This is a genomic window from Leptospira saintgironsiae (genome assembly GCF_002811765.1).
GTDB classification, from domain to species: Bacteria; Spirochaetota; Leptospiria; order Leptospirales; family Leptospiraceae; genus Leptospira_B; species Leptospira_B saintgironsiae.
Map to the genome: position 1 here is coordinate 115,343 of NZ_NPDR01000005.1, position 57,671 is coordinate 173,013.

Genomic DNA, 57,671 nt, shown 5'->3' on the forward strand with positions numbered 1-57,671 from the left:
TTTTGATCCTTCCTCTACCCCAGTAAAACATACTGCACTCGGGAGATTCTCTCATGAGAATGCTGCATTAACTGTTTCTCCATCCGGAAAGTTAGTTGTGTATATGGGAGATGATTCCAAGGACCAATGCGTTTATAAATTTGTCTCCGAAAAAAATTACGATCCTAAAAAAGGAAAATTAAACTCAGAACTTTTAGAAGAAGGAACCTTATACGTAGGTAATTTTGAAAAATGTGTGTGGGTCCCTTTAGATCTGGAAAAAAATCCAAATCTAAAAAATGCAAAAGATAAAGAAGGAAAACTTAAATTTAAAACCCAAGCAGATGTCTTGGTTTCATGTAGAGATGCTGCAAAAACTGCTGGTGGAACTCCAATGGATAGACCAGAAGATCTGGAAGTCCATCCATTAGATAAATCTGTTTTTGTATCTTTTACCAATAATGATTCTCATGGAAATTTTTACGGACAAATAGTTCGTATCAAAGAAGAAAACTCAGACGCTGAATCGGTTCGTTTTGAATTCGAAGTGTTTGTTGCCGGGGGAGGGAAGAGTGGATTTTCTTCTCCTGATAATTTGGCTTTTGATTCTTCCGGAAATCTTTGGATGGTTACCGACATGACCACCAGACTTTTAGGAAAATCCATCTTCAAAAAATTCGGAAATAACGGTATGTTCTTTATTCCTACAAGCGGAGAAGATGCAGGAAAAGCTTTCCAATTTGCTTCTGCTCCGATAGGTGCGGAACTTACAGGCCCATGGTTTACACCTGACGAAGAGTTTTTATTCTTATCAGTGCAGCATCCAGGAGAAGATACCAAGGATTATGATGTTCCTACAAGCCGCTGGCCCGCTAGAACGAAGGGAGACATTCCTCGACCGGGAGTGGTTGCGATTAGAAGGGCTTAGTTTTTAAGACAAGCAGCGATTGCGTCTTCTTCTTTCTCAAAATGAGCGAAAGGTTTCCAAAGACCCAATAGATTAAAGATCTGAATGACCTTCTCTCCGGCTTCTGTAAGAAGAAGTTTTTTACCTTCTCCAGTAAGTCTGTTCTTTAATTCGAAGATTGCGCGGATGCCAGAACTGGAAACATATTTAAGATCGGATAAATTCAGAACAGTATTGTTTGCATGACTTACATCCAATACTTTTTCTTTAAATAAAGGGAAGGTGGATTCGTCTAGCCTGCCAGAAACCAAATATACTCTGATCTCTGTACCAGCATCCTGTTCTAGAATTTTTAAACTATCCATGTTTTTGCACCACTACCCGCAATCTTTCCGGAGAAACGGAAAAGTCCGCTTTGGCCCCGGGAGGGAAATCATAAATACGTTCCGCCAAGGAATCGATGGAGATCCCCCCGCGCATTTCTGATATTAGACGGAAAGAGTTGCGAACCGTGAAGTGATCCAGTTTGTACTGGAAACTTTCCTTCTTACGTAACTCTCTACAGTACACTTTGAAATAGGGCTCCTGCTTGTCAAAGCTTACGTCTTTATTTTCGCAAGACATAACCCAACCAGTAGAACCCGCTCCGGTATATACCAGAAGGCCTGAACATTTCTGTTCTTCTGAGACTTGTTCATGAGATATTAAGAATCGGCTCGTTAAATCAGGGCTATTATTGCGGATAGAAATTTCGCTAATACCTTGGAATGTTTCAATCGCTTTTCCATTCGGGTATTCGATCCTAACATTGATCCTGGGCCATTCTTCTATTCTTATATTTTCCCAATTTTTAGAAACTGCATTTGAAATATCGGAGGTATGAAAGGATAGAAGGGCACCTACAGAAGTTTCAGGATCGGAATTACATCCCAGAACTAAATTGTCCAAGGCATGATGTGCAACGTAAGTGAAATGATTATCTCCACCTAACGCAATCACCAGATCATAGATAGCTATATCTATATTTTCTAATTCTTCTCGGAAGATGAAGTTTCCATTCGGGAATGTACGTTTTAATTCTTCTCTGCTTTGTAATTGTCTGAGATGGGAATTGTAGATCCTAGAGAAGGAATCGTTTTGGATCTCTGCAACTCTTTTGAATTCATCCAGAGAGCCATAGCTCTCCAGATCTAATTCATACTTTGTTCTTTTGATAACTACCAGAACAGATTCGATCTTTTTTCGCTTTTCCGTCGACATGGATTACCAATTTGGACGGATCTAGGTCTCCCAGAAAACGAAAAAAATCAAACCAATGCGGGTTCCGAAGAATTATTTGCCTTAGGATCCGAGTCCGCCAGGATCAATTTTAGAATAGACATAGTTGCCCTGAACTTCATTCGATTTCCGGTAAGTCTGTATAGAGCCACCAAATGTTTTAGGTTTCTAATATTTTCAGGCTCTCTGGATCTGAGTTTTTCTGCAAATTCCAAAGACTTCCAGTAATCCTTGGTCTTTCTAAGGCAATAAGAAAGATAGAAGATATACTCGTTGTCGAATGGGATCTTAGAAAGATAAGCCTCTGTATATTTTGCACCTTCTTCAAATTCTTTTGCATTGATGCAGATTCTCGCCATTTGTTTATAAAGAGCAGGATCAGAATCATCTATCTCCAATGCTTGTGCAAAAACTTTCTTGGTCTTTTCGGTATTTCCTTTTTTATATTCTTTGATACCGATCTGAAGTAGTCTGTTATATTCTTCCGAAATTGCTTTTGTGCGAGAAGAAGGAACTTCTGCTTCTTTATAACCTATGCTTAAAAGACTTAGATCGTCCGAAATTTCTCCGGCGGCGCTGATCAATCTTTCTAGATCTTCTAGATTGCCACCTGAAAGTTCTACAAATCTTAAGAATAAGAACTCATCCTCATTCATCACAGGCTCAGGCGAATTTGGATCATAAAGAAGGATATCATCTCTTCCGTCAGATCCTAAGAAAATTTTGTCTCCTGCTTCCAGTTTATCTACTCTTACTAAAGGTTCTGTTGTGTTTTCGGAAAAACCAAGTTTGCGGATAGGGAAATCAGAATCCAAGAAGCCAGCTTTCGCATCCCTATATAACACCATATTAGGATGTTCTGCATTAATAGAATATAATGCTCCTGTTTCTTCATCCAGAAGACAGAGAAGGGCAGAAACAAGCATTGTTCCGTCGAATGTAACGAATACATTTTGTAATTCTGTATAACAGTCTTTCAGCCATTTTTCAGGAGTTTTCTTTTGGTTACTTCTGGAAAGTTGGGTCCTTGTTACGATTGCTTTGAATACGGTTCCCATTACAAGTGCACCGCCTGCGCCTTGGATGGATTTACCCATTGCATCAGAATTCATGATGCTCAGGTATTTTTTACCATATAATGTGATCTCGCTGATAGAAACTAAGTCTCCACCAATATCAGCTTCTCTCTTTCTGAATACGAAGGTTTTCTTTTGTCTTAAGATACCGCTGATCTTAGTATTAGAACTTTCGTATTTAGTAGTAGCAAGTGGACGAAGAAGTAGGGAAGTCAGATAATAATCCCCATCTTGTTTTTCTTTCAAAACTCGAAGATCATCCAAAGTTTCCTGTAATTCTTTGGTCTTTTCTTCCACCTTCTTTTCCAAGAACATTTGGTGGTCTAAAAGATCCTTCTTCATTTCGATAAATACTTCTGCCATTTCTCCCAATTCATCAGAACGATTTAAGTCCACAATTTTGGATTCGTCCTCGTTAGGGTTTTGCATCGCGAAGTTAAGAGCCTTAACTGCGTCTATAATATCTCTGGAAAATCTATAAGATGCGAATAGGATCCCGCCGAATACTGCAAGAGCGATCAGTCCACAATAGAGCCAAAGATTTCGAGTAGATTCGTAAAGTTCAGTTTCATCAATCAAAAGAACAAAATCGAGTTTAAGATTACTTAATCCTTGGTTTTCATAAGGAACTTGAGTGAGATAATAATGTCTTCCCTCTAAAGTGAATCTAGAAATGCCTGCAAGATCCTTTGGTTTTCTATCTCCTAAATATTTAGAAATAGTCACATCTGAGAAAGAGATAAGTTTTTCTTTTTCATAAATAGCAAGATGAACGTCTTCTGAACCTGTGATAGTTTGGATAAACTTATCATCCACCACCTGGCCGACCATCATGATCCCACCGTTCTTAAGAGGAGCAGTGACTCTAAGACCAAGACCACTATGGCCGATCTCTAAGGTAGAAGCAATCCTGCCTTGTAAAGCTTCTTGTACAATCTTCTGCCCTGACTTATCGTCTCCATAATCTGCCGGTCTATGGAATCTAAAAAACACATGTCCAGTCTTATCATGGATCTCAAAGATAGAGAGACCGTATTGTGTCATGATCCCTTTTATATATTCCAGGTTACCTTGGAGTATACCTCTGTTCCCCAAGCCATTCTCTAAAATAGAAAGAGTCTTTTGGTTTCTTTCTATTTCTTTGAGAAGAAGTCGGATGACTTCTTCCTTATGTTTGAGTTCCTTTCTGAACTCCAGGGAGCGGTCTAATGCTCTTTTGTCTTGAGGTTCATTTTTAACTTGGTCGATCATTTGAATGAATGTGATCGCAAGAATAAGTACTAATAGAAGCTGACTTGCTCCCAGAATGAGAAAAATTTTTTGTCTAAAACTCATAAATTGTTCCGGAAATGGAATCTCCCTAGATTGGGAAGGCGCGCTTTGTGCTTTGTATTTTTAGCCTTTTCTCTTCTTTAAAGAAGAGACCCAAAACTTACACTGAGAAGATCCCATTCGTACTAAGGTTTCGTGAAATTCAGGTTACAAAAATGTTCCGCCTAATGAGCAGTTAGTTGGGCGTCCACTCTGCTTGACCGCAGACTAACTGTTTTGGACCCTAACAAGATGGAAGATCAGGAACCTAAAAAACAGGGATTTCCGTTTCACCCTTTGGAAGACTTCGTATTAGGCGAGGTCCTCGGTCGGACCCTAGTCAAATTAGGACATTCTAAAGAAGATATAAATAAGGCGATCTTATCTCATCTGCCCGCCGGTCAGCCTGAATTTCTTTTTACCCCGAACGCAAAAAAGCAACTTCTATTACAAAGTATGCCGGTTGAACTCAGAAGTTTCCTGGAAGCAGGAAAAGAAAAAGAAGTTTTGGACATCTTCCGCAAAACCATCTCAGTAGAAGCTAGACTGGACCTGGCATTGGAACTTCTGGAATGGATCTGTACTGGATTCGAAAAAGAAGAATTGGTCCGCGCATTATTCCAATTGGTATTAAACGGAAAAATAGAACTAAGCTCAGAATTTTACCCTCTCTTAATGGAAGAATACGACAAAGAGATGAGAGGAGACTTGGATAGGATCCGAGAAGAATAAAAAAAGCCGCCTGTTCCCAAGCGGCTTTAAAACTCACTAAGTTAGAAAAATCTTAAGCTACATCAGCTAAAGGAGAAGGTGCAGTACCAGAAAGTTCTTTTCTTCCTTTTTCTGTCCACACTGCTCTTTGGATAGTGATGATCCCCATAAAATGTAGTACCTTCATCACTTGGTAAGTAAGATCCAACTCGAACCAACGGAACGCGAAGTTTGGAGAGTTCGGGTGAGCGTGGTGGTTGTTTTGGTATAATTCTCCCATGATCAAGAAATCCACAGGAAGAGTGTTTTTAGAATTATCAGGATTTTTTGCATGGTTGCGGTAACCATACATATGTCCACACCAGTTTACAACCGCACCGTGAGTTGGTCCCATTAGATAATGGATTGGTAATAAAGCATATAACCAAACTGCGTCTGCAGGAACAAATGCCATATAGAAAAGAGTATAACCAGTTCCGAAGAACAAACGAATATACCAAGAATCAGCAAAACGATCGAACCAAGGGATTTCAGGATAATTTCCTCTGAAATCCTTCTCCACTTCTTCTTTACGATCCAAAATGTTTTCGTAAACGACTGCGGTGGTCCACATCATATCGAGAAATCCCTTAGATGCTACAGGAGAATGTGGATCTTTTTCTGTATCGCTGTAAGCGTGGTGTCTTCTGTGAAGAATTGCATACGCTCTCGGATTCAGGAAGGAAGAACCTTGCACAATAAAAGTAAAGAAATAGAAGAACTTTTCCCAGAAACGGTTCAGTTTGAACATCTGGTGCGCAGAATAACGATGTAAGTAAAACGATTGGACGAAAGCGGCTAAAATCCAGTGTGCCGCAAAAAAACTTAGAATGATTGCCATGAAGGGCTCCCTTTTTTTCTAAATGATACGAGCCAATTTGGGAGGGTAGGTTGCAAAAAATGTGAGAGGGAATTTGGTAAATAATGGCGATTATGGTCTCATTAGAAGGTTTCCCCCGCAAAAATGACAGGTTTTGGGCGACTCCTTCGGACCGGGCTACTACGGGCTCGCGCATTCGCGCTCGTCCGGCGAGCCGGACTAAAGCCCTACGTATCCCTGTCGCGAGCGCAAATCTTATTTATAAATAAGATCCTTCTACTTTTTTAAACTTGGAATATTCGGTTTCTTAAATGCGGCCCGGCTTCTGGTTCCACCTTCTTTTTCCAAAAACTCGGCGATCTCTTTACGCTCATAAGCAAGTGCCATAGACAAAGGAGTATAACCTTCTGCCTGAACATTGATAGAAGCTTTTTTGCGAACGAGTTCTTTCACTACATTCGGAAGATCGAATACGATCGCAAGATGGATCGGTTTCCAGCCTAAATAATCTGCATTAGGATCTGCACCTTTTTCAAGAGATTCCAAGGATTTGTTTTCGTTCTTATCATATAGGCTTGCGATAAGGATACGATTTTGTTTCAGTTTTTCTTCTTCCGAAATTTTAGTTTCAGTATCTGTGTTTGAATTCTCAAATCTCAAAACATTAGAAGGATCTCCAGCAAATGCATAATCATAAACAGGTTTAGATGCAGGAGGTTTGGTATGATAATATAAAGAAGATCCCGAAGAAAGAGGATGAGAAATTTTAGTTACTTCTTGAGGACTTGTTTGGCTAAAATAAACATCTCCATAGTTTTTATTAGTAAATAGTAATGCTAGAATTGTTTGGGCTGTCCAAGGTGCCCACGTAGCATAATAACCTTTGAATCCAGTCTCTAAAAAAGGAGAAGAATACATGGAGATCCTCTTTTTAGTCTCTTCGTCCCGGATCACACCCATATCGTAAGCCATATTCCCCGCAGTAAAACAAGCGCCTAAAAATAGGACAATTGCTCCAGGTGCAGGTTTTAGTCCGGAAGAAATTTGTTCGTTAGAAACAAATTCTTTTCCCAGATAAAATCCGCCTACTGATCTTTGGTCATAAGGTGGTTGATCTAAATTGGTTCCGACACCATGACCTGCATAAAGAACTATATTCGCATTTTGTGATGCTTCTTTGATTCCTGACCAAGGATTATTCGGAGGATAAAATTCACTGACAGAAACTCCTCTGTCTTTTAGAACTTTTACAAGGCCTTTGATATTATTTACGTATTCTCTTGTCTTTGGGCCTTCATTTCCATCTACTTCACCAACGATCGCTACTGCCTTTAAACCTGCGCCTGAAACAGTAGGGGAGGGGAGTTCTGCTCTTTTTTTGATCCCAGAGAATGTGCCGCCTACTGCATTCGTAGGATGAACGAATTTGATTTCTTCTGAAAAGACGGAACTGAAAGAAAATAAGAGTAAGGAAGTTAAGAAGAGTAAACCGGACGGAAATTTCATCCAATGATTGGACAAAAAAATCCGCCTTTATCAATCAATAATTTATTTTAATTTCGAAGTTGTATTGGGATCTCCCACCCAAATATCGAAAAAAGGAGATTCTATTCTTTGTACATTTGAATAATGTTCAGAAATTTTAGAAGAAATGTTTTTGCTCTGCCATGGTTCCGTTTTAAGCATAATATCAAAAACAGGACTTTTTCTGGTTTTTTCTAATTTTTCTGGAGTGATCAATTCTTCTTTGATCTGGATAAGCGCGATCCTTTGCCCTTTTTCTTTTTGAGATATAATTTCTAATAATCCGGAAATAGAACCTTCTTTAGGAACGCATAGAATATTCTTAGATAAGTAATCATTTCCTATAAAGTACATTACAGAAAAATCATGGAATACGAGTGTGTCAGCCTTTAACTCATGAAATAAAGCATATGTTTTCAGAAGTTGTTTTCTGGACTGATTCAAAAAGCTCAGTCCAATAAATGTCATGATCAAAGGAATTGCAATCAGAACTCCAAATCCAGACTTCTGGAAGAGCCTATTATTCTTTCTCGCAAAATAATTCCAAAACCAAAGCAGAACTAATGTAACTGGGGGAATTCCCGCACTTAAATATCTAGGTCCCCATTCCCAAAATCCGTAGTTTGGCGCTAAGAATGGAATTATAAAAAGAAAGAATACTGCACCTAGAACGATTGTTTTTCTTCTCACAGAAATTTTGCGGATATTAAAAAGAAGAATGCCTAAACCTATCAGGGCGAATGGCATATAAGTGAAAAATCCGATCCGAACAGTTTCATCTATCTTATTCAAAAATAAGAAACCGAGTGCCCATTGGATCTTACTTGCAAAGTCAACTCCAGTTTCTCCATAATTTGCTTGGAATCTTGGACCTAAAAAAGAAGAATAACGAAGATAATTAAATAGAACAAAAACTAGAAGTATAAGTGCAAATCCGATTCCGAATCTGAGAGTTTGAGACTTTTCTAATTTTATCTTTTTGTTAAATGGAGGAAATTTTTCGCTAATCCATGAAGCTGCTAAGATACATCCTGCAAATACGATCCCTTCATGTCGGAACCAAATAGATAACCCTGCAAAAATTCCCGCATAAAGCCCGTTCCTTTTGTATAAGAATGTAAGGCTTGCTAGTAAAATCGCTACAAACAATGTATGTTCAGCAAATTCCATCATTAGGATGGGTAGATAAGATCCGAAAAATGCTATGGCGATAAAAGAGTTAGATGCCTTCCAGGATTTTCTCAAGATCCAAAGAAATATAAATACTCCAAATAAATTGAAGTAAGGTAGTCCTTGATTTCCTCCTAAATAATAAAAAGGAGTGGCGAGTGCAGCGAGTAAAATCGGGAAAACCGAAATGGTAGATTCTCCCAATTTAGTATAATTATTTGCAGGCATTGGAAGGAATTCTTCTTTTGGATCAATAGATCTTGCAGGGTAGGGAAGTGCTTCCGATTTAAAATGAGAATGGATCAATGCATGAGTTTGAATAGATTTTGTTCTGGAATCGTAAGTAAGAGATACTTCCGGTTTTGATGTTTTGATGAGCACGATGCAAAGAATAAGTAAGGATAAAAATCCTAGAAGATTTCTTTTTTTAAATATGGATCTCATCACCTTCGCCTTTTTGAAAATACTTAAAGATCTAAGTATCTATAATTTATAATAATCTTTTGCGGATTTCGGAGTTGAAAAAACTTTCCCATTCTTCGTAATTTTTTTGGGTAATAGTTCCTAATTTTTCAGAGAAAGAAAGTCCAAAATTTCCATACTCAGTTTTGATCCATTTTTCGATCTGGACCTTGGTTTCCACAGATCTTTTAGTATGAGGCTTGCTTTTCAAAACAAAATCTAATAGTTCTTGGATCCCTTTTTTAGTTTTTACACTGGTTAGGAAAATAGGAGGTATACTTCCTCCAGGGACAATATCTCTCAAAAACTCGAGAGTAGTGGAGAGAGTGTGATAGCTTGCTCTTGCAAGATTTTCTTCATCACATTTGTTTAATATGAATGCGTCAGGGACTTCCATGATCCCACTTTTCATAAATTGGACCTGGTCTCCGCCCAAAGGAACCATGACTAAAAAGGAAAAATCTGCCAATTTAGAAACTTCTATCTCGTTTTGACCGATCCCTACTGTTTCCACGAATATAAAATCGAAAAAGCAGCGCAGGAGTCGTATCACATGGTAGGTATAAGGATTTAAACCTCCCAGTTCTAATTGGCTGGGCTGGGATCTGAAAAAGATCCTCTTCTCTCTTACTGGTAAAGAAAGCCTAGTTCTATCACCTAGTAAAGATCCTCCGCTAATATGACTGGAAGGATCTATGGCAACTACTGCCATTTTTTTGTCTGGGATCGTTTGTAAGAAGTTGGTGGAGATCTCACCTAAAAGAGAGGATTTTCCAGCTCCGGGAGTTCCTGTAAATCCGATGGTAACAGAATTATCTCCGTTGAAGCCAGAGTTTTCTAATTCTTTGAATAGAACTTTACGAAATTCGAATGAATCCGGTCTTTCTAATTCGCTGATCAGCTTCGCAAGAGGATATTTTTCCCCTTGGGAAGCTTCTTGGATCAGTTCTTTGAGTTCCTTTTCTGCAAACCGTACGGTCATGCCTTAAACGGAAGCTGGGATCTTCGCGGATACGATGTCAATGATACGATCCATTACATCCATAAGATCATAATCTTTTGGAGTAAAGATTGCCTTCACTCCGATAGAATGTAGTTTTTCGAAATCAGGTTGAGGTATAATTCCTCCGAAGACCACAGGGATATCCGCTTTATAATGTTTTAATTCTGCGAATATTTGCTCTGCAAGTTCTACGTGAGAACCGGAAAGTATGGATACTCCGATCACATTTGCGTTTTCTTCGACTGCGGATTGTACGATTTCTTCTGGGGTGAGTCTGATCCCGGAGTAGATCACGTCGAATCCTGCATGTTTTGCAGATACTGCGATCATTTCTGCACCATTTGAATGGCCGTCTAACCCAGGTTTACCTACTACAATTTTAGGTCTTGCGCCTGTTGCTTTTTGGAACTTCTCTACTTTGGCTCTGACATTAGATACTTTGTCAGATTCCAAATTGAGTTTTTGTCCTTCTACTCCAGTGGATGGACGATATTCTCCGAATATTTTTCTGAGTGTATCTGCCCATTCCCCTGTAGTCACAAGAGCCTTTGCACATTCTACGGAAGCGAACATTAGGTTCTTTCCGTTTTTAGCGTCGTCTTCTAATCTTGCTAAAGTTTCTGCGACCTTCTTCGCATCTCTTCTTGATTTTACATCGGAGAGTACTTTTAAGGTTTGTTCTGCGGATTTAGGATCTACTTTAAAAATCCCTCCGTCAGGATCATTTGTAAGAGGGGAAGGGATCCCTTCTTTCCATTTGTTTTTTCCTACGATGATAAGTTCGTCGTTATTGATCTTAGCGAGTCTTTCTGCTTGGGATTTTACGAGTTGGGCTTTCATATAACCGTTCTCGATCGCCTTGATAGCTCCGCCCATTTCTTTTATCTTTTGGATCTCTTTATTAGCGTTCTCGATCAGATCTTTTACTTTACTTTCTACAACTCTGGAACCTTCGAATAGGTCCGGATATTCAAGTAAGTCTGTTTCATAAGCAAGTACTTGTTGTAAACGAAGTGACCATTGTTGGTCCCAAGGGCGAGGAAGTGAAAGTGCTTCGTTCCAAGCTGGAAGTTGGAGTGCTCTACATCTTGCATCTCTACTTAAGGTAACTCCTAAAGCTTCGATCAAAATTCTCCAAGCGTTGTTTTCAGGTTGTTCTTCTGTTAACCCGAGTGAGTTTACCTGTACTCCGTAACGGAAACGGCGGTACTTCTCACTTTTTACCTCATAAATTCCTTTAGTGATCTCTTCCCACATATCGGAGAAGGCACGCATTTTGCACATTTCTTCGATGAATCGAATACCAGCGTTTACGAAGAAGGAGATCCTACCAACACACTGCTCAAATTCTTCGTGAGTGAAACAGTTTCTTTCTTTCACTGCGTCAAGGATGGCCATTCCTGTTGCGAGTGCGAACGCCAACTCTTGGACTGGAGTTGCTCCTGCTTCTTGTAAATGGTAAGAACAAATATTGGATGGGTTCCATTTCGGAATTCTTTTCAAACAATATTCATACATATCCACGATGATTCTGATGGAATGTTCAGGAGGGAAAATGTAAGTCCCACGAGCCAGATATTCTTTGATTATGTCGTTTTGGGTGGTTCCCTGGAGTTTGGAAACGTCTTCTCCTCTTTCTTCGGCTAACGCCACATACAGAGAAAGAAGCCACATAGAGGTTCCATTAATGGTCATGGAAGTATTCATTTCTTCGATCGGGATTTGATCGAAGAGGATTCGGAAGTCCTCCAACGTGTTGATTGGAACTCCTACTTTTCCGATTTCCGGCCTAGCGATCGCGTGATCTGAGCTATAACCGCATTGTGTGGGAAGATCAAAGGCGATGGAAAGGCCTGTTTGACCCTTTGCCAGGTTTTTTCTAAAGAGTTCGTTGGACTCCTTTGCGTTTGTATGACCCGCGTAAGTTCTGAAAATCCAAGCCGGCTCTTTGCTAGGATTTCCGGTCTTATCGTAAAGGATATGGTCTTTTTTTTCCATCTTCTTGCCCTCGGAATATGCCTCTAAGTTTAGTTCAAAATGTGTTGGTATAATTTCACCTAAATTTTTAACGTAGCTCCGAAATACGTAGGAGAAGAAATCTGCCGCATGGACTTGGAAAGAAACAGAAAAGCAAACCCCGCGCTCATTTCACTCTCGACGCTGTTTCTCACCGGTCTTCTGACCCTTCTCTATTCTTGGCATGGTGACCCTGCCAATGGAGAAAGTTTCCGAACATTGGCAGAATTACGTTCTCTTTCAGAAGACGGAAAATTTTTCTCCTTCACCGAACCTCTTCCCTTTTTGCTTTTATCCTTTTGGAAATCCGTTTTTGGTTTAAATTATATACCTGCTTATCTCTCTTTTGCGGCGTTTGCTTTAAGTTTGGGGATCCATCTTTGTGCATATATCATGGAAAGAGAGAGCTGGAAGCTGAATCATTATCTGTTCTGTTATTTAGCTGCGATCAATCCATTCTCCTATTTAGTCCCTTTAAATATGTTGGGAGAATTAGTTAGCTTTTCGTTTCTGCTCGTATTATTTCTTTCCTTCCGAATGGAAACAGTGGTGGATCTTCTGATCTTAGTCTCCTGCACTGTCCTTGGGTTTTTCTCTCATTTCACTTTTTTCCTGATCGGATTTACAATTTTTGTGATCAAGGCTGGAACAGTAGGAATAAGAGAGAAAAAGAAGCAACAATCAGTATTTTTCAAAAGAAGAAACCTTCCTAAACTTTTCTTGTTCGGATATCTTTCCGTTCTTGTTCTGGGAATTATTTTATTAGGAAATCTTAATTTTTATGGAGCCCATTCTTTTGGATATATGGGCGGGGCCGTTTGGAAATACCTTTTAGGTTTCGGTTCTTTCATTCTGATCTTGTTTGTAGGCAATTTTTTACTTCGTTCTGAAAAGGAATTAAATTCCCTTCCTGCTTCGATCGGGATCTTCGCACTGATTGCGGTTTCCGGATATTTTACGATCCGTCCTATTTTGGGCGTAGATAAGATAAAGTTAAACTCTCTTGCTAAAGATATAACTTCTTTAAAAGGAAGGTTGATCGTAGATCAGGATGAGAGGATCTATGTTTCTCCTGAAACTTCTGCTTATTTATATTTTGTTTCTAAACAAAAGACTCATTTCACTTCTTATCCCGAAATAAGAGAAAAAGATTATATTCTTTTATCAGAAGTTTGGGCTGTAGACAGAAAACTTTTACAAAGAGAAGTGAAAGCAAAAAATACTCCATATCTATTTTTATCTGGGGAAAGAGTGCTGATCAACGGATTCTTATGGAAAAGAATACAAACTGATCCTAGTTTAAAAACTCTAAAGGCCAGATCTATCGAAGCTAAGTCTGAACTTTCCGATCAAAAAGGTTATGATGATCTGAAAGCATTCTTTATATCTTGGCTTTCTTCTTCCAAGGCTCCTGATGTATGAGTAAAAAACCGCAAGACTCCGATTATATCGCTTACGGAGCTAACGGTCTACCATTCGAAACTTCCTACTGGGATGAAATTTACGGAAGCGGGAAGGATGTAGACGCTTCTTTCAACGCAAAGGAACATGCAAAATACATAAAGTCTGTTTTTGATCTGATGCAGATCCATCCAAGAAGTATTGCAGACTTTGGTTTTGGGAAAGCTCTACTTTTAAAAGAATTTGTAAAAATATTCCAACCAAATCGCGTATTTGCAGTAGATCCTTCTGAAGACATGATAGATGCCATTGCGAAACAAAAATGGATCCGTTCTTATAATCTTTCTTTTTTACATTCCACAATACAGGATCTTGAATTAAAACATATTCATCTTCCCCCGTTCACTCTTGGTATTTGTAACTCAGTGGTTCAGTATATAGAAGATAAACATCTTCCTAAGGTTTTCGAAAAACTTCATAAGATCACGAATTATCTCTATTTTACGGTCCCTACCAAGAACGATTACACAAGAATGAAGAAGGAAATCTATTTTACGGATCCTTATGCCCACCAAAGATCCAAAAAGTATTACGAAAAACTAATTAACCCTTATTTCAGAAGAGTTGCATTCAATCTTTTGGAAAGTAGGATCACGAAAGACAGCCCGTTTTGCGACGAGCTGTTCGTGGATGACTAAAGCTATCTAGTTAATACATAGGTAGCCGAAGTGGAAAGGCGAGCGTTACTTACGGAACAAAAAACTGGGTTATATGTCGCTAAAACCCTAGGAAAGGCAAATATTCGAATAGAGTTTTAATCTTCAATAGATACCATGTGCCAAAAGATGTCTGTGTGTTAACCAAAAGCGAATATGGAAAGTGTGAAAGAAAAGGAAATAGATAGATTTGCAAAGGAAGAATTCTATTCCCAAAATTACAGGATAGCCTCTTATTTTTTCGGGATAGTGTGCGCAATCACCATCTGGGGAGCTATCTTAGAATATGTTAGATCCAATTTCCTCTTACTCAATTTAGATCTTATCTCAGCCTTTATTTGTTTATTCAGTCTGGGGGTAATCCGCTTTTACTCCAAAAATTATCCTATAAAGAACCTGATTGTATTCGGCGGACTTTTCATTTTATTAGTTTTGGAAGTAGAGACTCAGTTCCACGACAACGAATTTTATTTTTATGATAATAATATGTGGATCACTAACCAAGTGATCCTCTTTTTGGTGAGCCTATTCTTTAACGGAAGACCCATCTTCTATACAATCTATTCATTTTCAGTAGTTGCATTTTATATCCTTAGGATCTTTCCAGAAGGAAGCGGATATTTTTCTGACAGGACCTTATGGGTGCAAATTAGCAATATGAGTGCGCTCCAATTATTTATCTGTTTATGTAATACATGGTGGTACGGATATAGACTTGAATCTCTAAAGAAGACCAAAAAATTGCAGGAAAGATTGTACGATGAAAGAGAGGCAATTACTAGAGATCTTCATGATTATTTAGGAGCTAAAGTAACAGACCTAAATTTATTAGTTCGTTCTATCCAGGGTTATAAAAGCGGGGATACGGACTCACTTCTACAGTTAGAAAAATTATCCGAAGATATTTTTAAAGGTATCAGAGAGATCACTGCAAGCATTGCAGACGTTAAGTTGATCTCAGAAGATATCTGGAGTGGAATAAGAGTATTATTATTGAGAAGGTATGGTAATGCGGGAAGAAAAGTTAGATTCACAAGAGAAGGAGAAGAAGACTTTCATATAGATACTGAAAAGGCAGAACAAATTTTAGGGATTGTAACTGAGATATGTTCCAACGATTTAAAGTATGGTTCTGGAACTTCACATTGGATCTTCTCTCCTAAAAAAGATTCTATAGAGATATCAATTCGGACCCGCACAAATTTCCAAGAGATGAGAATAGGCTCCAAAGGAAATAAAACCATCAGATTCAGAACCTCTGCGATCAATGGAGAATGGAAAGAAAATTTAGAAAATCGGGACTTTAAAGGATTTCTGGAGATCCCGATCCGTCAATTACGGAGAATTTGATTCGTGAAATTATATAAAATAGCGATCCTGGAAGATGATCCTGTATTCGCGAGCCAGTGCAAAGAAAGATTAAAAAAAATGAATAGAGTCACCAAGGTAGAAGTTTATAATTCTGCCGAGGAATTTCCAGATGAGAGAGATGTTCCTTACGATTTGGTATTTGTAGATATAGATCTTCCTGGTAAAAGTGGATTGGATTTTATTTTAGAAAGACATTCAGCAGATTCTAAAACAAATTACGCAATTTTATCGGCATTCGAATCCGAAGAGGCATTATTCAAAGCTTTAAAAGCAGGGGCAACCGGTTATATATTAAAAAAAGATGTAGGAGATATCCAAGAAAAAGCAGAAATTCTTTTAGAAGGGGGAGGGATACTTTCCCCAGGACTTGCCGCAAGAGTCATCCATTCTTTCCGCAAAACTTCCCATAAAGAGGTAGAAATACTATCCAATCGTGAGAAAAAAGTGTTGGATATGATTGTAGATGGTAAAAGGACAAAAGAAATCGCAGCTTCCTTAGGTACTAAAGAAGGAACCGTAAGAGTCCAAATTAAAAGTATATTCAGAAAACTGCATGTAAATTCCAGATTGGAATTAGTACGAAAATTCTCCTAAATTACTTTACCTTCTCCCACCAAGATTCAGAGATCAGATCCTTTTGTAAATCCAGCCACTCTCCTGGCTTAGGAGTTGCCAAACGAACTCCGTTTTGATCCGCTCCTTGTTTTGTTCTCAAGATAGGTTCATCCCAAGAATGAATTGCAAGATTGAAAGTTGCCCAATGTACAGGCAGCATTGTTTTGCCTTTCAGATCCAAATGAGCTTGGACTGCACTTTCAGGATTCATATGAATTCCTTCCCAGGTCCAATCATATGCACCTACTTTGATCGAAGTCAGGTCGAAAGGGCCGAGTTTTTTGCCGATCTCGGAAAAATGAGAAGAATAACCTGTATCTCCACTATGGAAAAATTTATGTTTTGGTCCGATTAAACTCCAAGAAGACCAGAGAGTCGACTTTCGATTGAATAAACCTCTTCCTGAATAATGAACTGCAGGAGTGCAGATGATTTCAATATTCTTAATGCTCCCTTTTTCCCACCAATCCAATTCTATGATCTGGTTTTCCGGGATTCCCCAAGATTCTAAATGAGCGCCTATGCCTAGTGGCACAAAATATTTTGTACCCTTCTTCGCTAAAAATTGAGCAGCAAGCATGTCCAAATGATCGTAATGATCATGAGAGATCACGACTGCATCTATATTAGGAAGTTCTGATAGTTCTAATGGCAAAGGAAAAAGTCTTTCGGGTCCAATACTTTCAAATGGAGAAACTTTTTTAGAAAATACAGGGTCGGTGAAGATACGAATTCCATCTATTTCTACCAAAACAGAAGAATGCCCGAACCAGATTGCTCTTAATCCAGGCGCTATCGGATCTGAAAAAGTTTTTGGATCAGGTTTTTGGACTGGAATAGGAGAAGGAGGAGTTCTTACTTCAGAACCGAAAAATTGTCTTTTTAAAATTGCAAGATAAGTGCTAGTACGAAGCTCAGGGACGAAAGGATCGTTTTCGAATGTACCATCATGGAACATCTTGGAAGTTTTCATTTTTTCCAATCTTGTGCCGCTTGGATTTCCTCCGAAAGAATTCAAACAAGCTGTTTGGCATAAAACCAATAAGAATAAACCGAATAGAACAAAAGAAGTGTAAATAGTAATATTTTGTGCTTTTTTTCCGAACATAAAACTCTCTTTGCGGGAGGTCCTACAAGATCTCATTTTCTAAAATTTTAAAATAAGAAAATTTGAGTTAGTTTACTTTTTTGGGAAGATATTTGACAAGAATTCAAAAGAATCTACGATCTGAGTCCTTATATAAAGTACATCCGTTCTGGTAGATTTGGTATGCAAACTTATTTAGAAACCCCTTCCGAATGTTTTTCTAATTTAAAGGATTATCCTTTTTCCCCTAATTATATTTCCGTAGGAGAATTCAAAATGCATTATGTGGACGAAGGTCCTAAGGATGCAAAAGAAACAGTTTTATTATTACATGGAGAGCCTAGTTGGTCTTATCTTTATAGAAAGATGATCTCTCCTTTATCAGAAAAAGGTTATAGAGTGATAGCACCCGATCTGATCGGTTTTGGAAAATCAGATAAGCCTACAGATCTAAAAATATATACGTATAAAAATCATGTGGACTGGCTTAAAAATTTTATTACTGGTCTAGACCTACAGAATATCACACTCTTTTGCCAAGATTGGGGAGGGCTTTTAGGATTAAGGGCAGTAGCGGAATTGGATTCTAAATTTGCACGAGTATGTGCTGCGAATACTTTTTTACCCACAGGAGATATTCCTCCTAAAGAAGATTTTTTTAAATGGCTTCGGTTTTCCCAAGAAGTTAGCAAACTTCCAGTAGGGAAGATCATCCAAAACGGATGTGTAAGTAAATTAAGTCCTGATATTATTCATGCTTATGATTCTCCTTATCCGGATGAATCTTATAAGGCTGGCGCCAGGAAATTTCCTACCCTTGTCCCGATTTCCCCTGATAATCCTGAAACGGAAAGAAATCGTCAGGCTTGGATGTTCTATAAAAATTTCAAAAAACCTTTTATTACCATGTTCAGTGATTCAGATCCTATCACAAAAGGTGGAGATATATTCTTTAGAAGGACTATCCCAGGTGCAAAAGGGCAAAAACATACTGTGATACAGGGAGCTGGACATTTCCTTCAGGAAGAGAAAGGCGAGCTACTTGCAGAACTTCTTTCTGAATTTATCCAGAACAATCCTTAATCAGATTTTCTGTTTTATAGATTTTGCATATTCTGAAACGATTTTGAAGAAGTTCGGATCTTCTAAAAATTCTTTGAATAGATCGAATTCTTTTTTTAGATTTTCATAAAGGTTACCTTGGAAAAAATTATTCGAGATCTCTTTTTCTGCTCTAATAAGTTTTGGATTCCATTGGGAAAGTTTATCCAATACTTTTAGTCCTTTTGCAATTGGATCACCTTCTGTAACGACTTCGTCTATTATCCCTAATTTTAATGCGTCTTGAGAGCGGAGAGGATCTCCGAGTAATGTTATAGATAATGCTTTTGTAGGGCCTACTTTGCGAGCCAGAGTTGTGATCAATGGAGGACCTCCGAAACGAATTTCTGGTCGAAATAAGAATGTTTTCCTTTCTGCAAGAATATAATCACCCGAAAGTGCAAGATCAAAACCTCCAGCAGAACAAAAACCTTTTATAACGCAGACTAAAGGTTTTGGAAAAGAATAAAGCTCATAATGATATTCTAAAATACGGTGTTTGAATGACTCTAGTTTTGTTTCGATTACTTCTTCTAAATCGTAACCGCTACAGAAGTTTTTGCCGTTTGCTCCTAAAAGTACTCCTCTGATCTTAGGATCTTTTTTGGATTCTGAAAAAACAGATTCTAATTCGTCTCTAATCCCTATATTCAATGCATTATTGGATTCTGGACGGTTTAAAAGTACGATCAATAATCCATCCCGATTTTCCAAACTCAGATATTTATAATCCATGAAGATGTTTAATAAGGTTTATTTTTAAAAATTCAAATGAAAATGAATTCTTTTTTTCAGGAAATTCGGTAACCTTTTTGGTTCGGAGTAGAAGCTAAGGGGAATGAAAGGAGCCTGCTATGTTATCTAAGATCCGATTTTTTGCTTTAATTTTATCTGCACTAACCCTTGGAATGAGATTTGCGCATGTGATGGAAGCAGCACCCAAATTGCATTGGGAAGCTGAACTATATTTTCAAGTCCAAACTAGTTTGTATAAATATTTTGCCATCATAGGTCCTATTGTGCAGATAGGTTCCATTCTTCTTATTTTTACGATCGCTTACCTTTCTAAAGGTACAAAATCATTTCGTTATACAATTTTGAGCGCCTTCTCTTTTATTTTCTCCTTAGGGGTTTGGTTCTTTTTCGTGGCGCCTGCTTCTTCTCAAATCAAAGAATGGACAGTCACTCATACAATTCCAGAAAATTGGAATAGTATAAGGTCCGCTTGGCAATTCGGTCAAGTGGGTGCATTCAGCTTTGATCTGATCGCATTTTGTCTTCTGGCAAGTTCAATCCTTCTTGTGAAAGACGACTCTATACAGAAATCTTAATCAAAAGAATAGCCGGCTCCTAATAATATAGCAGGGATATCCGATCTTAATGAATGTTTGAATTCGTTTACTCGGATATCGTCTTTGGAGAATACAGCATGATTGAAATTCCAATCAGCAGAGCCTCCATTATAAACTCTTACCGGAAGATAATATAAAAGAGTAAAATCAAATTTCCATTTTCCGGTTGAGTATCCGAATCCACCAGAAACAAGATCTTGGACCATGATTCCTGCTTGGAGTGCATTTGTTCCTTCTGATCTTAAAACTCCAGAGTTATGCCTTGCACCTAATCTGTAGGTCCAATCGTTTACGATCCATTCTCCTCCGATTCCTAATGCCCATGAATCATGATACGCTAAATTTTGAGGGATTACATTCGTTTGTCCGAATGCAGTTGGGAATACAGGGGCAGCCAAAGTTTGTTTATAAGTAGAAGTATAAGAAGCATAATTATAATATAATGCGTCTACTCCGATCTTGAATGTATCTGTTCCATAAGAAAAACCTAAACCATGTCTTTCCGGAACTGCGAATGTTGCAGAAACCCCAGTGCGACTAGGATAAGAGCCTACTTGCATACTTCCATCTAAAGGGATTTTTGCGGAAGTTTGGTAAGAATAAGCAATTTTTAATGTTTCAGTGATCTGATAAGTAGTTCCGAAAATACCACCGAGCGCATATGCGTTTTTACTTTTATAATCAAAACCTTGGCCTGGGACTTCAATGTTTCCAGTAATATCATGAAACTTTTGGTAAGCGATCTGTCTGGAATAAATTCCTTCCACTCCTAACGCTATAGAAAGTCCGCCAATTTTATATGAGAGTGCATGAGTGGATTTAACTAGATAAAAGGTAGAAGAATAACTTTCCTGTATTCTTCTAGAATCTCCTATTGGACTTGGAAGTTTCATCCCTGACCAATCGTTCAAACTTTGACCATTAGGCGTAATCCTTGTGAGCCCGGAAACTTCTCCGTTTCCGCCGCCCGGTATATAAATTCCTCCTCCGTATGTCCATTTTTCGTTGATTGGAATTCGGATCGCGAAATAGGGAAGTGGGGCGAGCACGTTATAGGATTCGGAGTTTTCGTAAGAAAGATTTGGGTCTGGATCAGAGAACTTGTCTTTGTATACTGTACGGATGTACGGTAAAGAAACTCCGAACTCCAACTCTTTTTGGTTTTTGAGACTTAAGTTAGCCGGATTAGTCCCTATGTCCATAGGAGATCCCCCGATCGCTAAATTTACTCCTCCCATACCTCCGTATCTCGCATTATGAGAAGGTTGAAAAAGTCCAACAGCCTCTAACTTAGGAGCCAGGAAAGAAATTATAGCCAAAAAAAATAGGGAGAATTTTTTACGAACTCTAGATCCAAAAAGCATGCTTCAAGTAATTCGTTACGGTTTTTTTTACAAGTGCTTTCTTTTTAAAATTCAAAATATAAAACTGGCGGATTCCTGAACAAGGTTAGGTTTTAGAATGAATTCGAGTGAGTTACGTGCATTACGAAAAATTACTGATCCATTGGCGGACGAGATAGTCACAAAATATTTTACTGAATCCGCTTTTGACAGAGAAAAAACCATGCTTTTTTTCGATGCGCTTTCCAAGAACTCGGATCCGATTCCTTCCGGTTTACCTGACTATCTAGAAAAATATTTTTATGAGACGGAAGACCTTCCTTCATGGGCGGATAAGAATAAGATCGCAAAAGGGGAGAAGTTATTCTCCACTTATGGTCCTCAGATCTTAATGATGCTTTGTGTTAAGTCTCTTCCCATGGCTTACTCTTGCGGAGATGGAGCACAGGTACTTTATAAAACTGGAAGATTAATAGAACAGAATGGTGTAATAGACGGAGTTAATCGAAGACTGATGGAAACAACTCAGTTTGTTATTTCTGTTGCTCAGGAGAATGGACTGGGCCCTCAAGGTAAAGGAATACGCACCGCTCAAAAAGTAAGACTGATGCATGCATCCATACGTTATTTTCTTGGAAAAGGAAAAGATTGGGATCCTGCTTGGGGGCAACCGATTAACCAAGAGGACATGGCAGGTACTCTGCAATCTTTTTCTAGTTTGGTAGTCGAAGGCCTTGGCCAATCTTCCTTAACACTCAGTCAGGATGAAAAAGACGCATACATTCATCTTTGGAGAGTTGTAGGACATTTTATTGGAGTAAAACCTGAACTTTGTCCAGAAGGATATGGCGCAGCACATTCTTTAGGTGAATCCATATTTAGCGACCAACAAAAACCCTCGGATGCAGGTAAGATACTTGCAAAATCTCTGTTGGACTTTATGGAATATATGCTTCCTGGAAATTTATTCGACAATCTTCCATTATTTTTTCTGCAAACATATATGGGACAAAAAACAAGCGAAGTGCTTGGTTTAGGATGGCCTCCTAAAAATCCTTTGGGCTATTTTATGGAAAGGATCTTTAAGGATATAGACTCACATGAAGATAGTGATGAAGGGTTCGGAAAGTTAGTCGCTTATTTTGCTTCCAAACTTCTTTTTTCTATGGATCATTTTTATTACGGCGGAAAGAAAGCAAGATTTTGGATCCCGCCTTCATTAAGAGAGAATTGGAGACTATAAAGGATGAGTTTTTGGCAGTCTTTAGCAACGGATCCGGAGTATTTCGGACGTTATACGCTTATTGAGAATATTTTCCTGCTATTAGGTGTGGTTTTCTGGGCCTATATGTATGCAGTTCTTCTAATAGAGCCATTTAAGAAAAAATTCGTTGAGATGCCCGTTTTTATCGCCTGCGGGAACATTATTTGGGAATTATTATGGGGTTTCTGCTTTAAAGAGCCCATGGGTGCGATATTACTATGGGGCTATAGACTTGGATTCGTATTGGACATAGTGATTTTCTATCAGGTGATCCGATTTGGTAAAAAACAAATTTCCTTGCCAATGACGGATAAGGGATATAAATTCCTTTTGGGCATTTTGGTGGTATCTTGGGGATTATTGATCTATACTTTCTATAAGGGAGGTTATGATCTTTTTACCGGATCTAATTCGGCTTATATCTTAAGTCTGATCATTTCGGTAATGTATCCGATCCTTTTCTTAAAAACTGGAGATCTGAACATGTTCTCTTATTCGGTTTCTTGGGCTAAGTTTTTGGGAAATGGATTTTTTACGATCTTCATATTTCTGTACTTTCCGGATAAGTATTTTGTTCAGGTATTGAGCGGACTTGGAACGATAGCTGACATATACTACGTTTGGATCTTTACACGCCAAAAGTATTCGCCCTCTAAAGTGTGAACTTTAAATATTCGTTCGGGTGGAGTTTCGAGACCAATAGGTTTCGAAAAAGATAAAATTGGAAACTACGCAGGATTTGTCCACAGACAGAGTTCCTTATGAATTGGGGGAATTGCTGTACGAGGACAGTTTTTCTCAAACATATAGAGGAAAATTCGGTAGGACCAGAGAGCCAAAGATCATTCGAGTACAAAGACCGGAGGGGAAAGAAACCTCTTCGGTATATTTCTTGAATGAATTCGAATTGGGTAAACTGGTTAGCGATCCTGGTATTCTTAAACCCGAAGATATGTTCGAAAATTCGGATGGTATCTGTCTGGTTTACGAAAATATTCCTTCTAAACTTCTTCATCAAAGTTTGGCAGAATCAATTTCTCTCGAAACTTTTTTAGAGATAGCGTTAGCGATCACAGAGAATCTTGCCAAGCTACATTCTTTCGGAATTGTTCATAATCAAATTTCTCCGCGTGCATTTTTCTATAATCCGGATACTGGAGAGACAAAACTTGCTTGGTTGGGAGGAGCTTCTCTCCTTCTTTCCGAAAAAGGAAGTTATGCGCCTCTTAGATATACATTCGATATTCTACCATATTGTTCTCCTGAAAATACCGGAAGATTAAATCGCCCTGTTGATTTTAGATCGGATGCGTATTCTTTAGGTGCTTTATTTTATAAGATGATCTCCGGAGCTCCTCCTTTTGAAACAGAAGATCCTTTGGAGATGGTTCATTATCATATCGCAAGATCTCCTGTTTCTTTAGTTAAGAAGAGGGAAGATGTTCCTACTGCAATTTCTACTTTGGTAGACAAATTACTCTCTAAGATGCCGGAAGAGAGATACTTCTCTTTGGAAAATCTGATACATGATCTAAAGAGTATTAAAGATTCTTTAAAGTCCAAACGAAAATTGTCTGAATTTGTGCCGGGTGTTTACGAAAGAAAGGTAGGTTTTAGAGATTCCCCTCGCATCTATGATAGAGATAAAGAAAGAAAGGAGATCGAATCCGGGATAGTAAATGTAACTAACGGAAAAAGGTCCGCTGTATTCATTGGAGGGAAATCAGGTACTGGTAAAACTGCTCTTGTAGAAGATGCGATCACTTATCTGGATATTTATTCTGTAGTTCTCTTGCGGGGAAAATTCGAAGAAGATAAAAAAGAAATCCCTTATTATGCATTTCGTCAGATCATGGATGATCTTTTAAGAAGGATATTACAGAAAAAAGAAGAAGAGATCATTCTACTTAAGAATTTTATAAAGGAAACTCTAGGAGACAATATAGAGATCCTGACCCAATTTTTACCTGATTTGGGAAAAACTTTAGGAATAGAAATACCTGCAAAAACAAATAAGAGACAGAAGGACGAAAAGATCCTATTTGCAGTTGCTCTTAAATTTTTAACTCTTTGTTTTGATCGAAAAAATCCAGCAATCATTCTTGTAGATGATCTACAATGGGCGGATTCTGCTTCTCTTGCATTACTCGAATTCATTTTAAATAGCGAAGATTGGGAAGGATTATTATTCGTTCTTACAAGTCGTTCGGAAGATGCAGACTTCTTTCCGAATGTGAATGTAAAACAAGGCTCTCCAGGTTTAGATCTGAGAGAGATACGACTTACTCCTCTAAACGAACATAGCGTTTTTAAATATGTTTCGGATAGTATCCATGTTTCTGCAGAAGACGCGAACAGACTCGCAGAAGTTTTAGTTTCTAAAACTGGAGGGAATCCTTTATTTTTACACCAATTCTTAAAATCCTTATATGAAGAAGGATGTTTGAGTTTTGATCAAAAAACTGCTTATCATATAGTAGATTGGGATAGGCTTTTACAGAGGACAGTTACGGATAACGTTCTCGACTTATTTTTAGATAAGGTTGGAAAACTTCCAGATGAGACACTGGAGGTTTTGAGAGTAGGCGCCTGTATCGGTGCAAAATTCGATCTGAAAGATATGTACGATTTTTTCAAGACCAGGCCTGGAGTTTTGTCTAGAGGAATTCGAGAAGCGGTCAGGGAAGGGATCGTATTTTATAGAGAATCCGGAAACATGTTGTTCCCGGCCTTACAGTATATTTCTCAAAAAAAGATAGAAGAGTCCGGAATGTATTCCTCTCTTTCGGATATTCAGTTCCATTTTTCACATGATAGAATGATCCAAAGTATTTTAGATGCAACTGATTCTGCAGAAAAAGCAAGGATCCATAATATACTTGCAAAATTGCTAATAGACAGAGAAAAAACTTCGAGCGGATCAGAACAAGTCCTAGATATTGCAAATCATCTTTTGCGATCTAGAGAATTACATACTAACGGGCAGGCGAACGAGGACTTCTTCCATTATACAATACTCGCAGGAAATTCTGCAAAAGCCGGAGCGGCTTACGAGTCCTCGTATTCTTTTTTCAGTCTACTTGCTTCTCAACTTAAAGACTCTTATTGGCAGAAAGATAGAAAGAATGCGATCCATATTTTAAAGTCTCTTGCAGAATCTGCATATTATTTATCCAGAAGAGAAGAAGCTGAAAAGATAGTATCTAATTTACTTTCCAGGCTTAATAGTCCATCCGAAAAAGCAGATGTTTATCTGATGCAATTGGAAGTGATGAACGTTTATAACGATTTGGATTCAGCATCCAAGATCGGGATCAAAGCATTACAATCACTTGGGATAGGGTTCAAAGAGAAACCGGGATTTTTAGCTGTATTCGGTGAAGTGCTGAAGATGATCTTCTATAGTAGAGGAAGATCTCCAGAAAAGTTAGTGAATGCAAAAGATAGTAAGGATCCGTATAAAACGGAGGCCTTAAACATTTTAGTCAACCTTCTGAATTATGGAAAACATATGGATATGAAGGTGATGGCTTATATTTATTTAAAGCTGATCAACCTTACCTTAAAAGAAGGAAACGCGCCATTCAGCTTTTTCGGCTACGCAGGATTTGGTTCTATATTACTTTCTATCAACGGAAATTTCCAACAGTCCATGAGATATTGGACTTTGGCAGAAAAGATATTAAAAAAATTTAAATCAGACGAACTTTATGGAAGATTCGTGTTCGGCCGGACCATTCTTCTGGACTATTTCATGTATCCTTTCCGTTCCATAGTGGATTATACGGAAGAAGCATTTCATAAATGTATGCAGTATGGAGATTATCTTTGGGCTGCATTTGCACTTTTCTCCCAAAATACAAACCAGTTATATTCAGCAGAAAATTCAATTTCCTATAGAGAAAAGATCAAAGAGAATTTAGAAAGAGGCTCCAAGCTAAATTATGATATTTTGATGGTTATGTTGTATTCTTCGGATTCGTATTTAGATCGTTTAGAAGGAAAATCCACAGAAACAGTCCGATATAAAGATAATTTGTACACTGATCAGGAATTTGAATCTAAGGTCCTGGAATTCGCAGGAAATGGAACTGCCAATTCTTGGCATGCTACCTTATTCGGGTCTCTTGCATATTTATCGGGATATTATTTGGAGGCAGAGAGAGTTTTCAAAAAATATCATCCTGATTTGGAAAAATCCAGGATCATGTTTATCTATTCTGAATATAGATTTTATAGATCTTTGGGACTTTTGAAATTACGTAAGAAGAAGTTAAAACTAACCGAAAAGTTCTTCTTTAGATATTCATTATATTTATTTAAACTTTGGTCGAGGATCTATCCGCCTAGTTTCCAATTATTCTATTTTGTATTAGCAGGACTTTACGAGGATTACGCAGGCAGAAAAGAAAATGTATCTAAGTATTTCGATATGGCGATGCAACATGTCGAATCCGAACCTAACGATTTTAGGAAAGCTGTAATATACCAACATGTCGCAGAATGGAACATAAAGCAGGGTAGGACCTCCTACGGAAAGTTTTTAATGCAAAATGCTGTTCGGCTTTATGGATCTTGGGGAGCAAAATCAATTGTCAACTTGCTCAGAGATGAATACGGAGAATTACTTCGTCCTCAAGGAACTCCAAAACGTTCTGTGGAAAAGATCTTTGCAGATTCTATGCTTTCTACCTCTTTCAGTTTGGATTTAAGAACTGTACTTAAAGCGTCTCAAAGTATTTCGGGAGTGATCGAGTTAGGTGAATTATTGCGGCAACTTATTCGAACCATTATGGAGAATGCTGCGGCCACCAGAGGTTTTTTAATTCTTCCTCAAAACAAAGAATTGTTTTTGATGGCAGGTTCAGATATAGAAGAGCCTGGATTTTTACCTAAACCGATTTCGTTAGATGAAGCAGGACATCTTCTTCCATTAGAAATTGTGTATTTCTGTTTTCGTTCCGGACAGAAGGTTTTGATCTCAGATGCTGCAAAGGATTCTTTTTATTCTGTAAATCCTTATATTAAAAGAAGCAAACCAAAGTCTTTATTATGTATGCCGATCACAAAACAAGGCAGAACATTATGTGTTCTTTATTTAGAAAATAGACTTACTGCTGGGATTTTTGACGAACATAGGTTGGAAATTTTAGAAATACTTTCCGCTCAGGCAGCTATTTCGTTAGAGAATGCGAAATTATACGAAGATATTACTCGTATGAATTCTGAATTGGAAAGAAAGGTAAACGAAAGAACGGAAGAATTAGCCAGATCACTTTCTATTATCAGAAAAGATATGTTGTATTCTCAAAAAATCCAAAGAAGTATTCTTCCCGAACTAAAAAATATCCCTGGGCTAAGATATTCTGTTAATTACCTGCCAATGGATGAAGTAGGAGGGGACTTCTATGATATATGCAGATTGAGTAATGGAAGATATAGGTTTTTCTTAGCGGATGCCACCGGTCATGGAGTGCAAGCAGCCTTGGTTACAATGGCGATCAAAGGAGAATATGAAAGTTTAAAATCTTCTTTGGAAAAACCAGGAGAAATACTTTCCGGATTGAATAATTCTATTTTAAATAAATATAAAACACTCTATTTTACTGGAGCGATCTGTGATGTGGATCTCTCGGAGAAAAAAGTATACTTTGCATCTGCAGGTCATATCTCTCAATTTTTAGTACGTTCGTATCAAACAGAAGAAATGCCTAAAACTGGTGCCATTTTAGGATTTGTGAAAGATTATCCTTATAGAACAGAAGAATACAAAATAGAATCTGGAGCTAGGATCTTTCTATTTTCGGATGGGATCTATGAACAATTCGATGAGGACAAATTAGAATACGGAGAAGAAAGGTTTTTACATTCTATCCGCGCAAATGCTCAGTTCGAGCCTCAGGTCCAAGCAGAAAGGATACTGTCCGATCTCCAAAATTTTATTTCTAAAAGTTCAATCCAGGACGATATCACTCTTCTGATTTTGGATATAGATTGATCTCTTTCTTATTATCGCTTGCGTTTTGATTCTCTAAATTTCAAGTTCACAATTAAGAAGTTTTCTACTAGGACATTCTGAATTGCTCGGCCTTTTTGTAATTCTATATATCTTTGTTACGATTCTGATCGGAGCATTTGCTTCTAGATATATTAATAGTTCCCAAGACTATGTATTGGCAGGCAGAAGACTTCCGCTCGTACTTGCATCTTCTGCTCTATTCGCCACTTGGTTCGGATCGGAAACTTTAATGGGTGCTTCTTCCAAGTTTGTAGATGGAGGGATCTTAGCTGTAATAGAAGATCCTTTCGGAGCAGCTCTTTGTCTTTTCCTAGTCGGCATATTCTTTGCTAAGCCATTGTATAGGATGAATATTCTTACCTTCGGTGACTTATACAAAAATCGTTTTGGCCGCAAGGTAGAATTTCTTTCCGCATTATTTATGATCCCTTCCTACTTCGGGTGGATTGCAGCTCAGTTAGTTGCGATGGGAATAGTTATCCATTCCTTATTCGGATTCGATATTTATGTAGGAATACTTTTAGCAGCCGTTGTCGTATTGATCTATACTTATATTGGAGGAATGTGGGCGATCTCCATTACGGATTTCTTACAGACCATCTTGATTATTGTAGGGCTTTTAGTTTTAGTTTGGGATCTACAGGATAAGGCAGGTGGATTTGAAACAGTCATCGCAACTGCAAAGCCTGGATTTTTTTCCTTCTTCCCTCCATTGGAAACAGAAGCTATCCTTGCTTATATCGCCGCATGGATGACGATTGGGTTGGGTTCTATTCCTCAACAGGATATTTTCCAAAGAGTGATGTCCTCTAAGTCGGAAAAGGTGGCTGTATATTCTTCTTTTTTAGGCGGGGGAATGTATCTGACTGTTGCATTTCTTCCTTTGCTTGCTGGATATTTTGCAAGGAGGGTTTATCCTGAGATCGCAGCAGGCGATAACCAAATGATACTTCCGCATGTAGTGCTCGTACATTCTACTTTATTTATACAGATCCTATTTTTCGGAGCGCTACTTTCTGCAATCTTGAGTACTGCTTCCGGAGCGATATTGGCGCCTGCTTCTGTACTAGGAGAGAATTTGATCCGTCCTACTCTGAAAAATCCTTCTGAGAAGCTGTTATTGAGAGTTATGCGTTCTTCCGTATTGATCGTGACAATTGTTTCTACCGGAATGGCTTTAAGTGAAACGAATATTTATCAGTTGGTTGCTGATTCTTCTTCTATTAGTTTAGTTTCTCTTTTTGTTCCTTTGGTCGCCGCTTTATTTTGGAAAGAAGCAAATGCGAGTGGGGCAGTTTACGCTATGTTCTCAGGAATGATCGTTTGGTTGGGTTTAAAATTTTTCGGACCGGAATGGTTGCCACCTACTATTCCTGCTTTGGGAATCAGTTTCTTGGGACAATATTTAGGAAGATATATTAAAATTTCTTTATTAGAGTCAGATTTGCAATTAAGCAGAGACTCTGTTCCGTCCGGCGGCCTTTGATTCGTATAATTTTTTATCTGCTGCTTTTAGGAAATCTTCAGGAGTCTCATCGCTCTCTCTTGCAGCGACACCGATACTTACAGTAATTGTCCAAGGAATTTCTTCGAAAGATTCTGTCTCGATTCGAGCTCGGATCCTTTCAGCTACAAATTTTGCTCCTTCTATATTCGTGTTAGAAAGTACTACGCAAAATTCTTCTCCTCCGTAGCGGGCTGCCACGTCACAATCTCTTACAAGTCCTGACAATAATCTTCCGATCGTTGAGAGTAGTTTATCTCCAGCTTGGTGTCCGAAAGAATCATTGGCCTTTTTGAAATGGTCCAAATCGAGTAGAAGGACCGACAGAGGAAAATCATATCTTTTAGAAGCTGCCAAAAGAGTACTTAATGATTCCATTAAGTGTCGTCTATTGAAAAGTCCTGTTAAAGAATCTTTATGAGATAACTCTTTTAGATTTTTATTAGATTCTTCTAATTGTAATTGCAGAAGGTTGCTTTTTAGTCTGGTGCCTTCTACATTAATCGCTGCTCCTATGCTCGCAATCGAAAATGCGATGATTGGAGTTACGACGGCTGAGCTGAGTTCTCTTTCTATCATATAAGTATAACCTAATGAAAAGAAGAGAATGTTTACAGAAATAATGGCGAGATAGGTTACAAAACTTGCTCTTAAGAAAAGGGGAAGAAGAAGTAATCCAAAGCAGAATGCGGAATAATCCGAGGTATGATATTGATCCACCAAGGTCGCAAAGGTGGTAGTGAATGTTAAAATTCCTACATAAATGATCATCGCAAAGTAGGAGAGTTTTTTGCCTTTTATGTCCTTTAAAGCGAGTACAGCTAACATCAAACTCGAGAATAATGCAGAACTTCCAAAACTTAGGCCGTATAGAAATTGAAGATGTCCCCCGATAGGAGTCCCCGGAGAAAATATATTCTGTGCGAAAAGAATACAAGAGATCAGAAGTGCGAAAATACTTAGGATCCTGACGGACTTGTCATTGTCTAGGGTCCGAAGTCTACGGATTTCTCCGGATTTCGAATAAGAGAAGTCTTCCGAAAGATATCTTCTGAGTTTCATAGCGATACACAGATAGACGGAAGAAGATTTCGGTTTATACGCTTCTTAGGATGGAAGTGAAAAATCCGAGTAACAAAAATCGAAAAATTATTTACCTAGTGTGGAAATAAACTTGGGTGTCGATTCGTCATCCAAATCGCATTCTATAATTTTGGAAATTTCTTGAACTAAGTTCTAGACGATTAGTCCGAATCTATTTAGTCTCCAAACTTTGTAAGAACAAATTTATATGAGTAAAATGCGGAACTTCCAAAAATTTATCTCTTTAAAACTTACTTAAAAAAATCTGGTAAGTATATGGAATCCGTAGCTTCACTTCCTAAAACAAAAATAGTTCGTCATGAATTGTTCCTGATCCTGCTTCTTGCGAGTATTCAATTCACGAATATCATGGATTTTATGATAATGTTCCCGCTTCAGGATTATTTTTTGAAACAATTCCAGATCGATACTGCGATGTTTTCCTTAGTCCTTTCTTCATATTCATTTGCCGCTGCGATTGCAGCTTTGATAGGAGCTAACTTTATAGATCGTTTTAATCGTAAGTCCGCTGCCATATTTTTATATATAGGATTTTTGGTAGGAACTGCGCTTTGTGCGGTCGCTCATACGTATTCATTTCTTCTTTTTGCAAGGATTATTGCCGGGATTTTCGGAGGAATGGTCAGTGGAGTTATCCTTTCGATCATAGGTGATGTTTTCCCTATCGAAAAGAGAGGGAAGGCAATGGGAGGAGTGATGGGTGCATTCTCTGCTGCTTCCGTTTTAGGAGTTCCTTCCGGTATCCGAATTGCGATGAGCTACGGCTGGAATTATACTTTTGCATTTATCGTGCTTTTAGGCCTTCCGATCCTGGCCCTGGCCATTCTATATTTGCCAAGCCTTCCTTCTAAAATGGAAAAGCAGAAGGTGGCAGACTTCAGCCAGTTGATTAGCGTACTTTCTAAGAGAGATCATTTGGTGGCTCTTGCGTTTTTTATGAGTGTGATCTTGGGTGGATTTACTGTCGTAACTTCGATAGCTGTTTTTATGGAAAGGAATATGGGCTTCTCTAAGACTCAGGTCAGCCATATCTATGAGATCGGAGGGATCTGCACTTTTGTTTCTTCCTGGATCGTAGGCTTCTTGTCGGATAAGTTCGGAAAACATAAGGTTTTTCTGATCCTAGTTCTTCTCGCTTTGTTTCCTATCCTTGCGATTACCCATTTGCCTAAGGACCTACCAGTGTACATGGCCCTCGGAGTTACGACAGTCTTTATGGTTCTAGTATCCGGTCGGGTTATTCCTTCTATGGCGATGTTAACTTCTGCCATTCGACCTGAGGTCAGAGGAAGTTTCATGTCTGTGAACTCTAGCTTGCAGAGTGTTGCAACAGGTATCGGAGCACTTCTTGCTGGAGCGATCTTGATCCAATTGCCGAATGGAACTTTCGAAAGATTTGATGTAGTAGGGTACTTCGCGGTAGGTTTTAATCTTCTTGCTCTCTATCTTTCCAGAAAAGTGAAAATAGTTTCCTAAGTTACGTTTAGGAAACTTGTTTCTGAAATCGGTAAAAAAATACGGACATTTCTTGACTTTTTAATGCGACAGAATACTGTCTGGCCACACGTTAAAGGAGGTGGTTTAGTTGAGTAGCGACAGTTGCAGCAAGAAAATGACCTGTGAGGTGGCTGAGCAATAGCCCAGGCCCCTGCAAAAAGGCCCTCTTGGACCTATTGCAATACCATCAGACCACTGGCCTTTCTGAGTTCCGAGAATTGGTCACTTTCGGGCATTTAGCATAGCTAGACGCAGACACTCAGGAGGTTTTAATTTCTTCCTTTTTATGAGTTACTAAGCTTGGGGAATTCTCCTAAGCGAAATCTGTAGTAACTTCGACATCAATTCCAAGATTCCAATCACTTCTTCCAAATCAATATTCCGTCTTGAAATTTACTTGAGGAACCTAAGACTGACTCCGGCAGGATCATATTTGGAATGAAGCGAGCTTTAGTATTATCCGGTGGAGGCGCTCGAGGCGCATATCATGCCGGGGTCCTAAAATATTTAGAAGAAATCGGATTCAAACCGGATGTAGTCTGCGGGACTTCCGTGGGCGCGATCACCGCTTCCGCATTAGGTTGCGGAATGAATGCAGCGAGGATCATAGATCTTTGGAAATCTATCGAAATCCAGAAGGTAATGAAATATTCCATCTGGAACGATTTCCTGGACCTGATCTTTCGCAGATTTTCCCCACTCGCAGATACAACTCCTTTAAAATATTTACTCTACTCTCAATTAGATTTTCGTAATATGCGAAAAAATCCAATGGAGATCATCATCACTGCGGTGAATATTCTGACTGCAGAACTCGTTTTTTTCGGGAACAAGGACATTGATATAGAACATGTGATGGCTTCTTCTGCCATACCCTTGATCTTTCCTTGGCAGTATGTGGATGGGAAACCTCATTGGGACGGGGGAGTGATGGCGAATGTTCCGATCCTCCCAGCGGTAGAAAGAGGCGCAAAAGAGATAGTAGTAGTATTGTTGTCTCCTGTGGGAGGAGTCAATATGGGGCTTCCAAGGAACAGAAGGGACGGTCTTGAGAGAGTATTCGAACTTTCTTTGATTGGATCTTTTCAGACTATTATGGCAAACCTGCAGTATCAAAAAAAACAAAAGGATAATAAGAAGAAGGGATTCACCAAATCATTATTGTCCTTCTCCGAACCTGAAAAAACAGATTATAAGATCAGAGTGATCGGACCGCGAACTTCTCTTGGTTTCGGAAGTATATTAAATTTCTCTCAAGTACAGGCGGACTATCTGATCAGCCGCGGATACGAAGATGCCAAAATCCAATTCGGGGAAGATTAAGATCCAATGCTGGAAATTAAGGTAGAAGACGGAAATTTTATAGATTCAGAAGGATATATTCTTCAGTTGCGAGGAGTAAATCTTTCCGGAAGTTCCAAACTCCCATTCAAACCGGATGGAACCACACATTTCGATCAGTCCTTAACATTTCATGATCATAGAAAAGTTTCCTTCGTAGGAAGACCTTTAGAAGAGAAAGAAGCTGCGGAACATTTAGATCGATTGAAGAAGTGGGGATTCAACTTTCTTCGCTTTCTTGTTACTTGGGAAGCAGTGGAACATTTAGGTCCAGGCAAATATGATCAAGCATATCTAGACTATATTGAAAGAATGGTGGCACTCGCCGACAAAAAAGGATTCTACGTTTTTATCGATCCTCACCAAGATGTTTGGTCCAGATTTACAGGAGGTGATGGCGCTCCCGGTTGGACTTTGGAAGAAGTCGGAATGAATATTGAGAATATTAAAGATTCCGATACTGCAATCGTTCATCATTTTCAAGGCAGGAATTATAAAAGAATGTCCTGGCCTTTAAACTATCAGAAGTATGCATGCGCTACAATGTTCTCTCTATTCTTCGGAGGGAAAACATTTGCACCTAAATTATCTATTCATGGAAAGAACGTAGAAACCTTTTTGCAAGATCATTATATAGAAGCAATGTGTAGGATCGCGAAGAAGGTCGCTAAATACAAAAACGTTTTAGGATTCGATTCTTTGAATGAACCTTCTCCTGGATGGATCGGTAAAAAGAATATTGGAGAATTTTCCGGGCTTGGTTTTGGAAAAGTTCTGACTACTTCTCCTTTCCAAGAAATGTTTTTATCCGAGGGAAGAACCGTAAGAGCAAATAATGCTTATATGCTCGGGTTTACAGGATTTAATTTAGGAAAAACTAAAATAAATACAAAGTCAGTTCCTCTTTGGCGGGAAGGAAAACATTGTATTTGGAGACAACATGGAGTTTGGGATTACGATCCGAATGGCGCTCCAATGTTGCTTCGTCCTGATTATTTTAATAAGTATAGAGGAAGAAAGATAGAATTCTACCCTGAATTCATGCTTCCTTTTATAAAAAGATTCAAAACTAGAATTCAATCTGTTCAGAAAAAATTCTCCATTTTTGTAGAATCAGACCCAGGAAGTTTAGAATTGGACTGGGACGAAAAACCAAAAAAGGGAGAAGGAACTGTAATCAACGCGACTCATTGGTATGATGTTTCCGTGTTGATGTTCAAACGTTTTATTCCTTGGTTTGGAGTTCATATCTTCAAGCAGATCCCAATATTCGGAAAGAAGAATGTAGAGAAGGCGTACGAAGACACGATCAGAATGATCAAAGAAGTTTCCATCAAGAAGATGAATAATTGTCCTACAGTGATCGGAGAAACTGGGATCCCAATGGATATGAACGGACGTTTGGCGTTCCGAACAAAAAATTATTCTCACTTAGAAGCTTCTCTAGATCGTATCATAACTTCTATCGAGAAAAATTTCGTACATTATACACTTTGGAATTATACTCCTGATAATACTCATAGTTTAGGGGATAGATGGAATGAAGAAGATCTTTCTCTCTATTCTTTGGACACTCCTAAAAGTATAGATGAAGATGGGGGAAGGGCAGTCAGAGCCTTCTCCAGACCTTATCCAATCCGAACTAAAGGAAATCCTGAAGCGATCAGTTTTGATATTGAAAAATCCATGTTCAAATATTCTTTCCGAAAAGAAGGAGATGAAATTCCAGTAGCTGAGATCTTCCTTCCAGAAATACATTACGGAAAAGGATTCGATGTGTTGGTGAATGCAGGAACTTGGAAGTTCGACTCCAAAAAAAGAATACTGACCTTCAAGGGAGAAAAGTCAGTTTCCTATTACGGCATAACTATTTTCCCGACTAAAAAATAACTTTTCTATAGAATGGGAATCGTTAGAATGGCCTTCGTCGTTAAACTGTCGGAATTCTCCAAGGTTTTGGAAATTTTCGATTTAATCTAGTTAGAGATTCGACTCGGGCTAATATTAGCGACATAGAATTAAAAATTCGCAGAGGTCTTTGCATGAAAAACACGTTTTTTTCGATCCTTACGATTCTAATTTTTGCAGGTCTTATTTCTTGCGGCGGAGCGAAAGTGAGCCAAGCAGAATGTGATCCAGTTGTAAACGAATTGATTTCCAATCTTGCTGTTGGTCAAACTCCTGAGCAAGCTGACAAACTGAAAGCTATGCAAGGTCAAATTTCTGCTCATCTACTCAAAGAGTGTATGACTGGTAAATATGATCTTACTTGTTTAAAATCTTCTAAAACACTTGCAGCTCTTGCTACTTGTAAGAAGTAATTTCAAATAATAAAGGGCCGGATTCTTCCGGCTCTTTCTCTTCTGCCTAATCTTCTTTTATCAAAAAGAAACCTTTCTCCTCAGAATAACATCCATGTTCCCTATATAGTCCAGAAGGATAAAAATGTATCTTTTGGGCATATCTGTATCTACTCGAAATACATTTAAGGCAAACATCCCAGCGAATTGCCCAGTCACATTCTTCTTTTCTGAAAGCGGGAAGGACTCTTAAGAGAGGTTTTGATTCAGGAGTTTCATTTGGGAAGGTAGCTTCCGGAGATGGATGGAGGAGAGGGGTGTACAGGATGGTCGAAGTTACTACAAAAAAGGCTAAGGCTTGAAGGGTTCGACTCATTCTAATAGGATTCTCTAGTGCCAGATATGAATTCTATCGGTCTGATTTCGAAGTATCTGCAGTGTTTGAGGATCTAAAATTATGTCACATTCATAGCGGCCAAATTTTGCTGAATGTAGTAGCTTTGACTGGCAAATAGGATCTTCTCTTCTCTCGTCGAAGCTACTACAAAATTCCAATCTCATTCCACCTCCAGAAACGAATCTTCCCGAGCTCTGTCTTATCCACATTTAGAGTTTCCCTTCTTCTACTTTTCTAAAATCGAAGAGGAGAAAAATGTAAACCTTCCTAGAAATTTTTCTCCTCCATGTAAAAAAGGCCGGCCCAATATGTTATCTCTAACAAAGCCCATTCGCGAAGAGGAGAAAAGGGTATAGTTTAAAACAGCCGCCGGAAATTACTTGAATTAAGCGTTTCGAGTTGGAATCTTTGTGTAATGGCATCCCGAAAAGATTTTATGGAGACCCTGTATCGGGAATCCAACGGGAGAATTTTTGATTTCTTGTATAAGTATACCGGAAATCCAGAAACTGCCTCAGACCTCATGCAGGATACGTTTCTTAATTTTTTTAAGAAGTATTCCAATTCCGACTTAAACAAAGAACAAGCCCTAAAGCTGTTATATACGATTGCGAGAAATCGATCGATTAACTATGCCAAGAAGTTCTCCACGGTAAAAGAATCCGGAACGGACGATATGGGAACTTATAGAGAAGAAGGACAAAGTTTCGAAAGAAAAACGGAACTTTCCGACTTAGAATCCAGATTGATGGATTGTTTGGACGACTTAGAAGAAGGAGAAAGATACGCTTTAGTATTAAAGAATATAGAAAAATACACGTTGGCTGATATTGCAGATATCATGGGGATCTCGATTGCAACTGCATCTAGATTGGTTGTGAAAGCGACCGGAAAGCTCGTAGAGATCGCAAAAAATAAACAAATTCTGCCGATGGACTAATACTAAGAAGACTGTTGAAGGGAAGAATGGACGAAAATTTCGAACATAAAATTAGGAAGGCGATCGAAGGTGAGAAGAACGAATACAGTTCTTCTATCGATAAATTGTCCGATATGCTTTCCAAATCTTGGGTTTCCCCTCCTTCAAATATATCTTTCGAAGAAATTTACGAAAAGGCCCAAGCTTCTAAGGTTATTAGCTTTAAAAAACCGTTATTATATACTATTGCTTCTGCAGCTGCAATCTTGATTGGAGCATTCAGTTTTCTTATTTTACGAAATCCTAAAGCACCTCCGATCAAGAATGAACTCGGAATATCGGTAACTAAAATTATCGGTAAAGGATATTTATTCTCTTCAGATTCCGATAAACTTTTAGCCTTAAACGAAGGTGAATCGGTAGGTTCAGGCCAGATCTTGAAAACCGAGCCCGGATCTAAACTTTTCCTAAGCATTGCAAAGGGAGAAGGTATGATCTTGGAAGAATCTACAGAGCTTGAGATCATGAAAGAAGGAAAACAATCTTTCCGACTTCGTAATGGAAGCATCTTAGTTCATCTGCACAAGAATCTTAAAAAAGACGAATTTAAGATCATAACCGAAACAGGTTTGGTAGAAGTTAGAGGAACAAAATTCGAAGTTAAAGAAAGTTTGAAAGAAGGAACTATTGTCTCTGTTTTAGAGGGAAGGGTAGCTGCAAAGAGTATCACTGAACCGAATCGCGGAGAGCAAGTTTTGCAACCAGGCCAAAAAATCCGCTTAGAGGCAAAAGGGTTTCAACGTACTTTTCTATCTTCTGCAGAACAAAAGGACCTTGGGTTTAAATTTTCGGAACTTCATGTGGATGAGATTGCAAGGAGCTCTGAAAAATCTTTCTCCAATAAGGATGATCTGTTTAACGAATACCAAAGATTGGAGAGGGTCATCCTTTCCAACGGTGAAACGTTAGAAGGTGTAATCGTCGACATGGACGAAAATTTTATGTATTTGCAAACCCTCGAAAAGGAAATAAAAATCCAAAGAGATTCAGTTATGGAGGTGATTCAACTTCGCTAAAAATGAATTATTTTTGACATGTGGAGAATTTTAAAGAAATTCTACCAAAGAAGGCTAATTCCCATGTCTGAAGAAACAGCACACCCCTCCGCAAAGACCCCTCGTTATAAAAGACATCTTGCCAATTATTTGATCGATAAGGACTTCCAATTAAGGTTTTTCTTAAATTTCTCTTTATTGTTTATCTTCGGGTTACTTCTTACTCTCGGGTTTTTATTTTGGATCCATTCTACTAAGTACGACAAAGGGGTCGTTTTCAGACTTCGCGAAGATACTGTTAAAGTATATCAAAAAGGATTTGAGATAGTTAACGGAGAAGAGAAGGATAAGTTCGTGGAGAAGGAACTTGCTCTTCCGGATTACGATCATGGTCTGGATCTTTTTTCGATCCAATTTAAAGGAATTCTACTATTCTCCATGTTGTATCTTCTTCTTTCTGCGATATTTGTCTTGTTCTATTCCCATAAGATGGCCGGGCCAATCTATAATATTAAGAAGAATTTAAAATTGCTACTGGAAGGTAAAGACGTAGACAAGATCCGGATCCGAAGTGGTGACGAGTTTCAGGATCTTGCCGATCTTTTGAATGAGTTGATCGACAAAAAGATCCACGGTAAGAAGAATTAATAGGGGGATTTTGTCGTACCTTCGACTTATCCATCTTCTTATCTTAGCTTTCTAAATTTGAATAGCCATTTTAAAGAGTTCTTGAAACATGCAGAACGTGTATGAAGGATATACTCGTTTCGGAAACTTTTCATAAATTATATAATTCCGATTCGAGAAAAATGGATAAGCTTTCGGATGAAAGCGTTAATCTCGTATTAACTTCACCTCCTTATCCCATGGTAGAAATGTGGGATGATCTCTTCAAAAGCTGGGATAAAAACACTAAGAATGCTCTTTCCAAAAACTTAGGAAACGAAGCATTCGAGGCGATGCATTTGCAACTGGATAAAGTCTGGGGCGAATGCTTTCGTGTTTTGAAAGAAGGAGGGATCCTTCTAATCAACATAGGGGATGCCACTCGAAGTATTGGAGGCGAATTTAGTTTGTTTTCGAATCACTCCAGGATTTTACAAGCTTGTCGTAACTTCGGCTTTACTTCGCTACCAGATATTCTTTGGAGAAAGCAGACTAATTCCCCAACTAAGTTTATGGGTTCAGGAATGTACCCAGTAGGCGCCTATGTTACCTATGAGCATGAGTATATTTTGATCCTTCGTAAAGGAGGATTGAGAAAGTATTCGAAATCCGAGACGGAGATCCGACGAAATAGCGCCTTTTTCTGGGAGGAAAGGAATGTTTGGTTTTCGGATGTTTGGGATCTAAAGGGTGAAAGGCAGATTTTTAAGGATGTCGGAGCTTCGCGAGAAAGGACCGCGGCGTTTCCTTTGGATTTCGCCTATCGATTGGTGAACATGTTCTCTATAAAGGGTGATACAGTTTTAGATCCATTTTTAGGAACAGGAACTGCATCATTGGCGGCTCTTCTTTCTTCCAGAAATAGCCTCGGATATGATGTAGATCAGGGAATTCTTGAGATTTCTAGGAAGAAGCTACTTGCTGCTGTAAATGTTTCGTCGAAGATACTACAAAACAGACTACAAAGCCATCTTGATTTTATTTCAGATCGAAAGAAGCAAAAGAAAGAGATTTCACATACGAATAAGCATTATGGATTTCCAGTAGTCACTTCTCAGGAGACAGAATTGACCTTCGAATTAGTAGATTCTTCACTTGAGATTGAACATTTCTCCTTGAAAGCTCATTATTCTCCATATAATCTACAAAACTCTTCTAAAAAGTAAGTTTCAAATTGTTGCTATTCTAATGGATCTAGTAGATCTTATTACAGCTTTATTGAATAAATTAGTGTTATAGGAAAGACCTTCGTATGAAAAACCAAGCACTTGTATTTGCTCTCATCATTTTCTCGACCTTATTTGCCTTGCCTTCTTCTTTACTCGCAGAAGAAGAAATTGCGATCGTACTATTCGTTGTAGGGGATGTTTCCGGAACTCAAGAAGGGAAAAGGGTAAGTCTCAAGAAGAATTCTATCTTGAAAAAGCAAGATGAACTTGAAACGAAAGAAGGGAAAGTCGATCTTCAAATCGGTCCTTCCGTAGTTGTTCGCATTGCGGCTTTCACCAAAGTAAAAATTGCTGAACTAAGTTCCGACAAAAAAGCAAATAAATCAAAATTGGAACTCGTTTCCGGCAAGGTATTTGCCCGGGTAGATAAAGGATCTAAGAAAGAAGATTTTACAATTACTGCGCCTTCTTACAACGCTGGCGTTCGAGGAACGCAATTTGTAGTTTGCGAAGAGAATGAAGCTCAACGCAAAGAAAATCCTGATCACGAAGATTCCGATGTTCCAAATGGAATTTTCGTGAAAGAAGGAGAAGTCGGAGTAACGACAGAAAATGGAAAGAACTTCCCGTTGAAGCAAGATGAAGAAGCAATAATATCTCCTCAGGGTCTTCTGAAACAACCTTTGGAAGAATTTATGCGCGAGAAAATGAAGATTTTAGATGGCTTTAAGAAGATTATGGAAGAGAATTATAAAATTCTTAGAGATCAAAAACTTCAGAACCAGGAATTATTAAATCAAACTAAGCAGGATATATGATTTATCCTACTGTAGTAACTTCGACAAAATAAAAAATCCTCACGCACTAACTCCGGATTATTTTAGTCGGGTGGCCTAGGAAATTCGCCCTCGAAAGGGATCTCCAAATTGGCGTTAGGCCTCATATTCAATGGTCAGATAGGGAGACATAATTATACCTAAAAAAGCACTGATTTTTGCTTGAAGAAATCAAGATATCTTGATATCTTGTGAGAAGGCTTTGAAAATGTCATTAAAGGATGTGTCTTTAGGAAGAGAATCTGTCGAAACTTACTCCGATTCAATTCTCGTTCCGCCTTCTGCGGCAAAAGGGACTTTTCAAGATCGAGATATTCTACTCGCGATAAAGGCATTATCTGATGAAACCCGAATTCGGGTTCTTCGGATACTCTCTGTTGCTCCTCTCAATGTTCAGGAGATAACAGAAGTTTTAGACATGGGCCAATCCAGAATCTCTAGGCACTTAAAGATCCTCGCAGATGCCGGATTCCTGACATTTCAACGCGAAGGTTCTTGGGTATATTATAGCCCTAAGGTCTCGAACGACGATTCGCAGGATTTTTCTGCCAGGTTTCATACGCTTCTTTTGGATTTTGAAGAGAGCCTTCCATATTCAGAACAAGATTTAGTTAAGACTAAAGATATCCTTAAACAGAGAGATCTGAAAAGGTCAAAATATTTCGATGATGTAGCCCAGAATTGGGAAAGCATTCAAAGCGATGTTCTGGATCCGGTATTATATCGTAATAAGATTCTAGACTTACTTCCAGAACATTCTCGTCGGATCTTAGACCTTGGATGTGGTCCTGGTGGCTTAATTCCTTACTTGTTGATGAAGAGTCAGGAAGTTATTGGGATCGATTCTTCTGAAAAGATGATTAAAGAGGCAAAGAGTTCCTTTTTAAATAATTCCCAAGTACATTTGCTCACGTCCGAGATTGAAACTTTGCCTGAAGATCTAGTTCAGTCTGCAGATTCTGTCGTAGCTTCGATGGTCTTACACCACCTTTCTAACCCACCTCAGGCTATGAAAGAAATTCATAAAGTACTAAAGGACGATGGCGTTTTCATCATCGTAGATCTAAAAAAACACAATCAAGAAATCATGCGTGATAATTTCGCTGACTTATGGCTCGGATTCGAGTCGGAACTTCTCACAGATTGGTTGAACCACACCGGCTTTAGCCTTGAATCTATCGAAGAAGTGGAATCTCAGAAATACTTCAAAGTATTAATAATTAAAGCTAAGAAAAGAGGAGGACTTTAATGTCCGCTACAATACAAGAAAAAGGTTTAAAATATAAGGTTAAAGACATTTCTCTCGCGGACTGGGGTCGCGAAGAAATCATTCTGGCTGAAAAAGAAATGCCAGGTCTGATGTCCTTACGCAAAGAATATAAGGGGAAACAACCTCTGAAAGGCGCGCGTATCGCGGGTTCCCTTCACATGACTATCCAAACTGCAGTTCTGATCGAAACTCTGACTGAGCTTGGAGCAGAAGTTCGTTGGTCTTCTTGTAATATCTTCTCCACTCAAGATCATGCGGCAGCTGCTATCGCAAAAACCGGAGTTCCTGTGTTCGCTTGGAAAGGTGAAACGGAAGAAGAATACTGGTGGTGTGTAGAGCAGACTATCTTCTTCGATGGAGGAAAAGGGCCGAATATGATCTTGGACGACGGTGGTGATCTTACCATGTATGTTCATGAGAAATATCCTCAACTTCTCGCTGAGATCAAAGGAGTTTCTGAAGAAACTACTACAGGAGTAAAAGGTCTCGAAAAACTCCTCAAAAAAGGTGAATTGAAACTTCCTGCGATCAACGTAAACGATTCTGTTACTAAGTCCAAATTCGACAACTTATACGGTTGTAGAGAATCCTTGGCAGACGGTATCAAACGTGCAACTGACGTTATGCTTGCTGGAAAAGTAGCTCTCGTTTGCGGATACGGAGACGTTGGAAAAGGTTCTGCTGCTTCTTTACGCAATTTTGGCGCTAGAGTGATCGTTACTGAGATCGATCCTATCTGTGCTCTTCAGGCAGTAATGGAAGGATACCAAGTTCTAAGAGTAGAAGATGCGATTGAATTCGTGGATCTTGTAGTAACTGCGACCGGAAACGACGACATTATTTCCCTTGAACACATGAAAGCAATGAAAGACGGCGCGATTCTTTGCAATATCGGACACTTCGACACTGAGATCCAAATGTCCAGATTGAACGCAGAGAAAGGTGTAGTGAAGAAGGAAATTAAACCTCAGGTAGACAAATATACTTTCGAGAATGGTAGATCAATTATCGTTCTTGCAGAGGGTCGTTTAGTGAACCTTGGTTGTGCAACTGGCCACCCATCTTTCGTAATGTCCTGTTCTTTCACGAACCAAGTATTGGCTCAGATCGAACTTTGGAACAATAAGTACGAAATCGGTGTCTATAGATTACCTAAACAATTAGATGAGAAAGTTGCAGCGTTACATTTGGAGCAATTAGGAGTTCGCCTAACCACATTAAACGCTAAACAAGCTGAGTATATCGGAGTACCGGTAGAAGGTCCGTATAAACCGGAACACTACCGCTATTAATTGATAAAGGAGAGGCCGTGGCATACGTAGTAACTGAACCCTGCGTTGGGTGTAAAATTACTTACTGTGCTGCTGCTTGTCCTGTAGAAGCTTTCCGAGAAGGAAACGATTACTTAGTCATAGATCCGGATATTTGCATCAATTGTAATGATTGTTTGAGAGAATGTCCGGTGAATGCCATTTTCCCGGAGGATGAGGTGCCGGTGATATGGAAAGATTGGATCGTTTTGAACAAAAAAGAATCGAGAATGTTACCGATGATCAACGATCTTAAAAAACCTCTTTTAGATAAACACTGCAATATTAAAGAATTATGAAACATAAATTTCCCACATATACAAATCCCAAAGCACAAGAGCTTTTGAAATTATTAGAAGAGCGGATACTTGTTCTTGATGGAGCAATGGGAACCATGATCCAGAGGTATAGTCTGGGAGAAGAAGACTTCCGAGATGAAAGACTCAAAGATCATCCTTCTGCACTAAAGGGAAATAACGATCTACTTGTGATCACTAAACCTGAAGTGATCGAAGAAATACATTATAAGTTTTTGGAAGCGGGGGCGAATATATTAGAAACGAATACATTCAGCTCCAATAGAATTTCTCAAGCAGATTATAATGCAGAAGCCTACGTAGATGAATTAAACAGAAAAGCAGTTAAGGTTGCTCGTGCTGCAATGGAAAGGTTCGCCAAAACCCATCCTGACCAACCATTATTCCTTGCTGGATCTATAGGACCTACAACCAGAACAGCTTCTCTTTCTCCGGATGTGAATAACCCTGCATTCCGTGCGGTAACCTTCGACGAATTGGTAGAAACATTTTACGAGCAAGTGAGAGCGCTTGTGGAAGAGGGAGTCGATATTCTTCTTTCCGAAACAAACATCGATACCTTAAATCTAAAAGCGATTATTGTAGCTATTGAAAATGTATTCAAAGATTTGAATGTAAGAATTCCCGTGTCTCTTTCTGTTACGATCACTGACGCTTCGGGAAGAACTTTGTCAGGACAAACAATCGAGGCATTCTATAATTCCATCTATCATGCAAATCCTCTCTCTGTAGGGATTAATTGTGCCTTGGGCGCAGGGGAGATGAGACCTTATATAGAAGAATTGTCCAGGATCTCAGGTTGTTATATTAGTTGTTATCCGAATGCAGGTTTGCCTAACGCATTTGGAGGCTATGACCAAACTCCTGAAGAATTTGGAAACTTCTTGGACGATTTTTCCAATCAAGGTTGGTTGAATATTGCAGGAGGATGTTGTGGAACTACTCCTGCTCATATTAAAGAAGGTGCTAAAGCCGTCCAAGGTAAAAAGCCTAGGATCATACCGGAGATAGAAGGAAAAACCAGATTATCCGGATTAGAACCTTTGAATATAGATGAAACAACCGGTTTCGTCTTAATAGGAGAAAGAACTAACGTAACAGGTTCTCCTAAATTCAAAAAACTGATCTTAGAAGGAAACTTTGAAGAAGCAGTGTCAGTTGCTTTACAACAGGTAGAAGCAGGCGCAAACGTTATCGATATAAACTTCGACGAGGCACTTTTAGATGGAGAAGCCTCGATGAAAGAGTTCTTAAACTTGATCGCAGTTGAACCTGATATCGCGAAAGTTCCTTTTATGGTGGACAGTTCCAAATGGTCCGTTTTGGAAACTGGATTAAAATGTATCCAAGGAAAACCGATCGTAAACTCCATCTCCTTAAAAGAAGGAGAAGAGAAGTTTTTACAACAGGCAAAAACAGTTAAGATGTACGGTGCTTCCGTCATTGTAATGGCTTTCGATGAGCAAGGCCAAGCTGCTACTAAAGACGATAAGGTCCGAATTTGTAAACGAGCTTATGATCTATTAGTGGAAAAGGCGGACTTCTCTCCGTTTGATATCATCTTTGATCCGAACATTCTCACTGTCGGAACTGGAATAGATGAACATAATAACTATGCAGTCGATTTTATAGAAGCGATCAAAGAGATCAAAGTTGTTTGCCCAGGTGCAAAGATCAGCGGCGGTTTAAGTAATATCTCCTTCTCTTTCCGCGGAAATAACCCAGTAAGAGAAGCAATGCACTCCGCATTTTTATTCTATGCGATCAAGGCCGGAATGGATATGGCGATCGTAAATGCAGGTATGCTTGCAGTTTATGAAGAAATTCCTAAAGATCTTTTAGAAAGAGTAGAGGACGTTCTCCTGAATAGAAGACCGGATGCTACCGAAAGATTAATCGATTTTGCTGAATCAGTTAAGTCCGGTGAGAAGGCTGAGAAAAAAGAAGAAGCCTGGAGAGAAGGGACAGTAGAGCAAAGATTAGAATATTCTTTAGTAAAAGGAATTGTGGAATATATAGACCAAGATACGGAAGAAGCAAGGCTTAAATATGACCGACCTCTTCAGGTGATCGAAGGTCCTTTAATGGACGGAATGAGAGTTGTGGGCGATCTGTTTGGATCCGGAAAAATGTTCCTTCCTCAAGTTGTCAAAAGTGCAAGGGTGATGAAAAAATCAGTATCTTATCTTCTCCCTTTCATGGAAGAAGATAACAACAAAGATGCTCAGGCTTCCACAAAACAAAAATTCCTAATAGCCACAGTGAAAGGTGACGTTCATGATATCGGTAAAAATATCGTGGCCGTTGTGCTTGCTTGTAATAATTATGAAGTGATTGACCTTGGGGTGATGGTCCCTTGTGAGAAAATTCTGGAAGAAGCAAGAAAAGAGAAAGTAGATATCATTGGATTGTCTGGTCTCATTACTCCTTCACTAGATGAGATGGTTCATGTCGCTTCTGAAATGAAAAGGACAGGTTTCGATATTCCTTTATTGATTGGAGGAGCTACTACAAGTTCGGCTCATACTTCCGTAAAAATTTCTGAAAAATATGACCAACCAGTGGTCCACGTAATTGATGCTTCCAGAGTTGTGAACGTTGTCGCAAAACTTTTGAGTCCTTCTTTGAAACCAGATTATATAAAACAGATTAAAGAAGAACAAAAGATCCAAAGGGAAATTTATTTTAATACTAGAAGCGATCGTAAACTTGTTTCTATTGAAGATGCCAGAGAAAATAAATACGTTACCGATTGGAATGTGACTAAGGTAGCTAAACCGAATTTTGTAGGAGTTCGAGTTTTTGATAACGAGATCTCTTTGGAAGAATTGGTTCCTTATATTGACTGGTCTCCATTCTTCCAAGCTTGGGAATTAAAAGGACGTTATCCTTCTATTCTTGAAAGTGAAACTTACGGTAAACAAGCCAAAGAATTATTCAAAGACGCTCAAAAATTATTAGAAGATATCATTTCTAATAAAAGATATACAACCCGAGGGGTGATCGGCGTCTTCCCCGCAAATAGTGTAGGCGACGATATTGAAGTTTACGAGGATGAAACGAGAACAAATATTAAAACTGTTTTCCATACTCTTCGCCAGCAGATCAGCAAAGAAGAAAAAGATGAACCTAATTATTGTTTGGCGGACTATATAGCTCCTAAAGAAAGCGGAGTCGCGGATTATATCGGCGGTTTTGCAGTTACTGCTGGTCATGGAGTAGAGGCGTTTGCTTCTATCTTTGACTCTAACCTGGACGACTATAATTCCATCATGGCAAAGGCCTTGGGCGATCGTTTTGCAGAAGCTTTTGCCGAATATATGCACCTTAAGATCCGAAAAGAGATTTGGGGTTACGTTGCCGATGAAAATCTTTCTACCGAAGAATTGATCCGGGAACGTTATCAGGGGATTCGTCCTGCTGCGGGTTACCCTGCAAGTCCTGACCATACTGAAAAGAGAACCTTATTCGATCTATTGGAAGTGGAGAAGAATACAGGGATCACTCTCACGGAACATTTTGCAATGATGCCAGCGAGTTCAGTAAGTGGTTTATATTTTGCTCATCCGGATGCTAAATATTTCGCAGTGGCGAAGATCAATAAGGACCAAATCCAGGAGTATGCAAATAGGAAAGGAATGACCGTTTCCGAAGTAGAAAAATGGCTTTCCCCGAATTTAGCTTATGACCCCCAAGAGGCGGTTTCCAGAGTCTAATCTTTGATGAAACGATTTGTCGAAGTTACTACGAATCCGGTTCATTCTGAATACCAGGATGAATCGGAGCCTGGAACAGAGTTTCCATTCCATCCTTGGTTGGCATCTAAGATTAGGGAGAAGCTGGGAAGGGAAGACCTACGCTTAAGGTTGAGCGAGATCAGCTGTGAAGAAGTCGCCTGTCCTGTAATGGAAACTAGAATCGAGGTCGTAGATACTACATCCGGTAAAACTACGACATTATTGAGATTTGGCAGAAAGAAAGAACAAATTAACAAACTGGATCTGCAGCTCTCCTTTCAGAAAATGCAAATTCTGTAGTATCTTCGACTCAATTCAAAACAAATCCAGAAATTACCTTCTCAAAGTTTGCTTTCTCTTTCTCGAACTGACTTTCTAAGGTGAAAGTAGAGAATTGAACGGAACCGAAATTCCCACTAGCTAAAAAAGAATAAAAAATAAATCTAAGGCCTTTGATCTGAGCTGTATAGGTTACGATCTTCCCCACGACTCCGTTAACGGAACAATCTTCAATATTAACGATCCTTGCCTCCGGATCTGTTTTAATTACATTCAATAAAACTAATTCAGGAAATGAATCTATAGGGATTTCTAAACCTTCGTAGATTACCATTGCGTTTCCGGTTCTTGCTTGGTTTACAAAATGGAATTCTGCGAACTCGTGACTTTCAGTTATGTTAGTCCATAAAGTTGGATTATAAAAAACGGAATATAATCCTGATTTACTTTTGAGAAGGTTTGTTTGGTCGGTTCCTTTTAGGATAAGTCTGGCCGAGTTTAATTTTTTAGAAGGATCCGGTTTAGGTTCAGGTGAGTACTGCCAGGTGAAGTTTTCTTTAAGGACTACCTTCTTTCCTGTTTTGGTATAAACTACTTCGTCGGCGAATGTAGCAGTTGCGGCACAGAATAAGATTAGAAACTTGATTTTTTTCATAGGCCTTCTCCTGGCTTTGAAAGATTTAATAAGGACCGGCGAGATTATATTAGGAAAATGTGATCTTTATTTTTGTAAACTAGGGGAACTATCCGAAAATTTGTATTTCACTCCAAGCATACCTTGGATTTCCGGAGTGAGTAATCCGTCTGTATTTGGGAAAGGTTGATGAAGAGGTAAACGTACTAAACCTTCGAAACTTAAATTTTTTGTGGAGATTGAAAATCCAGGATTTACGTAATATTCGTAACCTTGTTGCCATCCTCTGAAAGCTTGAGGAGTATCGATTTGCAAAAGACTTTTATCATTAAATCTTTTTATTCCGGACACTTGTAGGAAAAAATCCATCTTATTCAAGTTACTTGAATTAGAGATCAACGAGTAACTGATCCCGATGGACGATTTTGCAGATTCAGGGATCGCCAAACCTACGTTATTTCCTGCCATTCTCCAGCCTAAATCCATTTGGATCCCAGCTCTTCCGAGCAAATATCCGAAGAGTAAATTTCCAGCTTGGTTGTCTAAACCTCTGGAAAGATTGGAACCTAAACCAGGTATAACTGAAGAAGTAGCTCTCACATCTGTCAAACCATCGAACGCCCTTCTTTCAGTATTAGCTCCTACATATGCCTCGGATTTATTATCCTTGTTTTGGCCCATGCTCATTGCCATTACAAAAACTTCTTCTCTTCCGAGAGAAGGATACAGAGCAAAAAATTCTCTCTTTTGTAAAAGTATTCTAGGCTGGTTTGGTAATTTATTAGGAAGTCCAGGAATAGAATTAAAAGATGCGGATGATGACTCGGTCGGGATATATTCCTGAAACACTTTCATTTCATAAGGATATTTGAATGTAAGAGAAGAGAAAAATTGGACCTTATGTTCTTCCTTCTCTACCTCTGCTCCAGAACTTTCCTTTTGGGAAAATAGAGCCTTATTTTTGGAAAAGTTGTCGAAAGAATCCCAGAAAAAAGTAGAACTGTTCTCTCCGTATATTACGGACAGGCTCGCTACAAAAGGAAAAATCACCTGTAAGAGGGAAGGGAAGGCCTTTCTAAAAAACGAGCGCTTACGTTTAGGAAGAGATTTGGAATCATATGTCATCTTCTCGGTTCTCATCCTATATTTATTGATATATGACGGAATATTCTTCTTTGCCAATGATAATTCCGTCATATTTACCAAAAAATAAGACCTTCTATAATTTACTCGGAATCGGTAAAAATGAACACAAACATCAGAAATTTCGGACCTTGCAAAATTGAAAGTCCAGCTGCTTATGAATATTACACTGGAGATGAATCCAAGGTGGTTTTCAAGACAGTATTCGAAACAGAAGAGAGCTGGAGGGAATATATAGGAGAAGGTGCCGAATTTTTCGAACAAGCTGGTCCCAGAAAGAAGATCTACTTCGACCCAAAAGAAGTGACTGCTGGGATCGTGACCTGCGGGGGGCTTTGTCCAGGGATCAATGACGTGATCCGAGGTATTGTAATGGAATTAAATTATAGATACGGGGTAAAACGTATCCTTGGATTTCCATACGGCTACCAAGGCCTTGTCAAAAAATTTGATCATAAGCCCATGGAGCTGAATCCGGAAAACGTTGCCCATATAGGAAGGGATGGGGGTACTATTCTCGCTTCTTCCAGAGGAAACCAAAACGCTTCTGACATGGTTGATAGGCTTTCTTTATATGGCGTTAAGATGTTATTCTGTATCGGAGGAGATGGCACTTTAAGAGGAGCAAAGGAAATCGTAAGAGAGATAGACAGAAGAGGAGAAGAGATCTCTGTCATCGGAGTTCCTAAAACGATAGATAACGATATCAATTATGTGCAAAAAACTTTCGGATTTTCCACAGCCTTCTCTAAAGCAATGGAAGCAGTAGAATGTGCCCATGTGGAAGCAAAAGGTGCACCGAATGGGATTGGAGTAGTGAAACTAATGGGAAGACATTCCGGTTTTATAGCAGTGAATGCTGCTCTAGCTTCTCAAAACGTAAATTATTGTCTGATCCCTGAAGTGGATTTTGATCTGAAAGGGAAAGGTTCCTTCTTAGATGTTTTAAAAAATAGGATCTTAACTAGAGAACATGCAGTAATCATTGTGGCAGAAGGTGCAGGGCAAAAGTTTTTTGGAAAAACGGAAGAAAGAGATGCATCCGGAAATTTAAAATTAGGCGATATAGGCGTTTATCTCAAAAATTCCATCCAGGACTTCTTCAAAGCGGAGAAGATAGAAGTGAATGTAAAATATATAGACCCAAGTTATATCATTCGTTCTATTCCTGCAAATCCTGAGGATTCTATTTTCTGCGGATTTTTAGCACAGAATGCAGTGCATGCTGCTATGGCAGGTAAGACAGATATAGTGATTGGAATGTGGAATAATGTGTTTACTCATCTTCCGATTGATATCGCTATCCAAGAAAGAAAAGTGCTTCAACCTACTAAGAGTACTTTGTGGAGAACGTTACTAGCTTCTACAGGACAGCCTGCTCATATGGTGGCAGAATAGTATTATAATCGGGTAAGTTCCGAGATCAAATAGATACCAGGTTGATCGGATTATAAAATCCTAATTGAGTCGGACCATTACTAAAGTGTAATCGTCATGAGGATCCGCTTCTCCTCTGAATGCGTCAGTAGTGTCCAGGATCAGTTCTTTTAGATTTTCCACGGGCATGTCCCCGTTTCTTTCTATTAGTTTTGCGAGATTTTCCAAAGAATACATTTCTCCGGTTTCGTTTGTGGTCTCGCTCACTCCATCAGTGTATAGAACTAGAAGATCTCCAGGTTGGTATTCTACTTCATGTTCTTCTACCTCTGATTCTTTGATCCCTAGAGGCATTCCTTTTCCGGAGAGAAGTAGTACCTTCTTCTCCTTAGCTTTATATAATAACTGCTCGTTATGACCCGCGCTAGAATAACGTATTCTTTTTTTAAGCATATTTATGCGGGTCAGCATCACAGTGACGAACATAAAATAACCGGACTTCTCTTGGATGATCCGATTCGCTCCCATAAGACTGATACTTGTAGAAGAGTTACGTGCCACTTCACCAGCAATAATCGTTTTGGAAAATTCCATAAACAATGCGGCAGAGATCCCTTTTCCGGAAACGTCCGCGATCAGGATACTTACTTCGTCAGGATTATGATAGATTAGATCATAAAAATCCCCACCGATCTCTTTAGATGCGGTATAAGAAGTTTCGATCTCCAAAAGATGCATCTTCTTAGGGATATTAGGCAGAGAGTTGAGCTGTATCTGAGAAGCAATCTGCATATCTCTTCTGATAGAGGTTAACTTCTCTTTTTGATTTTTTGCCAAAAGACTATTATAAGCTTCTGCAATTTGGTTGGAGATTGTACTTAAGATAGAAAGATCTTGGTGAGAAAAACTGTCTCCGCTCATCTTATCCGCAGCATTCAAAACGCCAATGATTGTGCCGTCCTGACGAATTGGAACGGAAACGAATGATCTAGTCTTATAACGATTCGGTGTAAGAAGGTCTGGATTGATATCAGTTTGTCCCTGAACTAAGATCGCTTTCCCTTGGGATAAAATTTCATTCAAGATCCCTCTGGATTCATCCACAAGATGGGATTCTTCTTCCAAACTGAACCCGATAGACTTAGAAAGTTCGAATGCTTTCGTTCTAGGATTTTGGAAGATTAAAGAAACTCTTTCTGCCCCTAAAACATCAGAGATTGAGTTTACTGTCAGATTTAAGAACTGATCCAACTCGCTGATATTGGAGATCGCCTGGCTGATTTGGTAGAGACAATCCAATTCTCGCGCACGATCTTTCAGATCTCGGATTAGTCTTCTGTTCCTGATCGCAATCGCTGCAAGATCAGAAAGATATTCCAATATTTTAATATCTTTATTTGTAAATTCAGGCCTTTCTAAAGAGTTAACTGCTTCCAGAACTCCTTGGATCTCTCCTTGTGCCTTCATCGGAACGCAGATCAGGTTCTTAGTGGTGAATCCAACTGCGTCATCTATGTTTCTATAAATTCTTGGATCGGTTTCTGCATCGTTTACGATGACTGGTTCCAGACTTTCTAGTACCATTCCGGCGATCCCTTTTCCTCTAGGGACTTTTAATTCAGTGAGGGATTCTCCCTTATCACCTTTTGCAACTTGGAATACTAGACAATCTTCGTCCGGATCATAGAGTAGAAGGGAACATCCTTCTGTATTGAGTACATCTTTTGTGGTTTCTATTATAATTCCCAAAAGTTCTTCCAGATCATCGGTGGAGTTGATCCTGGCAGTAATGTCTGAAATAAGAGCTAAGGAGAGCTGTTTGAAACTCATTTGGTCCGGGAATACTTCTTTTTTTGAGGGATTTTCAAATCGGAGGGCTTATTCCAGCCCAAATCCTACTCCTGTCAAGGAGATTCGAAACTTTCCATTTATTCGATCAAGGAACCGATCCCTTGATCAGTAAAGATTTCGATCAGAATAGAATGGGGGACTCTTCCGTCAATAATATGAGTCCTTCTCACTCCTTGGTCGATCGCCGAAAGACAACATTCTACTTTAGGGATCATTCCTCCGGTGATATCTCCTTTTCGAATATAATCTTTTACTAAGGCCCTGTTCAGACCTGTTACAAGTTTTCCATCGATCAGGATCCCGCTCGTGTCCGTAAGAAGGATCAGCTTCTCCGCTTTGAGAGCGCCTGCTAATTCTCCAGCGAAAGTATCCGCGTTTATATTCAAAGATTCTCCTGATCCGGATTCGGCAACAGGAGAAATGACTGGGATAAAACCTTTTTCTTGGAGAGATAAAATGACTGTAGGATCTATTTTGTCGATCTTACCTACAAGACCCACATCGACTAGCTCGGATTTTTTACCTTCCACATCAACTTCGATCTTTGTTTTGGAAGCGACTGCTAGATTTCCGTCTTTTCCGGAAAGTCCTACTGCATTTCCACCTTCTTTATTGATCATGGAAACGATCTGTTTATTTACTTTTCCGGTGAGGACCATCTCTACTACGTCCATGGTCTCTTCGTTTGTGACCCTATGTCCATGAACGAACTCGGTTGGAATATTCAAACTATCTAAGAGTCTGTTAATCTCAGGCCCGCCTCCGTGAACGATGACCGGATGGATGCCTACGTATTTTAGAAGAACGATATCTTTTGCAAAAGATTCCTTTAAGTCGGCCTTGGCCATTGCGGCTCCACCATATTTGATAACCACAGTTTTCCCGGAGTATTTTGTAATATAGGGAAGGGCCTCCAGAATATTGTTGACCCTCTCAAAGGAATGTTCCATACCAAACAGAGAAATCGTTCCCCACTTGTACGTCGATTCGGAAATGTTTACAATTTTAATCACTGGAGGAAGTGGGGGCCTTGGCCGCGCTCTTGTTTCCGAATTAGGAAATTCCGGATATAAGATCCTAAATTGGGATCTGGTTTCTCCGGACAAACTTCATCCAAACGAAACATTCCAAAAAATAGATCTGACTTCTTCCGATGAACTGGAAAATGCCTGCAAAAATTTACAGTCAGAGGCTTCTTCCATTCGTGGATTTATACATTGTGCAGGTTACGGCGGTCCGTATCATAAAATTACGGAAGTTTCTTTAGAAGAATGGGACAGGATCTTTTCCATCAATCTTCGCTCCGCTTTTCAAATTACAAAATCGTTACTTCCAATTTTTAGCGCCCAAGAATTCGGTAGATTCGTTTATATAGCTTCTTCTTTGTCTGTGCAAGGTAGCGCTTTGTCTGTGGCTTATTCTTCTTCCAAACATGGGATCATAGGTTTTATGAAATCTATTGCAGCCGAATGGGGAGAAAAAGGAATCACATCTAACGCTGTAAGTCCTGGTTATATGGAAACCAAGATGGGAATCCAAGAAGACCAAGTGGATGATCATCGCAAAAAGATAATAGAGATGACACCTGTTAAGAAGATCGCGTCCCCGGAAGAGATCGCAAGAGTAGTGACTTTTTTAATTTCTTCCGAGTCCGGTTATATTAACGGTGCAAATTGGACAGTAGACGGAGGAATTACTTCGATTTAGTTTTCTTGGAAGAAGTTTTCGAAGTCACAGGATCTTTTCCCAAGTTCAAAAAGATCTCTCTCAATTCCTTGGTGGGATTTTCCACTTTTTCATCGATCCATAGTTCATTTGCAGAAGGAGAAGAATCAAATTTGATCTTTCTTTTTAAGATCTTTCCTCTTCTGGCAAGAAGAAGGTCCGCTTTTTTGCCGGGCTGGTACTGATTTAATAATTCCTTAAAGTTACCAGGAAGAATTCTTTTATCATCCAATGCGATCCATTCGTCGCCTAAATTGATATCCGTTTCTTTTACGGATTTGGAGAGAAGGATCTTACTTACGATCATTCTTCCTCTTTCTTCTTTTACTCTAAATCCAGGTTCAATTTTAGGTTTAGAAGCAGTTCTTTCCACACCGATCAAATGTAGATACTTCTCCACAGGAATACGTTTTGGATCCACGATATAAGGATCGAATTCCAGTTTTAAATCCAGGCCCGTAACCTTCTTCGCAGTTTGAAAAAATTCGGCCTTGGTAAATCCTCTTTTTTTCTCCTGATGGTATTGTTTGTTCAATGCGATCATGATATCCACCAAGGATTTTTTGCCCTTGGTTTCTTTCAGGATATAAAGATGCATACTCAAAGATAGAATGGCACCTTTCGTATAATAAGAGATGCCTGTGTTTGCAAAATTTGGGTCGAATGGACGATTATAATATTTAGTCCAAGCAGTAAAACTGGAATCTTCTAAACTCATCCAGGATTCACCTAAGGATTCTTCTAACTCCTGCATATCCTTCCAAAGTTTATTCAAATATTGCTGAGTAGAATAAGTTCCACATAGAAGAAGAAAATAAGCATCGAAGAAGCTAGTAATTCCTTCCGCGATCCATAATTCTTTTGTTAAGTTTGGCTTTTGGTAATCGAAAGGGCCAAGTGCAATCGGACGAATTCTTTTCACATTCCAATGATGGAAATATTCATGGGATAAAAGTTCTAAAAGAGTTCTATAATTATCAGGATTAGACCATCCATTTGGATCGAATTGGTTGATACTAGAATTGAGATGTTCCAATCCTCCATATAGATTATCGCTCATGTCCAAAACGAATAGATAATATTGATTCTCCGTTCCACCCATCAATTTGATCTGGGTTTCTACAATAGTCGCGAGATCTTTTGCGATCTTCTTCTTATCTTTTGTTTCGATATCGCCTAGGATGACTAGATCGAATTCACATCCTTCTACGCTGAAATTGAGCTGTTTTTCGTTTGTAAGAAGAATCGGTGAGTCAAAAAATTCATCAAAATTCTTTGCCTTCCAAGTTTGTTTGGAGGCTTCCTTCTTTTTTAATCCTGTGTAACAAAAACGAAAAGGTGATAGATTCTTCCAAGTTAGTTTAGGTTCCAGATCTAAACGATCTTTAGGATACAAAAATGTAGCAGGTGGATGTACTAGAATAAAATCGCTTGTGAAATAATTTGTTCGAACTGTGTGTTCGAATCCGTAAATTATATAAGAAATTTTGAATGTTTCTCCCTTAGAGGAAACTTTCCAAGTGTTTAGATCTGTTTGTTCTATACTCCAGCCTGGTTTGGATTGAACAAAATGAATTTGGTGAATTGATTTAGAATAATCTCGGATCTTATAAGAGCCAGGGGACCAATTCGGAATACAAAGAAATGTTTCTTGTTTGTCTGGGTGGACTTCCATTTCCACCTTTAATAAATGTCTATGCGGTTGGTATGTATCTAGAGTATATTTTACGATCACGCCTTAGGCACCGGCCTCTTTTAAGATCTCCTCTAAAGTTTCGGCAACTGTTTTAGTAGGATCTACTTTTCTCCATACTTTGCGAATGGTTCCGTCAGGTCCTACTAAAAAGCTGTCTCTGGAAAGTCCCTTGAACACTCTACCTTGCCATTCTTGGTCTCCATAAACTCCTAAAGGACCGCTCAAAGTTTGTTTCGGATCGGATAGAAGAGGGAAACTCAAATTGAACTTGTCAATAAATTGTTTATGACTATCCAAAGAGTCGGAACTGATCCCATAGACCTTTGCTCCAGCCTGTGTGAACTTTTCCAGATTGTCTCTATAAGAGCAGGCTTGTTTTGTACAACCCGGGGTATCGTCTTTTGGATAAAAATACAATAAGGTCCAAGAACCGCTTGAGTCTTTCGGTAGATTTACTGTGTTTCCGGTTGAGCTGGATAAACTTACTTCCGGTAATTTTTTGCCTTCCCATGAGTCGGACATAAAGTTTTCCTCCTATTTTCCCTTCCGGATAGTTTCTACCGAAAACATTCCGGGGAAAAGAAAAAATCCGTTAAAAAACTTGAAATCTCGCAGTTTTTCTCATCCAATTACTGCTGTCGAATAACGCATGGTGCAAAATCAAAAAATTCTCGCTTTACCTTTCAGATCTCTACTCTTCATTTCTTTTTTCTTATTCTCCTTTTACTCTCTGGGTTCTCAGGAAGAAGAGCCCATTCCAGGTTGGAAGGACCTGGATCTAAAAAGATTGGAATGGGAATCCGTACAAGGATTTAAACCGGAATTCAAATCAGGCTTCGAATCTACAGAACCTGGTTATTTAAAAATAGAAAAATTTCCGATCGTTCTGAACCAACTTTATAAAACTCCAGTATCCGACAAGGTCCAAGAGTTCACCATACAGACAAAATTTAATCTAAATTTCGATCCAAAGGCACAG

General features: G+C 38.9%; 47 protein-coding genes and 1 pseudogene (2 of these 48 running past the window's edge). 29 read left to right on the forward strand and 19 right to left on the reverse strand.

The features are described 5' to 3' along the window. On the forward strand, nt 1-907 hold the 3' portion of the coding sequence (locus tag CH362_RS12755; RefSeq protein WP_100710727.1) for a PhoX family protein. It extends 764 nt beyond the left edge of the window; 907 of the gene's 1,671 nt are visible here — the last part of the coding sequence; the start codon falls outside the window, past its left edge; the stop codon is at nt 905-907. Here CH362_RS12755 and CH362_RS12760 read toward each other — a convergent pair. The 3 genes from CH362_RS12760 to CH362_RS12770 are packed head-to-tail and all read right to left on the reverse strand — an operon-like array spanning nt 904 to nt 4,575. Then, a complete protein-coding gene (locus CH362_RS12760; protein ID WP_100710728.1) occupies nt 904-1,251 on the reverse strand; it encodes an STAS domain-containing protein in 348 nt (115 codons plus the stop codon). The genes CH362_RS12755 and CH362_RS12760 overlap by 4 nt on opposite strands. Beyond that, complete coding sequence (locus CH362_RS12765) at nt 1,244-2,146, reverse strand: diacylglycerol kinase catalytic domain-containing protein (RefSeq protein WP_100710729.1); 903 nt, start codon at nt 2,144-2,146, stop codon at nt 1,244-1,246. Before CH362_RS12765 ends, CH362_RS12760 begins: the two co-directional genes overlap by 8 nt. A gap of 47 nt (nt 2,147-2,193) precedes the next feature. Beyond that, the gene (locus CH362_RS12770) at nt 2,194-4,575 is read right to left on the reverse strand and encodes a SpoIIE family protein phosphatase (protein ID WP_100710730.1); all 2,382 of its coding nucleotides are present in this window, start codon (nt 4,573-4,575) and stop codon (nt 2,194-2,196) included. Nucleotides 4,576-4,803: 228 nt separating this feature from the next. On the opposite strand from CH362_RS12770, the gene CH362_RS12775 reads away from it, so the two are divergent. Then, on the forward strand, nt 4,804-5,283 hold the full coding sequence (locus CH362_RS12775; protein WP_100710731.1) for a hypothetical protein: 480 nt from the start codon (nt 4,804-4,806) through the stop codon (nt 5,281-5,283). A 52-nt stretch (nt 5,284-5,335) separates the two neighbouring features. Here the strand turns inward: CH362_RS12775 and CH362_RS12780 are convergent, their stop codons facing one another. The 5 genes from CH362_RS12780 to CH362_RS12800 all read right to left on the reverse strand — a co-directional run bounded on the left by CH362_RS12780 (nt 5,336) and on the right by CH362_RS12800 (nt 12,278). Further along, entirely contained in the window at nt 5,336-6,142 is an 807-nt protein-coding gene (locus CH362_RS12780; RefSeq protein ID WP_100710732.1) for an acyl-CoA desaturase, read from the reverse strand. Nucleotides 6,143-6,397: 255 nt separating this feature from the next. Further along, nucleotides 6,398-7,627, reverse strand: coding sequence for an ankyrin repeat domain-containing protein (locus tag CH362_RS12785; protein WP_100710733.1), 1,230 nt, complete (start codon nt 7,625-7,627; stop codon nt 6,398-6,400). A gap of 42 nt (nt 7,628-7,669) precedes the next feature. Next, the gene (locus tag CH362_RS12790; RefSeq protein ID WP_100710734.1) at nt 7,670-9,259 is read right to left on the reverse strand and encodes an LA_3751/LA_3752 family putative glycosyltransferase; all 1,590 of its coding nucleotides are present in this window, start codon (nt 9,257-9,259) and stop codon (nt 7,670-7,672) included. 46 nt (nt 9,260-9,305) lie between these two features. Continuing rightward, complete coding sequence (locus tag CH362_RS12795) at nt 9,306-10,259, reverse strand: P-loop NTPase family protein (protein WP_100710735.1); 954 nt, start codon at nt 10,257-10,259, stop codon at nt 9,306-9,308. A 3-nt stretch (nt 10,260-10,262) separates the two neighbouring features. Then, nucleotides 10,263-12,278, reverse strand: coding sequence for a protein meaA (locus CH362_RS12800; RefSeq protein WP_100710736.1), 2,016 nt, complete (start codon nt 12,276-12,278; stop codon nt 10,263-10,265). Nucleotides 12,279-12,386: 108 nt separating this feature from the next. On the opposite strand from CH362_RS12800, the gene CH362_RS12805 reads away from it, so the two are divergent. The 4 genes from CH362_RS12805 (at nt 12,387) to CH362_RS12820 (ending at nt 16,378) form a co-directional block, all read left to right on the forward strand. Then, nucleotides 12,387-13,718, forward strand: a complete 1,332-nt coding sequence (locus CH362_RS12805) for a hypothetical protein (protein ID WP_100710737.1) — start codon at nt 12,387-12,389, stop codon at nt 13,716-13,718. Beyond that, a complete protein-coding gene (locus tag CH362_RS12810) occupies nt 13,715-14,395 on the forward strand; it encodes a class I SAM-dependent methyltransferase (RefSeq protein ID WP_100710738.1) in 681 nt (226 codons plus the stop codon). Before CH362_RS12805 ends, CH362_RS12810 begins: the two co-directional genes overlap by 4 nt. Before the next feature lie 174 nt (nt 14,396-14,569). Beyond that, the gene (locus tag CH362_RS12815) at nt 14,570-15,763 is read left to right on the forward strand and encodes a sensor histidine kinase (RefSeq protein ID WP_100710739.1); all 1,194 of its coding nucleotides are present in this window, start codon (nt 14,570-14,572) and stop codon (nt 15,761-15,763) included. Nucleotides 15,764-15,766: 3 nt separating this feature from the next. Beyond that, nucleotides 15,767-16,378, forward strand: a complete 612-nt coding sequence (locus CH362_RS12820) for a LuxR C-terminal-related transcriptional regulator (RefSeq protein ID WP_100710740.1) — start codon at nt 15,767-15,769, stop codon at nt 16,376-16,378. A gap of 1 nt (nt 16,379) precedes the next feature. Here CH362_RS12820 and CH362_RS12825 read toward each other — a convergent pair whose 3' ends face one another. Next, the gene (locus tag CH362_RS12825) at nt 16,380-17,507 is read right to left on the reverse strand and encodes an MBL fold metallo-hydrolase (RefSeq protein WP_100710741.1); all 1,128 of its coding nucleotides are present in this window, start codon (nt 17,505-17,507) and stop codon (nt 16,380-16,382) included. 162 nt (nt 17,508-17,669) lie between these two features. On the opposite strand from CH362_RS12825, the gene CH362_RS12830 reads away from it, so the two are divergent. Continuing rightward, on the forward strand, nt 17,670-18,569 hold the full coding sequence (locus CH362_RS12830; protein WP_100710742.1) for a haloalkane dehalogenase: 900 nt from the start codon (nt 17,670-17,672) through the stop codon (nt 18,567-18,569). Here the strand turns inward: CH362_RS12830 and CH362_RS12835 are convergent, their stop codons facing one another. Continuing rightward, complete coding sequence (locus CH362_RS12835; RefSeq protein ID WP_100710743.1) at nt 18,570-19,322, reverse strand: enoyl-CoA hydratase/isomerase family protein; 753 nt, start codon at nt 19,320-19,322, stop codon at nt 18,570-18,572. Nucleotides 19,323-19,441: 119 nt separating this feature from the next. Between CH362_RS12835 and CH362_RS12840 the strand changes: the two genes are divergently transcribed. Continuing rightward, nucleotides 19,442-19,918 carry a hypothetical protein gene (locus CH362_RS12840; protein WP_100710744.1) on the forward strand — a complete coding sequence of 159 codons (477 nt, stop codon included), beginning with the start codon at nt 19,442-19,444 and terminating at the stop codon, nt 19,916-19,918. Here the strand turns inward: CH362_RS12840 and CH362_RS12845 are convergent. Next, complete coding sequence (locus tag CH362_RS12845; RefSeq protein ID WP_100710745.1) at nt 19,915-21,303, reverse strand: OmpP1/FadL family transporter; 1,389 nt, start codon at nt 21,301-21,303, stop codon at nt 19,915-19,917. The two genes, CH362_RS12840 and CH362_RS12845, sit on opposite strands and share 4 nt — an antisense overlap. Nucleotides 21,304-21,400: 97 nt before the next feature. On the opposite strand from CH362_RS12845, the gene CH362_RS12850 reads away from it, so the two are divergent. The 4 genes from CH362_RS12850 to CH362_RS12865 all read left to right on the forward strand — a co-directional run bounded on the left by CH362_RS12850 (nt 21,401) and on the right by CH362_RS12865 (nt 30,051). Then, entirely contained in the window at nt 21,401-22,525 is a 1,125-nt protein-coding gene (locus CH362_RS12850) for an oxygenase MpaB family protein (protein ID WP_100710746.1), read from the forward strand. Between the two features lie 3 nt (nt 22,526-22,528). Next, nucleotides 22,529-23,209 (forward strand): transmembrane-type terpene cyclase, encoded by a 681-nt coding sequence (locus tag CH362_RS12855; RefSeq protein WP_100710747.1) that lies wholly within the window; start codon nt 22,529-22,531, stop codon nt 23,207-23,209. Nucleotides 23,210-23,285: 76 nt separating this feature from the next. Then, the gene (locus CH362_RS12860) at nt 23,286-28,544 is read left to right on the forward strand and encodes a trifunctional serine/threonine-protein kinase/ATP-binding protein/SpoIIE family protein phosphatase (RefSeq protein WP_244280578.1); all 5,259 of its coding nucleotides are present in this window, start codon (nt 23,286-23,288) and stop codon (nt 28,542-28,544) included. Nucleotides 28,545-28,626: 82 nt separating this feature from the next. Next, nucleotides 28,627-30,051 carry a high affinity choline transporter 1 gene (locus tag CH362_RS12865; protein ID WP_100710749.1) on the forward strand — a complete coding sequence of 475 codons (1,425 nt, stop codon included), beginning with the start codon at nt 28,627-28,629 and terminating at the stop codon, nt 30,049-30,051. Here CH362_RS12865 and CH362_RS12870 read toward each other — a convergent pair. Further along, nucleotides 30,016-31,131: a GGDEF domain-containing protein gene (locus CH362_RS12870; RefSeq protein ID WP_100710750.1), complete on the reverse strand. Its 1,116-nt coding sequence runs from the start codon at nt 31,129-31,131 to the stop codon at nt 30,016-30,018. The genes CH362_RS12865 and CH362_RS12870 overlap by 36 nt on opposite strands. A gap of 297 nt (nt 31,132-31,428) precedes the next feature. Here CH362_RS12870 and CH362_RS12875 point away from each other — a divergent pair, with 297 nt between their 5' ends. The 4 genes from CH362_RS12875 (at nt 31,429) to CH362_RS12890 (ending at nt 36,332) form a co-directional block, all read left to right on the forward strand. Next, on the forward strand, nt 31,429-32,649 hold the full coding sequence (locus CH362_RS12875) for an MFS transporter (protein ID WP_100710751.1): 1,221 nt from the start codon (nt 31,429-31,431) through the stop codon (nt 32,647-32,649). A gap of 459 nt (nt 32,650-33,108) precedes the next feature. Then, complete coding sequence (locus CH362_RS12880) at nt 33,109-33,993, forward strand: patatin-like phospholipase family protein (RefSeq protein WP_100710752.1); 885 nt, start codon at nt 33,109-33,111, stop codon at nt 33,991-33,993. A gap of 6 nt (nt 33,994-33,999) precedes the next feature. Then, nucleotides 34,000-35,901 (forward strand): glycoside hydrolase family 5 protein, encoded by a 1,902-nt coding sequence (locus CH362_RS12885; protein WP_100710753.1) that lies wholly within the window; start codon nt 34,000-34,002, stop codon nt 35,899-35,901. Between the two features lie 152 nt (nt 35,902-36,053). Continuing rightward, nucleotides 36,054-36,332 carry a TIGR04454 family lipoprotein gene (locus CH362_RS12890; RefSeq protein ID WP_100710754.1) on the forward strand — a complete coding sequence of 93 codons (279 nt, stop codon included), beginning with the start codon at nt 36,054-36,056 and terminating at the stop codon, nt 36,330-36,332. A gap of 46 nt (nt 36,333-36,378) precedes the next feature. Here the strand turns inward: CH362_RS12890 and CH362_RS12895 are convergent. Continuing rightward, nucleotides 36,379-36,579 (reverse strand): annotated as a pseudogene (locus CH362_RS12895) (hypothetical protein); the annotation flags it as partial. A gap of 544 nt (nt 36,580-37,123) precedes the next feature. Here CH362_RS12895 and CH362_RS12900 point away from each other — a divergent pair. The 10 genes from CH362_RS12900 to CH362_RS12945 all read left to right on the forward strand — a co-directional run bounded on the left by CH362_RS12900 (nt 37,124) and on the right by CH362_RS12945 (nt 48,287). After that, nucleotides 37,124-37,648 carry an RNA polymerase sigma factor gene (locus CH362_RS12900; RefSeq protein ID WP_100710756.1) on the forward strand — a complete coding sequence of 175 codons (525 nt, stop codon included), beginning with the start codon at nt 37,124-37,126 and terminating at the stop codon, nt 37,646-37,648. A gap of 26 nt (nt 37,649-37,674) precedes the next feature. After that, the gene (locus CH362_RS12905) at nt 37,675-38,703 is read left to right on the forward strand and encodes a FecR domain-containing protein (RefSeq protein WP_208859584.1); all 1,029 of its coding nucleotides are present in this window, start codon (nt 37,675-37,677) and stop codon (nt 38,701-38,703) included. A gap of 63 nt (nt 38,704-38,766) precedes the next feature. After that, nucleotides 38,767-39,330, forward strand: coding sequence for a hypothetical protein (locus CH362_RS12910; RefSeq protein ID WP_100710758.1), 564 nt, complete (start codon nt 38,767-38,769; stop codon nt 39,328-39,330). A gap of 101 nt (nt 39,331-39,431) precedes the next feature. Further along, on the forward strand, nt 39,432-40,514 hold the full coding sequence (locus CH362_RS12915) for a DNA-methyltransferase (RefSeq protein WP_100710759.1): 1,083 nt from the start codon (nt 39,432-39,434) through the stop codon (nt 40,512-40,514). A gap of 86 nt (nt 40,515-40,600) precedes the next feature. Next, entirely contained in the window at nt 40,601-41,335 is a 735-nt protein-coding gene (locus CH362_RS12920) for a FecR family protein (RefSeq protein WP_100710760.1), read from the forward strand. A 226-nt stretch (nt 41,336-41,561) separates the two neighbouring features. Continuing rightward, on the forward strand, nt 41,562-42,602 hold the full coding sequence (locus tag CH362_RS12925) for an ArsR/SmtB family transcription factor (protein ID WP_100710761.1): 1,041 nt from the start codon (nt 41,562-41,564) through the stop codon (nt 42,600-42,602). Next, the gene (gene ahcY / locus CH362_RS12930; protein WP_100710762.1) at nt 42,602-43,915 is read left to right on the forward strand and encodes an adenosylhomocysteinase; all 1,314 of its coding nucleotides are present in this window, start codon (nt 42,602-42,604) and stop codon (nt 43,913-43,915) included. Before CH362_RS12925 ends, ahcY begins: the two co-directional genes overlap by 1 nt. A gap of 17 nt (nt 43,916-43,932) precedes the next feature. Next, the gene (locus CH362_RS12935; RefSeq protein WP_100710763.1) at nt 43,933-44,232 is read left to right on the forward strand and encodes a DUF362 domain-containing protein; all 300 of its coding nucleotides are present in this window, start codon (nt 43,933-43,935) and stop codon (nt 44,230-44,232) included. Continuing rightward, nucleotides 44,229-47,966 (forward strand): methionine synthase, encoded by a 3,738-nt coding sequence (metH, locus tag CH362_RS12940; RefSeq protein WP_100710764.1) that lies wholly within the window; start codon nt 44,229-44,231, stop codon nt 47,964-47,966. The genes CH362_RS12935 and metH overlap by 4 nt, the downstream gene beginning before the upstream one ends. A 6-nt stretch (nt 47,967-47,972) precedes the next feature. Next, complete coding sequence (locus CH362_RS12945; protein ID WP_100710765.1) at nt 47,973-48,287, forward strand: hypothetical protein; 315 nt, start codon at nt 47,973-47,975, stop codon at nt 48,285-48,287. Between the two features lie 10 nt (nt 48,288-48,297). Here the strand turns inward: CH362_RS12945 and CH362_RS12950 are convergent, their stop codons facing one another. Together CH362_RS12950 and CH362_RS12955 are read right to left on the reverse strand one after the other, a co-directional pair. Further along, a complete protein-coding gene (locus CH362_RS12950; protein ID WP_100710766.1) occupies nt 48,298-48,921 on the reverse strand; it encodes a hypothetical protein in 624 nt (207 codons plus the stop codon). A 66-nt stretch (nt 48,922-48,987) separates the two neighbouring features. Further along, on the reverse strand, nt 48,988-50,082 hold the full coding sequence (locus CH362_RS12955) for an LIC_20087 family outer membrane protein (RefSeq protein WP_244280579.1): 1,095 nt from the start codon (nt 50,080-50,082) through the stop codon (nt 48,988-48,990). Between the two features lie 63 nt (nt 50,083-50,145). Here CH362_RS12955 and CH362_RS12960 point away from each other — a divergent pair, with 63 nt between their 5' ends. Beyond that, the gene (locus CH362_RS12960; protein ID WP_100710767.1) at nt 50,146-51,441 is read left to right on the forward strand and encodes an ATP-dependent 6-phosphofructokinase; all 1,296 of its coding nucleotides are present in this window, start codon (nt 50,146-50,148) and stop codon (nt 51,439-51,441) included. A 60-nt stretch (nt 51,442-51,501) separates the two neighbouring features. Here the strand turns inward: CH362_RS12960 and CH362_RS12965 are convergent, their stop codons facing one another. Next, nucleotides 51,502-53,250, reverse strand: coding sequence for a GAF domain-containing SpoIIE family protein phosphatase (locus CH362_RS12965; protein WP_100710768.1), 1,749 nt, complete (start codon nt 53,248-53,250; stop codon nt 51,502-51,504). Between the two features lie 98 nt (nt 53,251-53,348). After that, nucleotides 53,349-54,221: an acetylglutamate kinase gene (argB, locus tag CH362_RS12970; RefSeq protein ID WP_100710769.1), complete on the reverse strand. Its 873-nt coding sequence runs from the start codon at nt 54,219-54,221 to the stop codon at nt 53,349-53,351. 43 nt (nt 54,222-54,264) lie between these two features. Between argB and CH362_RS12975 the strand changes: the two genes are divergently transcribed. Then, nucleotides 54,265-54,978 carry an SDR family NAD(P)-dependent oxidoreductase gene (locus CH362_RS12975; RefSeq protein ID WP_100710770.1) on the forward strand — a complete coding sequence of 238 codons (714 nt, stop codon included), beginning with the start codon at nt 54,265-54,267 and terminating at the stop codon, nt 54,976-54,978. Here the strand turns inward: CH362_RS12975 and CH362_RS12980 are convergent. Both CH362_RS12980 and CH362_RS12985 read right to left on the reverse strand, forming a co-directional pair. Beyond that, nucleotides 54,965-56,731: a M61 family metallopeptidase gene (locus CH362_RS12980; protein WP_100710771.1), complete on the reverse strand. Its 1,767-nt coding sequence runs from the start codon at nt 56,729-56,731 to the stop codon at nt 54,965-54,967. The two genes, CH362_RS12975 and CH362_RS12980, sit on opposite strands and share 14 nt — an antisense overlap. A 3-nt stretch (nt 56,732-56,734) precedes the next feature. After that, entirely contained in the window at nt 56,735-57,214 is a 480-nt protein-coding gene (locus CH362_RS12985) for a peroxiredoxin (protein WP_100710772.1), read from the reverse strand. Nucleotides 57,215-57,341: 127 nt separating this feature from the next. On the opposite strand from CH362_RS12985, the gene CH362_RS12990 reads away from it, so the two are divergent. Beyond that, nucleotides 57,342-57,671, forward strand: the 5' portion of a protein-coding gene (locus tag CH362_RS12990) for an adenylate/guanylate cyclase domain-containing protein (RefSeq protein ID WP_100710773.1). Its footprint extends 1,935 nt past the window's final position; the window shows 330 of its 2,265 coding nt (coding positions 1-330); the start codon lies at nt 57,342-57,344; its stop codon lies beyond the right edge, outside the window.

What these genes read in the sequence shown, in the direction of transcription:
- CH362_RS12760 (WP_100710728.1), bottom strand. Translation starts at nt 1,251, where the DNA reads ATGGATAGTTTAAAAATTCTAGAACAGGATGCTGGTACAGAGATCAGA.
- CH362_RS12765 (WP_100710729.1), bottom strand. Translation starts at nt 2,146, where the DNA reads ATGTCGACGGAAAAGCGAAAAAAGATCGAATCTGTTCTGGTAGTTATC.
- CH362_RS12770 (WP_100710730.1), bottom strand. Translation starts at nt 4,575, where the DNA reads ATGAGTTTTAGACAAAAAATTTTTCTCATTCTGGGAGCAAGTCAGCTT.
- CH362_RS12775 (WP_100710731.1), top strand. Translation starts at nt 4,804, where the DNA reads ATGGAAGATCAGGAACCTAAAAAACAGGGATTTCCGTTTCACCCTTTG.
- CH362_RS12780 (WP_100710732.1), bottom strand. Translation starts at nt 6,142, where the DNA reads ATGGCAATCATTCTAAGTTTTTTTGCGGCACACTGGATTTTAGCCGCT.
- CH362_RS12785 (WP_100710733.1), bottom strand. Translation starts at nt 7,627, where the DNA reads ATGAAATTTCCGTCCGGTTTACTCTTCTTAACTTCCTTACTCTTATTT.
- CH362_RS12790 (WP_100710734.1), bottom strand. Translation starts at nt 9,259, where the DNA reads ATGAGATCCATATTTAAAAAAAGAAATCTTCTAGGATTTTTATCCTTA.
- CH362_RS12795 (WP_100710735.1), bottom strand. Translation starts at nt 10,259, where the DNA reads ATGACCGTACGGTTTGCAGAAAAGGAACTCAAAGAACTGATCCAAGAA.
- CH362_RS12800 (WP_100710736.1), bottom strand. Translation starts at nt 12,278, where the DNA reads ATGGAAAAAAAAGACCATATCCTTTACGATAAGACCGGAAATCCTAGC.
- CH362_RS12805 (WP_100710737.1), top strand. Translation starts at nt 12,387, where the DNA reads ATGGACTTGGAAAGAAACAGAAAAGCAAACCCCGCGCTCATTTCACTC.
- CH362_RS12810 (WP_100710738.1), top strand. Translation starts at nt 13,715, where the DNA reads ATGAGTAAAAAACCGCAAGACTCCGATTATATCGCTTACGGAGCTAAC.
- CH362_RS12815 (WP_100710739.1), top strand. Translation starts at nt 14,570, where the DNA reads ATGGAAAGTGTGAAAGAAAAGGAAATAGATAGATTTGCAAAGGAAGAA.
- CH362_RS12825 (WP_100710741.1), bottom strand. Translation starts at nt 17,507, where the DNA reads ATGTTCGGAAAAAAAGCACAAAATATTACTATTTACACTTCTTTTGTT.
- CH362_RS12830 (WP_100710742.1), top strand. Translation starts at nt 17,670, where the DNA reads ATGCAAACTTATTTAGAAACCCCTTCCGAATGTTTTTCTAATTTAAAG.
- CH362_RS12835 (WP_100710743.1), bottom strand. Translation starts at nt 19,322, where the DNA reads ATGGATTATAAATATCTGAGTTTGGAAAATCGGGATGGATTATTGATC.
- CH362_RS12840 (WP_100710744.1), top strand. Translation starts at nt 19,442, where the DNA reads ATGTTATCTAAGATCCGATTTTTTGCTTTAATTTTATCTGCACTAACC.
- CH362_RS12845 (WP_100710745.1), bottom strand. Translation starts at nt 21,303, where the DNA reads ATGCTTTTTGGATCTAGAGTTCGTAAAAAATTCTCCCTATTTTTTTTG.
- CH362_RS12850 (WP_100710746.1), top strand. Translation starts at nt 21,401, where the DNA reads ATGAATTCGAGTGAGTTACGTGCATTACGAAAAATTACTGATCCATTG.
- CH362_RS12855 (WP_100710747.1), top strand. Translation starts at nt 22,529, where the DNA reads ATGAGTTTTTGGCAGTCTTTAGCAACGGATCCGGAGTATTTCGGACGT.
- CH362_RS12870 (WP_100710750.1), bottom strand. Translation starts at nt 31,131, where the DNA reads ATGAAACTCAGAAGATATCTTTCGGAAGACTTCTCTTATTCGAAATCC.
- CH362_RS12875 (WP_100710751.1), top strand. Translation starts at nt 31,429, where the DNA reads ATGGAATCCGTAGCTTCACTTCCTAAAACAAAAATAGTTCGTCATGAA.
- CH362_RS12880 (WP_100710752.1), top strand. Translation starts at nt 33,109, where the DNA reads ATGAAGCGAGCTTTAGTATTATCCGGTGGAGGCGCTCGAGGCGCATAT.
- CH362_RS12885 (WP_100710753.1), top strand. Translation starts at nt 34,000, where the DNA reads ATGCTGGAAATTAAGGTAGAAGACGGAAATTTTATAGATTCAGAAGGA.
- CH362_RS12890 (WP_100710754.1), top strand. Translation starts at nt 36,054, where the DNA reads ATGAAAAACACGTTTTTTTCGATCCTTACGATTCTAATTTTTGCAGGT.
- CH362_RS12900 (WP_100710756.1), top strand. Translation starts at nt 37,124, where the DNA reads ATGGCATCCCGAAAAGATTTTATGGAGACCCTGTATCGGGAATCCAAC.
- CH362_RS12905 (WP_208859584.1), top strand. Translation starts at nt 37,675, where the DNA reads ATGGACGAAAATTTCGAACATAAAATTAGGAAGGCGATCGAAGGTGAG.
- CH362_RS12910 (WP_100710758.1), top strand. Translation starts at nt 38,767, where the DNA reads ATGTCTGAAGAAACAGCACACCCCTCCGCAAAGACCCCTCGTTATAAA.
- CH362_RS12915 (WP_100710759.1), top strand. Translation starts at nt 39,432, where the DNA reads ATGAAGGATATACTCGTTTCGGAAACTTTTCATAAATTATATAATTCC.
- CH362_RS12920 (WP_100710760.1), top strand. Translation starts at nt 40,601, where the DNA reads ATGAAAAACCAAGCACTTGTATTTGCTCTCATCATTTTCTCGACCTTA.
- CH362_RS12925 (WP_100710761.1), top strand. Translation starts at nt 41,562, where the DNA reads ATGTCATTAAAGGATGTGTCTTTAGGAAGAGAATCTGTCGAAACTTAC.
- ahcY (WP_100710762.1), top strand. Translation starts at nt 42,602, where the DNA reads ATGTCCGCTACAATACAAGAAAAAGGTTTAAAATATAAGGTTAAAGAC.
- metH (WP_100710764.1), top strand. Translation starts at nt 44,229, where the DNA reads ATGAAACATAAATTTCCCACATATACAAATCCCAAAGCACAAGAGCTT.
- CH362_RS12945 (WP_100710765.1), top strand. Translation starts at nt 47,973, where the DNA reads ATGAAACGATTTGTCGAAGTTACTACGAATCCGGTTCATTCTGAATAC.
- CH362_RS12950 (WP_100710766.1), bottom strand. Translation starts at nt 48,921, where the DNA reads ATGAAAAAAATCAAGTTTCTAATCTTATTCTGTGCCGCAACTGCTACA.
- CH362_RS12960 (WP_100710767.1), top strand. Translation starts at nt 50,146, where the DNA reads ATGAACACAAACATCAGAAATTTCGGACCTTGCAAAATTGAAAGTCCA.
- CH362_RS12965 (WP_100710768.1), bottom strand. Translation starts at nt 53,250, where the DNA reads ATGAGTTTCAAACAGCTCTCCTTAGCTCTTATTTCAGACATTACTGCC.
- argB (WP_100710769.1), bottom strand. Translation starts at nt 54,221, where the DNA reads ATGGAACATTCCTTTGAGAGGGTCAACAATATTCTGGAGGCCCTTCCC.
- CH362_RS12975 (WP_100710770.1), top strand. Translation starts at nt 54,265, where the DNA reads ATGTTTACAATTTTAATCACTGGAGGAAGTGGGGGCCTTGGCCGCGCT.
- CH362_RS12985 (WP_100710772.1), bottom strand. Translation starts at nt 57,214, where the DNA reads ATGTCCGACTCATGGGAAGGCAAAAAATTACCGGAAGTAAGTTTATCC.